Raw genomic sequence first — 57,671 nt, 5'->3', positions numbered from 1 at the left:
CGCTGGCCGTCGCCGGGCTCACCCCCGACCAGGTCGACGCGGTCGAAGGGCATGGCACGGGAACGCCCCTCGGTGACCCGATCGAGGCCCAGGCGCTCCTCGCCACGTACGGCCAGAGCCATGGGGCCGAACAGCCCTTGTGGCTGGGGTCGTTGAAGTCGAACATCGGGCACGCCCAGGCCGCCGCCGGTATCGGCGGGGTCATCAAGATGATCCAGGCCATGCGCCACGGCACGCTGCCCCGCACGCTCCACGTGGACGAGCCCAGTCCGCAGATCGACTGGACCACCGGCAACGTGCGGCTTCTGACCGAGGCGCGTGCCTGGCCGGAGACCGACCACCCGCGCCGCTCGGCCGTCTCCTCCTTCGGCATCAGCGGCACCAACGCCCACCTCATCCTTGAGGAAGCTCCCGCTCCGGCCGATCAGGCGCCCGGCACGACGCCGGAGGCCACCACGGTCCCCTGGCTCCTGTCGGCCAAGACCGAACAGGGCCTGCGCGACCAGGCGCAGCGCCTGGTCGACCATGTCACCGAGCACCCGGATCTGCGGCCCGCCGACATCGCGTACTCCCTGGTCGCCACGCGCACCACCTTCGAGCACCAGGCCGCCGTGGTCGGTGCCACCCGGGACGAACTGGTCGAGAGTCTGCGGACGCTCGCTCAGGACTCCGGCGCCGCTTCCCTCCAAGGGCACTCCCGCTCGAAGAAGGTCGCCTTCCTCTTCACGGGCCAGGGTGCCCAGCACCCGGGCATGGGACGGGGGCTCTACGACGCGTACCCGGTCTTCCGGGAGGCGTTCGACGAGGTGTGCGCGAATCTGGACCGGCATCTGAAGGCCGAAGTCCCGGTCAAGGACGTCGTGTTCGCCGACGACCCCACGCTGCTCAACCAGACCCGGTACACCCAGCCCGCCCTCTTCGCCTTCCAGACGGCCCTCACCCGGCTCCTGGCCGCCGACTTCGGCGTCACCCCGACGCATCTCATCGGTCATTCGATCGGTGAGATAGCCGCGGCCCACACGGCGGGGATCCTCTCCCTGGACGACGCCTGCCGGCTGGTCGCCGCGCGCGGCTCGCTGATGCAGGCCCTGCCCGGCGGCGGCGCCATGCTCGCCGTCGAGGCGACCGAGGAGGAGGTGGTCCCGCACCTCACCGAGCGGGTGGGCATCGCCGCCGTCAACGGCACCCGTTCCGTCGTCGTCTCCGGCGACGAGGAGGACGTCGACACCATCGGCCTGGAGTTCACGGCGCAGGGGCGGCGCACCCGCCGGCTGACCGTGAGCCATGCCTTCCACTCCCCGCACATGGACCCGATACTCGGGGACTTCCACGACATCGCCGGGACGCTCACGTACCACGCGCCCCGTATCCCCCTCGTCTCCACCGTGACCGGCCGTCCGGCGGGCTCCGAGATCATCGGCGCCGCCTACTGGACCGATCACATCCGCAACACCACCCGCTTCCTCGACGGGCTCAACCAGCTCCAGGAGCAGGGCATCACCACCTTCCTGGAGATCGGCCCGGACGGCGTACTCACCGCGCTCACCCGCTCGGCGCTGCCGAACGCCACCGCCGTACCGCTGCTGCGGCCGAACCTTCCCGAGCCCGCCACCCTCCTGGGCGGTCTCGTCCAGGCCCATGTATGCGGTACGGCCGTCGACTGGAAGGGGTTCCTGGCGGGGCGCGGTGCGCGGGCGGTCAGCCTTCCCACGTACGCCTTCCAGCGCCGCCGCCACTGGCTGGAGGTGCCCGACCCGGCCGGCTCGGCCGCGGGTCTCGGCCTGGAGCCCGCCTCGCATCCGCTGCTGGCCACGGCCACCGAACTCCCGGACGGTACGCGACTGTTCACCGGCCGGGTGACGCTGGCGGGCCACGCGTGGCTCGCCGACCACACCGTCATGGGGACCGTCATCCTCCCGGGCACGGCCTTCGTGGAGCTCGCGCTGCACGCCGCGCAGACGGTGGGTCTGGACGAGATCGCGGAGCTCGTCCTGAACGCGCCCATCACCTTCGGGTCGCAGTCGGCCGCTCTTGTCCAGGTGATCGTGGGGCCTGACGACCGGTCGGCGGGCCGCTCGCTCGTCATCAGGTCACGCTCGGAGGAGGACCACTCCTGGACCGACAACGCGACGGGCACCCTGAGCGCCCTCACAGCGGTGGCCTGACGCTCGAAGCCCGCGACCGGCAGCCGTCCACGATGCCCGAAAGGGCGTGGGCGGCTGCCGGTCTTTGTGCCGCGCTCAGGTCCTCCACCCCCGGGCACGAAAACGTCCTCCCTCCCCGCGAGCCGCGGGGAGGGAGGACGTCGGAGGGTCTATCAGGCGAAGCGGAGCGGGCTGAACGGCGCCGCCGATTCGTGCGGCGTGGTGTCCGTCAGGTACGAAGCCATGATCGAGGCCGTGATGGGAGTGAGCTGCACACCCATCCGGAAGTGGCCGGAGGCCATGTACACGTCCGGAACCACGGTCGGGCCCATGACCGGGAGCCCGTCGGGCGACGCGGGCCGCAGCCCGGCGCTGATCTCCGCGAAGCGCAGGGAGCCGGCGCCCGGGATGACCTTGGTGACGCGGGCCAGCAGGCTCTGGGTGCCCTCGGCGGTGACGGTCTCGTCGTAACCGGCCTCCTCGTACGTGGAGCCGATGACGAGTTCGCCGTCCAGACGGGGCACCAGGTAGAGGGAAGCGCCGCCCGTGGACAGGGCCCGGGAGGTGAGGTTGAGCAGCGGCGTGTCGGAGTGCAGACGGAGGATCTGGCCCTTGACGGGACGGATCTCCGGGATCGCGCCCTCGGGCAGGCCCTCGATCTGGTGCGTCCAGCAGCCGGCGGCCAGCACGACACGGTCGAAGGGGACCTTGTCGCCGTTGTCGAGGACGACGGTGTGGTCCTCGACGCGGGTGGCGCCCCTGCGGATGACGGTGCCGCCCAGGGCCTCGATCGCGGTGATCAGCGCGGGCTGGAGGACGCGCGGGTCGACGGCTCCGTCGTCCGGCATCAGCACCCCGGCGAGCACGGGCCCGAAGGCCGGCTGAAGCTTGGCGCACTCCTCGGGGGTGAGGCGTTCGGTGCGGATGCCGAGCGACTCCTGGAAGGCGTGCTGCTGGTCGAGGTCGCGCAGGGCGTCCTCGTCGAACGCGGCGTCCAGCACGCCGTCCCGGCGGAAGCCGGAGGGGGCGAACTCCTCCAGCTCGGCGAAGAAGGACGGGATGAGGTCGCGGGAGGCCAGGCAGAGGCGCAGCAGCTCCTCCTGGTCGTAGAGCTGTCCGCTGTGACCGGGGAGCATGCCGGCGGAGGCGTGGGACGCCTTGGTGCCAGGGGCCGGGTCGATCACCGTGACGGAGACGCCCTGACGCGCGGCGCGCCACGCGGTGGCCAGGCCGATGACGCCGCCGCCGACGACGACAACAGTTTTCATGAATTGCTCTCCTGGAGAAGTCGACGCAGATGGGAGGCCAGACCTGCGGGTGTCGGATGGTCGAAGACGAGGGTCGCGGGGAGCCGCAGCCCGGTGGCGGCCGCCAGATGGCGGCTGAGTTCGAGGTTGCCGATGGAGTCCAGGCCGATCTCGCCGAACTCCCGCTCGGGGTCGATGTCGTCGGCGCTGTCGTAGCCGAGGACGGTGGCTGCCACGGCGCGGACGAACTCCACGGCAGCGGCGTCGCGTTCGTCGTCGGGCAGGTCGGCGAGACGGCTGACGAGCGTGTCGGTCACGGCGTGCTTGCCGGTACGGGCGGGCGCCAGCTCTTCCAGGACGGGCGGGATGTCGCCGGTGAGGCCCGCCTCGTTGAGCCGGACCGGCGAAAGGACCGCGTCGTCGCCGGCGAGGGCCACGTCGAAGAGGGCCAGGCCCTGGTCGTACCCGAGGGGGGCGAAGCCGGAGCGCTTCATGCGGTTGCGGTCGGCGGCCGACAGGTCGGAGCCCATGCCGCCCTCGCTCTCCCACAGGCCCCAGGCGAGGGACACGCCCTGGAGACCGTGGGTGCGGCGGTGGTGCGCGAGTGCGTCGAGTACGGCGTTGGCGGCGGCGTAGTTGGCCTGTCCGGCGTTGCCGGCCAGCCCCGCCACGGACGAGAACATCACGAACACGCAGTCCGGGTCCCGGATCAGCTCGTGCAGATGCAGCGCGGCGTCGACCTTGGGGCGCAGGACCTTGTCGAGTCCGCGCGGGGTGAGGGTGCCGACCGCGGCGTCCGCCAGGACACCGGCGGTGTGGATGACGGCGGACGGCGCGGGGATGTCGGCCAGCGCGCGCTCCAGCGACGGCCGGTCGGCGGCGTCGCAGGCGACGACGTCGGCGCGGGCGCCCAACTCGGTGAGTTCGGCGACGAGTTCGGCGGCGCCGGGGGCGTCGGGGCCGCGGCGGCTGAGCAGCACGAGGTGTTTGACGTCGTGTCGGGTGACCAGGTGCCGGGCGAAGAGACGGCCCAGCGCTCCGGTGCCGCCGGTGATCACCACGGTGCCGGTGAGGCTCTTACGGCCCTGCGGGGGCGGGGACCGTACAAGGCGGGGCCGCAGCAGCGCGCCCTGGCGTACGGCGAGTTGCGGCTCGTCGGAGGCCACGGCGGCGGCCAGGGCTCGGCCGGAGTTTCCGGGGTCGTCCACGTCGACCAGGACGAAGCGGCCGGGGTGTTCGGACTGCGCGCTGCGCAGCAGACCCCAGACGGCGGCGCCCGACACGTCGGACAGGTCCTCCCCCGCGCGGGCCGCGACGGCTCCGCTGCTGACGAGGACGAGCCGGGACTTGGCCAGGCGGTCGTCGGCCAGCCACTCCTGTACGAGCATCAGGGCGCGCTGGGCGGCCGAGCGCACCGGCGAGTCCTCGTCCGTGCAGGAGACGACGACCACGTCGGGCACCGAAGTGCCCTCGCGCAGCACGGAGTCGAGCTCGCGCAGCGAGGGGTAGGAGTCGAACGAGCGGCGGGTGGCCTTGAGCGCGCCGGTGAGTCCGATGCGGTCGGTGCCGAGGAATCCCCAGTGCCGCTGGTCGGCGTGGTCGGACTGCTGGACGACGGACTTCCACGCGACGCGCAGCAGTTGGGTGCGCTGGGCCGCGGCGTCGAGCTGGTCGGCGGTGACGGCGCGCCTGACGAGGGTGCCGACCGTGGCGACGGGTTCGCCGTCGTCGCCGGTGAGCGCGAGGGAGACGCCGCCGTCGCCGGGGACGGTGTGGATACGGACGGCGCGGACGCCCGCCCGGTGGACGCGTATCCCCCGCAGCGCGAAGGGCAGGAACGTCCTGTCGTCGCGTTCGAGGTCCGGCACCAGCGCGGCCTGGAGCGCGGTGTCGAGCAGCGCCGGGTGGATGAGGTAGTCGTCGCTGCCCGCCGCGCTGTCGAGCGCGGAGTCGGCGTAGACCTCGTCGCCGTGCGACCACACCGACCGCAGGCCCCGGAACGCGGGCCCGTACTGGAGCCCGCGGTCGGCGAAGCGGCTGTAGAGGTGCTCGATGTCGACCTCCAGGACTCCGTCAGGAAGCCCGGGGCGTTCTGCTTTGCTCATTGTCGCTTCCTTCGCGAAGTCCGGACGGGGGTCAGATCACGGGCGGGTTGGTGACGGCGGCGGTGACCTCGCCGTTGCTCTCGCCACCGTGCTCGTCGGCGTAGTGGCAGCGGGTCCGCAGGATCACCAGGGCTTCGCGCAGGTCGTTGGCGTCCCACTCGGCGATGTCGACGATCTCGATCTCGCCCTTGAAGCGGCGCCCGCGCATGGCCTTGCGGAAGGTGCTCTTGAAGTCGGTGATGAACACGTCGGCGAGCTGACGGGTCCAGAACTGGTCGAGCGTCCACCGGGAGAAGGGCTCGACCAGCGATTCCTTCACCGACTTGGCCATCAGGTAGTAGGCCATCTGGTTGAAGCAGATGTTGAACTCGACCGAGTTGAAGTGCCCGGTGTCGTCGATGTAGCAGGACTCGGGGATCTCGAAGGTGCACGCGGCGGTCAGTCGTCCGCCGTCGCGGGGGTCGCCCGCCGAGGTGACGGTGGCCGAGGTGAGGTACTCGCACCGCTTGGCCCGGTAGGGGGTCAGCACACGGTGGAGCAGTTCCTCGTCGGTGGCGAACACGCTCCGGTCGGTGTCGTCGAGCAGCTGGGTCATGAGGATTCTCCTGATCGTCGCGCGGTGCGGAGCAGTTCGGCCAGGTCCATGTTCTGGATCGCCGCGGTGCGGTCCTCGGTGGGCTCGGCCGGCTCCGGCTCGGGTTCCGGTTCGTTGATCGCCATTTCCTCAAGGAGGTGCCTGGTGAGCACGAGCGCCGTGGGGTGGTCGAAGACGATCGTGGCGGACAGGCGCTCTCCGACGGCCTCACCGAGGCCGTTGCGGAACTTCACGGCGGCGAGTGAGTCGAAGCCCATGTCGCGGAACGACCGTTCGGCGTCGACCTCGTCGGCGTCGGCGAAGCCGAGGGTGGCGGCGGCTTGGGCGCGGACCACGTCGAGCAGTGCCTGTTCGCGGCGGGTCGGCGTCAGCCGGGCCAGCCGGTCGCGCAGGCTCTCGGCGGGCTCCGGCGTCGGCGCGGCGACATCGACGACGCGGCGGGCCGGGCCGCGTACCAGATCGCGCATCAGATACGGCACGTCGGCGCGGCTCTGGCCGCTCAGATCGAGCCGGACAGGGGCCAGGAAGGCCCTGTCGAGCGCTCCGGCCGCGTCCAGCATCGCCAGGCCCTCCTGGGAGGCGATGGGCAGGACGCCGTCGTTCTCCATGACGGCCACGTCGGCCTCGGCCAGTTCGCCGGTCATGCCGCTGGCCTCCTCCCACAGTCCCCAGGCGAGCGACTGCGCGGGCAGCCCGTTCGCGCGCCGGTGGGCGGCGAGGCCGTCGAGGAAGGTGTTCGCGGCGGCGTAGTTGCCCTGGCCCGCGCCTCCGGTCACGCCGGCGGCCGACGAGAACAGGACGAACGCCGACAGGTTCTGGTCCGCGGTGAGTTCGTGCAGGTTCAGCGCCGCGTCGACCTTGGGACGCATCACCGCGGCAAGCTTCTCCGGTGTCAGCGAGGAGATGATCCCGTCGTCGAGGACGCCCGCGGTGTGGACGACTCCGGCGACGGTGCGGTCCTTCAGTACGGCGGCCAGCGCGTCGCGGTCGGCGGTGTCGCAGGCGACCACCTCGACCTGGGCGCCCAACTCGGTGAGTTCGGCGGACAGTTCGGCGGCGCCGGGTGCGGCCGGGCCGCGCCGGCTGGTGAGCAACAGGTCGGTGACGCCGTGGGTGGTGACCAGGTGCCGGGCGACGAGGCTGCCCAGGGTGCCGGTGCCTCCGGTGATCAGTACGGTGCCGGGCCGGTCGCCGAAGACGGTGACGGCGGTGCCCCGCTCACCGGTGACCCGGGTGAGACGGGGGCGGAGGATCACCTCGTCACGGATGGCGAGCTGTGCCTCGCCGGTGGCGACCGACGGGCCGAGGTCGATGGCGGTGTCGTCGGCGCCCGGGTCCAGGTCGATCAGGACGACGCGACCGGGGTTCTCCGTCTGGGCGCTGCGGACGAGGCCCCAGACCGCCGCTCCGGCGAGATCGGTGACGTCCTCGCCGCCGGCGGAGACGGCTCCCCGGGTGACGACGGCCAGTACGGCGTCCTCGGCGCCGTCCTCCAGCCAGGACCGGAGGACACCGAGTGCCGTAGCGGTCTCGGTGTGGACCGCTTCGGCGCTGTCGCCGCCCACGCAGCGGTGCACGACCGTGCGGGGGCCGGACTCGCCCGGTGCGGCGGGGGCCCAGACGAGCTCGAACAGCGAGTCGTCGTACGCGCCTGCCTGGGTGAGCCCGCCGGCGGCCACCGGCCGCAGGACGAGCGACTCGACGGACGCGACGGGGCGGCCGGCGGTGTCGGTGAGGCGCAGCGCCACCTCGTCCTCGCCCAGGCGGGTCATCCGCAGCCTGAGTGCCGCCGCGCCCGACGCGTGCAGGTCGACCCGGGTCCAGGCGAACGGCAGCGTGACGCGTTCGGCGTCGGTGGCCAGCAGCGCGGTGGCGTGCAGGGCGGCGTCGAGTACGGCCGGGTGCAGCCCGAACCGCTGGGCCTCGCCGGCCGCCCGCTCGGGCAGCGCGATGTCCGCGAACACCTCGTCACCGGAGCGCCAGGCGGCGCGCATTCCCTGGAACACCTCGCCGTAGACGAGGCCGTCCGCGGAGATGGGCTCGTAGAAGCCGGTGAGGTCGAGGGGTTCGGCGCCGGGCGGCGGCCAGGCGGCCGGCTCGGGGGCCGGTTCGGCAGCGGCGTCGGCGAGGGTGCCCTGGGCGTGCCGGGTCCAGACGGCTTCGACGGGGGCGTTCTCGGGCCGCGAGTGGATGGACACGGTGCGCAGGTCGGCGTCCACGACGACCTGGATGGCGACGCCGCCGCGTTCGGGCACGGCGAGGGGCGCCTCCAGGGTCAGCTCCTCCACACGTCCCCGGCCGACCTCGTCGCCGGCCCGGACGGCCAGTTCCACAAAGCCCGATCCGGGGAACAGCATGGTGCCGCCGACGACATGGTCCGCGAGCCACGGCTGTGCCGAGAGCGAGAGCCGTCCGGTGAGCAGCACTCCCCCGGCGCCGGCGAGCGGCACCGCCGCGCCGAGCAGCGGGTGGTCGGCGGGGAGCTGTCCGATGCCGATGGCGTCACTGGGCTGCTCGGTCATGTGGAGCCAGTAGCGCTTGCGCTGGAAGGGGTAGGTGGGCAGGTCGACTCGGACGGCCCCGGTTCCGACGAACCGGCTCTCCCAGTCGACGGCCGCGCCCCGTACGTACGCCTCGGCGAGTGAGGTGAGGAACTGCCGCGGGCTGCCGGAGTCGCGGCGCAGTGTGCCGACGAGCGTGGCGGCGACCCCGGCCGACTCGGCGGTCTCGTCGAGTCCGGTGAGCAGGCCCGGGTGCGGGCTGGCCTCGACGAAGATCTCGAAGCCGTCGGCCAGCAGCGCCCGGGTGGTCTCCTCGAACCGGACGGTCTTGCGCAGGTTCTCGTACCAGTACTGGGCATCCAGGCTCTCGGTGTCCAGCGGTCCCGCGGTGACGGTGGAGTAGAACGGGACGGATGAGGTACGCGGCTCCAGTCCGGTCAGTTCGGTGAGCAGCCGCTCGCGGATCTCCTCCACGAACACCGAGTGGGAGGCGTAGTCCACGGGGATCCGGCGGGCCTGGACGCCGTCGGTGTCCAGGCGGGCACGCAGTTCGTCGAGGGCTTCCGGGCTGCCGCACACGACGACGGAGCCGGGGCCGTTGACGACGGCCAGCTGGAGGCGGCCGTCCCATTCGGTGAGGTATTCGGCGGCGTTGTCGGAGGACAGGGCGACCGACATCATGCCGCCGCGGCCCGCGAGGTCCTGGCGGATGACCTGGCTGCGCAGGGCTACGACACGGGCGCCGTCCTCCAGGGACAGGGCGCCGGCGACACAGGCGGCGGCGATCTCGCCCTGCGAGTGGCCGACGACGGCGGCCGGTTCGACGCCGGCGGCGCGCCAGGCCTCGGCGAGCGACACCATCAGCGCCCACAGCGTGGGCTGTACGACGTCGACGGCGTCCAGGGCCGGTGCGCCGGGCGCGCCGTGGAGCACGTCGAGCAGGTTCCAGTCGACGTACGGCTCAAGGGCCTTGGCGCATTCGCCGAGACGGGTCGCGAACGCCGGTGAGTGTTCGAGGAGTTCGACGCCCATGCCCTGCCACTGCGAGCCCTGGCCGGGGAAGACCAGTACGGCTCGCGAGTCGCCGCGGCGTACGCCCTGGACGAGGGAGGGGTGCGAGTTCCCGGCGGCCAGCGCGTCGAGTCCGGCGAGCAGGCCGTCGCGGTCGGCGTCCACGACCACGGCGCGGTGTTCCAGGGCGGCGCGACCGCGTACGAGCGAGGCCGCGACGTCCAGTTCGTCCACGTCGTCGTTCTCGCGCAGATAGGAGGCGACCTGTGCCGCCTGGGCGCGCAGCGCGTCGGGCGACGATCCGGCCACGGTCAGCGGGAGGATCGCGGGGCGCTCGCCGCGCGGTTCCCGGGGGGTGGGTGCCGGTGCCTGCTCGATGATCACGTGGGCGTTGGTGCCGCTGACGCCGAAGGACGACACCGCGGCGCGGCGCGGGCTGCCGTCGGCCGTCCAGTCCCTGCGCTCGGTGAGCAGTTCGACGGCGCCCTCGGTCCAGTCGATGTGCGGGGACGGCGTGTCGGCGTGCAGGGTGCGAGGCAGTACGCCGTTGCGTATCGCCATCACCATCTTGATGACACCGGCCACGCCGGCGGCGGCCTGGGTGTGGCCGAGGTTGGACTTGATGGAGCCGAGCCACAGCGGGTCGCCGGACCGGCGCTCCTGGCCGTAGGTCGCCATCAGCGCCTGTGCCTCGATCGGGTCGCCGAGTGTGGTGCCGGTGCCGTGTCCCTCGACCACGTCGATGTCGGCGAGGGAGAGTCCGGCGGAGGCGACGGCCTGCCGGATGACCCGTTGCTGGGCGGGGCCGTTGGGCGCCGACAGGCCGTTGGACGCGCCGTCCTGGTTGACCGCCGAGCCGGGGATCACCGCGAGTACGGGGTGTCCGGCGCGGCGCGCGTCGGAGAGGCGTTCCAGCAGCAGCAGTCCCGCGCCCTCGCCCCAGCCGGTGCCGTCGGCGGACGCGCCGTACGCCTTGCAGCGGCCGTCGGCGGCCAGGCCGCTCTGGAGGCTCATCCCGACGAACGTCTCGGGGGTGGCCATGACGGTGACGCCGCCGGCCAGGGCGAGCGAGCACTCACCCTGCCGCAGCGACTGCATGGCCCAGTGCATGGCCACGAGGGAGGAGGAGCAGGCGGTGTCGATGGTGACGGCGGGGCCGGTGAGGCCGAGGGTGTAGGAGATACGGCCGGAGGCGATGCTGCCCAGTCCGCCGCCGTCGGTGAAGCCGGCGAGGTCCTCGGGGACGGTGCCGGGGCGGTTCGACCAGTCGTGGTTCATGACGCCGGCGAAGACTCCGGCGGCGGTGCCCTTCAGCGAGAGCGGGTCGATACCGCCCCGTTCCAGGGCCTCCCAGGCGACCTCCAGGAGCATGCGGTGCTGGGGGTCCATCGCCTGGGCCTCCTTCGGGCTGATGCCGAAGAAGGCGGGGTCGAAGTCGGCCGCCTCATGGAGGAAGCCGCCCTCGCGGGTGTACGTGGTGCCGTGCTTGCCGGGCTCGGGGTCGTAGATGTCCTCGGTGTGCCAGTCCCGGTCCTCGGGGAACGGGGTGATGGCGTCGGTGCCATCGGCGACCAGCCGCCACAGCTCCTCGGGGGAGGTCACCCCGCCCGGATAGCGGCAGCCCATGGCCACGATCGCGATGGGCTCGTCCGTCGCGGCCCGTACGGCGGGCCGCTGTGCGACGGCGGCGGGGGCCGCGCCGCGTACGGTCTCCAGCACATGGTCGACCAGGGCGCGCGGGGTCGGGTGGTCGAAGATCAGCGTGGAGGTGAGCCGCAGCCCGGTGGCCGAACCGAGCGCGTTGCGCAGTTCGATGGCGGCCAGCGAGTCGAAGCCCAGCTCGGTGAAGGCCCGGCGGGGGTCGATCGCGGTGCCGCTGTCGTGGCCGAGGACGGCGGCGATCTGGGTGCGGACCAGGTCGAGGACGATCCGCTCGCGTTCGGCGTCCGGCTTTCCGGCGAGCCGGTCGGCCAGTGCTCCGCCGGGGCCGCTCGCCGCCACGGCGGCGGCGGTCTGGCGGCGGGCGGGCGCGCGGACCAGACCGCGCAGCATCGGCGGGACGCCCTCGGTGCGGGCCCGCAGCGCGGACGCGTCCAGGCGCAGCGGGACCAGTGCGGAGGCTTCGGTGAGCAGGGCCTGGTCGAGGAGGGCGAGGTTCTCCTCGGAGGTCAGGGCCGGGAGCCCGGAGCGCTCCGCGCGGCGCAGCGTCACGTCGTCGAGGCGTGCGCCCATGCCCGCGTCGCCCGCCCACAGGTTCCACGCGAGGGCCGTCGCGGGAAGGCCGTCGGCGGCGCGGTGTTCGGCGAGCGCGTCCAGGAAGGCGTTGGCCGCCGCGTAGTTGCCCTGTCCGGCGGCCTCCAGGGTGCCGGCCGCGGAGGAGAAGAGCACGAACGCGGCGAGCGGGAGCTCCCGGGTGAGTTCGTGCAGATGCCAGGCGCCGTCGGCCTTGCCGTGGAAGACGGTGGCGACCTGCTCGGGCGTGAGGGATCCGGCCAGTCCGTCGTCGAGGACTCCGGCGCTGTGGACGACACCGGTCAGCGGGTGCTCACCGGGGATCGTCGCCAGCAGCGCCGCCACGGCGTCGCGGTCGGCGACGTCGCAGGCGGCCACCGTGGCGGCGGCGCCCAACTCGGCCAGTTCGGCGACGAGTTCGGCAGCGCCGGGGCTGTCGGGGCCGCGCCGGCCGGTGAGCAGGAGGTGCTTGATTCCGTGCTGCCGGACGAGGTGCCTGGCGACGACGCCGCCGAGACCTCCGGTGCCGCCGGTGATCAGCACCGTGCCTTCGGGGTGCCACGCGACGGGGCGCGGCTCCTCGGGCACGGCGGTGCGGGCCAGCCGCGGTACGAGCAGTCTGCCCTCGCGCAGGGCGAGTTGGGGCTCTCCGGAGGCCAGGGCGGCGCGCAGCTCGTCCTCGGGTACGTCGCGGTCCGTGCCGACGAGGACGAAGCGCCCGGGGTTCTCGGCCTGGGCGGAGCGCACCAGCGCCCACAGGGGCGCGAGGGTGAGGTCGTACGCGGCGCCCCGGGTGACGATCGCCAGCCGGGTGTCGTCGCGCAGCGCGTCCTGGATCAGCGTCAGGGCGTGCAGGGTCGCCTCGCGCGCGGCGTCGGCGGGTGCGCCGGGGAAGGTGGCGGGGACGTACGCCAGTTGGAACTCTCCGGCGGCTGCGTCCGCCTCGGCCGGGGCCTGGATCTCGGTCCATTCGACGCGCAGCAGCGAGCCGCCGCCCGCGCCGGAGGTCCGTACGCCGTCCATCGGCACGGGCCGCTGGACGAGGGACCGTACGGTGGCGACGGGCGCCCCGTTGGCGTCGGCCAGTTCGACCGCGACCTCGTCCGGTCCCGTCTGGACCAGGTGGACGCGGACGGCCGTGGCGCCGGAGGCGTGCAGTTCGACGCCGAGCCAGGCGAACGGGAGCCGCACCTGGCCGTCGTCCTCGGGGCCCTCGGCGGCGTGCAGCGAGGCGTCGAGCAGCGCCGGGTGCAGTCCGAACCGGTCGGCGCCCGCCTCGTCGAGGGAGACCTCGGCGAACACCTCGCTCCCCCGGCGCCAGGCCGCCTGTACGCGGCGGAACGAGGGTCCGTAGCCGTATCCGCCGGCGGCGTGGCGCTCGTAGAGGTCCTCGATGTCGACCGGCTCGGCGTCGGCCGGCGGCCACTGGGTGAAGACGGCCGGGTCGGCCGTGGCGCCCTGGCCGTGCTCGGTCAGGATGCCGCTGGCGTGGCGGGTCCAGTTCTCCTCGCTGCCCGCGGGTCGGGAGTAGATCTCGACCGAACGGCGGCCCGTGGTGTCGAGCGCGCCGACGACGACCTGGACCTCCACACCGGCCGCGGTGGTGACCGTCAGCGGTGTCTCCAGGGTGAGTTCCTCGACCGCCGCGCAGCCCGCCTCGTCCCCGGCGCGTACGGCCAGTTCGACGAGGCCGGTGCCGGGTACGAGGACGACGCCCGCGATGACGTGGTCGGCCAGCCAGGGCTGCGACCGGGTGGACATCCGGCCGGTGAGGATCAGGCCGTCGGCGCCGGCGAGGCTCACCGAGGTGTCGAGCAGCGGGTGCCCGATGGTGCCGGGCCTGCTGCTTCCGGCGTCCAGCCAGTAGCGCTTGCGCTGGAAGGAGTAGGTGGGCAGCGCGGTCCGGCGGGCGCCTCGCCCGTCGAAGAAGCGGTCCCAGTCCACGGCGACGCCGTTCGCGTGCGCCAGGCCGAGCGCGGTGACGGTCTGGCGCTCCTCGCCGTGTCCGTCGCGCAGCAGCGCGGCGAACGCGGCGTCGGCGCCGCCGTCGGCCAGGCACTCACGGCCCATGGCCGACAGGACGGCGTCGGGGCCGAGTTCCAGGTAGGTGGTGACGCCCTGGGACTCCAGGTGGCTCATCTGGTCGGCGAACCGGACCGGCTCGCGTACGTGGCGCACCCAGTGGTCGGCGTCGAACTCGGTGACGGGCTCGCCCGTCAGGTTGGACACGACGGGGATGCGCGGCGGCAGGTAGGTCAGGGTCTCGGCGACGCGGCGGAAGCCGTCGAGCATCGGCTCCATCAGCGGCGAGTGGAACGCGTGCGAGACCCGCAGCCGGCGCGTCTTGCGTCCCTCCTCGGCGAAGCGGGCGGCGACGGCGAGGACGGCCTCGGTCTCGCCGGAGAGCACGACCGCGGCGGGGCCGTTGACGGCGCCGATGCCCACCTTGTCGGTGAGGTACGGGGCGACCTCAGCCTCCGACGCCTGGACGGCGACCATCGCGCCGCCGTCGGGCAGTTCCTGCATGAGGGTGCCGCGCGTGCCGACGAGCAGGGCCGCGTCGGCGAGGGACATGACGCCGGCGGCGTGGGCGGCGGCGATCTCACCGATGGAGTGCCCGGTGAGGAGTGCGGGGGTGACGCCCCACGACTCCAGCAGCCGGAACATCGCGGTCTCGACCGCGAAGAGCGCGGCCTGCGCGTAGCGGGTCTGCTGGAGCAGTTCGGCCTCCGGCGAGCCGGGCTCGGCGAACAGCACGTCGCCCAGGGGCTCGTCCAGATACATGTCGAGGTGGTCGGCGGCGTCCTGGAGCGCCCGCGCGAACACCGGGAAGGCGCGCACCAGTTCGCGGCCCATACCGGGACGCTGGCTGCCCTGGCCGGTGAAGAGGAAGGCGGTGCGGCCGGTGGCCAGTGTGGTGCCGGTGAGCAGTCCGGGCGCGCTCTCGCCGGTGGCGAGTGCGGTGAGGGTACGGCGCAGTTCGTCGTGGTCGGCGGCGACGACGGTGGCGCGGTCGCGCAGCGCGGCGCGCGTGGTGGCGACGGAGTACGCGATGTCCAGCGGCGACGCGTCGTCGAGCGTGGTCAGGAGCCGTTCGGCCTGGCCGCGCAGGGCGTCCTGGCCCCGGGCCGAGAGGGTGAACGGCAACGGACGCCCGGCCGGGGGCTGTTCGGCGCTCTCGGGGGTCTCCGGTGTCTCGGCGAGGGCGGGCGGCGACTCGATGATGACGTGGGCGTTGGTGCCGCTCGCGCCGAACGAGGAGATTCCGGCGCGCCGCGGCGCGTCGGTGCTCTCCCACGGCACGGGCTCGGTGAGGAGCTTGACGGTGCCGTCGGACCAGTCGACGTGCGAGGTCGGCTCGTCCACGTGCAGGGTGCGGGGCAGGGTGCGGTGACGCATCGCCTGGACCATCTTGATGATCCCGGCCGCGCCGGCGGCGGCGCCGGTGTGTCCGATGTTGGACTTCACCGAGCCCAGCCACAGGGGGTTGTCGGCGGAGCGTCCGCGACCGTAGGCGGCGACCAGGGCCTGGCCTTCGATGGGGTCGCCGAGCATGGTGCCGGTGCCGTGGGCCTCGACCGCGTCGATCTCGTCGGGCGTCAGACGCGCGTCGGCGAGCGCCTGGCGGATGACGCGCTGCTGGGCGAGTCCGTTGGGCGCGGAGAGTCCGTTGCTCGCGCCGTCCTGGTTGATGGCGCTGCCCCGGATGACGGCGAGCACGGGGTGTCCGTCGCGCAGCGCGTCGGACAGCCGGGCGAGGACGAACACGCCCGCGCCCTCCGCGAAGGAGGTGCCGTCGGCCGCGGCGGCGAACGCCTTGATCCGTCCGTCCGGGGCGAGGCCGCGCTGGCGGCTGAAGGTGGTGAACGTGCCGGGGCTGGAGATGACGGTGACACCGCCGGCCAGCGCCAGTTGGCTCTCCCCGCCCTGGAGCGAGCGCACGGCCAGGTGAAGGGCCGTCAGCGAGCCCGAGCAGGCGGTGTCGACGGTGAGCGTGGGGCCTTCGAGGCCGAGGGTGTAGGCGACGCGGCCGGACACGACGCTGGGCAGGTTGCCGCCGAGGACATAGCCGTCGAGGCCGTCGGGGGCCTCGTGCGTGCGGGGCCCGTACTCGTGCGGCTCCACACCGATGAACACGCCCGAGGGGGTGCCGCGCAGCCGGTCCGGGTCGATGCCGGCGTGCTCCAGCGCCTCCCAGGAGGTCTCCAGCAGCAGCCGCTGCTGGGGGTCCATCGCCAACGCCTCTTTGGGGTTGATCTGGAAGAAGTCGGCGTCGAAGTCGGCGGCGTCCGGCAGGAATCCGCCGTGCCGTACGTAGCTGGCGCCGGTGACCGACGGGTCCGGGTTGTAGATGCGGTCGAGGTCCCAGCCGCGGTCGGCGGGGAACTCGGTGAGCACGTGCGTGTCGCCGGCGACGATGCGCCACAGGTCCTCGGGGGAGGTCACCCCGCCCGGGTAGCGGCAGCCGATGCCGATGATCGCGACCGGCTCGCCGAACGCCGACGGGACGGCGGGCGCGGTGACCGCCGCGGGCTCGTCGGCCGCTCCCGCTCCGACGGTGCCGTGCACCACGTCCACCAGGTGGTTCGCCAGGGCCACCGGCGTGGGGTGGTCGAAGCCGACGGTGACGGGCAGCTCCACCCCCAGCTCGGCGGTGAGCCGGCGGTGCAGCTGGACCAGGCCCAGTGAGTCCAGGCCCCCCGCCAGGAACGGGTGGTCGGCCGCCACATGGACGGCCCCGTCCCCGTAGGCGTCCGGATCGGCGGCGCGCAGCACGGCTGCGGCTTGCGCCAGCACCAGTTCCAGCATCGCGGCCCTTGACTGCTCGGTCATGTGCATACTCCGCAACGAAGAAAGGGGCAAAGAGGTATAGCGACAGCGGCGATCGGGGTGGTTCAGGACGCCACGTGGGCGGCCAGTGCGGCGCGGTCGACCTTGCCGTTGACGGTCAGCGGGAACACGTCCACCACGCGCACACCGTGCGGGACCATGTAGGCGGGCAGCGCGGCGCGGCAGAAGGCGACGACTTCCTTGGCGTCCGGCGCGGGGCCGTCGGGGGCGCAGGTGACGAACGCGTGCAGCAGCGGGTCGCCGTCCGGGCGCGGGAGGATCATCGCGACCGCTCCGGTGATGCCGTCGAACTGACCGATACGGCGCTCCACCTCGCCCAGTTCGACGCGGTTGCCGCGGATCTGGACCTGGGAGTCGGCGCGGCCGTGGAAGTACAGCTCGCCCTCAGCGCCCATGGACGCCAGGTCGCCGGTCTTGAACACCAGCTGCCCCGAACGGGGGTTGAGCGGGTCGGGGACGACGACGGCGCGGGTGGCCTCGGGGTCGTTCCAGTAGCCGGAGAAGAGCGAGGGGCTGCGCAGGTAGATCTCGCCGAGCACGCCCGGCTCGTCCACGGGGCCGCCGTCGGTGCCGATGAGCAGCATCTCGGCGCCCGCGACGGCGTAGCCGATCGACAGGCGCTCGGTCTCGGCGGGCAGCGGGTTGGGCACCTCGGTGATGGAGGCGGCCATCGTCTCGGTGGCGCCGTAGCCGTTGGTGAAGTGGGCCTTCGGCAGGAACTCCTGAAGGCGCCTCAGCTCCTCCAGGGGGAAGTTCTCGCCGGAGAACGCGATGCGGCGCAGGATGCCTTCCTGGCCCATCTCGGCCAGCATGTCGGGCTCGTGCTGAAGGACCGGACGCCAGACCGACGGGACGCTGTCGACCTGGGTGGCGCCGGTGTCGCGCAGGTACGACAGGAAGCGCCGGGGCCAGTTGAGCCGGTCGCGCGGTACGGGCACGAGCGTGGCGCCGTGGCCGAGGGCGAGCCCGATGTCGAACAGCGCGAAGTCGAACTGGAGCGGCGAGGTGCCGGCCACCCGGTCCTCGGAGGTGATGAGCTCCGCCGCCTCGGCACCGCGCAGGAAGGCGATGACGCCACGGTGGCTCATGACAACGCCCTTGGGGCGGCCGGTGGTGCCGGAGGTGAAGGTGATGTACGCGGTGTCGATGGGCGTCACCACGCGGCGGCGCCGGACGCGCGGCTGCGGCGGGCGCTCCACGGTGAGACCGTCGGTGCCGAACCGGGCCGTGCCGACCGACTCCGGTATGCCGGTCCGCTTCCCGTGCACGGCCTGGAGGTACAGCGCGGGCTCGGCGCTGTCGATGATCGTCAGAAGCCGCTCGTCGGGGACCTCGGGGCTGGTGGGCACGAAGGGCAGCCCCAGCGTCGCGCAGGCCAGCAGGGTCGCCACGGCGTCGGCGTTGGTGTCGGACTCCAGGATGACGCGGTCGCCGACCTCCAGGCCGAGGGCGCCGAGCCCTTCGACGCAGGCGTCGACGCGGCGCTCCAGCTCGCCGTAGGTGACCGTCTCCAGACCGCCGTCCGCCGCCGCCTGGATCACGGCGGGCCGGTCGGGGGCCCTCCGGGCGGCGGCCAGCAGATAAGTCCGCAGATTGTCCACCGATGCGTGCGCCCGGGCCGGACGAGCTCCATTCGGGCTCATGCGCCACCCTTCCGATTCAGCGTTTCCGACTAACTAATGCCAGCCCGTTTCTAACAGGTGCGCTTTTCACCCCACAAGGACTCCTGCCCGGTCACCCCAGAACTAGGGGGCATTAGGGGTTATGCCGTCAGGGGGCCCACACAAGACTGAACCGGCAAACATAGGATCGAAGTGCCGGGCTTTCGGAACGTACCCGATAAGCACGGAAAACAGGGAGAGCGAGAATATGTCGGCGATTGTCTTTCCGGGAATCGGCCCGACGCGGTTCACCGACTCGGCGCGGTTCATGGCGGCCCATCCCGTGGCCCGCCGGCTCGTCGCCGAGACGGACCGGATCCTGGGCTATTCGCTCATCGACCGGTACCGGGAGAGCGAGGCCCAGGACGGTGTGGGCGCCTTCCCGGAGCCGGCGCGGATCGCGTTCCTGGTCAACTGCCTGGCGCTGGCCGAGTGGGCGTCCGCGGAGCACGACGTGGAGCCGGTGGCCTGCGTGGGTGCCAGCTTCGGCGGTACGGCCGCCGCGGTGCACGCGGGCTCGCTGCCTTTCCCGGAGGCCATCGAGATGACCCTCGCGTGGGGCCGCCGCGTGGACGCCTATTTCGCCCGTGAGCACCGCGACATCGTCACCCAGTCGTTCGCCCGCGTCCCGGCCGACAAGCTCGCCGAGATCCGCGCGGAGCTGGACGCGCGGGGCGACTGGAACGAGGTGGCCTGCCACGTCGACCACGACTTCCACATGCTCTCGGTCTACGAGGACGTGGTGGAGTGGCTCCAGGGACGGCTCCGCGCGGCCGGCGGCCTGCCGCTCTACGTCATGCGGCCCCCCATGCACTCGGGAGTGTTCGCCGCGCTGCGCGAGGAGATCGCGACCGAGGTCACCGCGGACATCAAGTTCGCCGATCCCGCCATCCCCGTCGTGTCCGACCACGACGGATCGCTGCTGAAGACCGGTGATGAGGTACGGGAGCTGCTGCTGGACGCCGTGACGCACACCGTGCGCTGGCCGGCCGTCGTCGAGACGGTCAAGGGTCTGGGCGCCGAGCGGGTGTACGTCACGGGGCAGGACGCCCTGTGGGGCCGTGTGGAGGTCATGACCAGCGCGTTCGACGTCGTCGCCGTGAAGCCGGACACGGCTATGCGACCGCGCCGTCGCAGCGCGATCGCATAGCGGGAAGAAACCGGTCAGCGCATGGCGTCGAGGGTTTTCCAAAGGGTTCCCGGAGTGGCGAAGTTGTCCGTGTTGAGGGCATCGTCGACGAATCGGACGCCGTACTCGTCCTCCAGCGAGGACAGCAGGGAAACCATTCCCATGGAGTCCAGGCCGAAATCGCGCAGACTCAACTCGGCGGTCAACTCCTCATTCGGTTCCAGCAACGGAATCTGTTTGCGGAGAAGTTGCTCGAAAGACTCGTCCCACATGCGGGCTCCTGTGTTTTCCCGACGTTTACCGAATAGTCGGCATCGCTGCCAACCTAATCTCTGCGCAGTACCGGTCGGCACCCCTACCCACCCCTTTTCCTCTTCGGAGTACGCGCTATGACCCAGACACCCGTCCCCGGAAACGGTCTGCACGAACGGTTCCTGAGCGGCCTGGCGCTGTCGCCCGGCCGTACGGCGATCCGTGTGGACGCCGAGAGCCTGACGTACGAGGAGATGCACGAGCTGTCGTTGCGCCGGGCCGGGGCGCTGCGCGCCATGGCTCCGCAGGGGCCGCACAACGTCGCCGTGCTCGCGGACAAGAGCCTGACCGCGTACGTCGGGATCATGGCGGCGCTGTACTCGGGCGCCACCGTCGTACCGCTCAATCCCCGGTTCCCGGCCGAGCGCACCCGCTCCATGCTGAGCGCCGCCAACGTCTCGACGGTCATCGCCGACGGGGCGGGCCGGGCCGCGCTCGCGGAGACCGAGCTGGGTCTGCCCGTCCTCGACGAGGCGGCGCCCGCGAAGGCGCTCGACGCGCCGGCGGCCGTGCTGCCGTCCGACATCGCGTACGTCCTGTTCACGTCGGGATCGACGGGCCGCCCCAAGGGGGTGCCGATCACGCACGAGGCGAACGTCCACTACTTCAACCTGCTGGACGAGCGCTACGACTTCAGCCCCGACGACGTCTTCTGCCAGAACGTCGGCCTCAACTTCGACTGCGCGATGTTCGAGCTGTTCTGCTCCTGGGGCCGGGGGGCGCCGGTGCACGCCATCCCCGCGGCGGCCCACCGGGATCTGCCGGCGTTCTTCGCCGAGCGGCGGATGACGGTGTGGTTCTCCACGCCGAGCGGTATCTCGTTCATCCGGCGGATGGGCAGTCTGAAGCCCGGCTCGATGCCCACCCTGCGGTGGAGCTTCTTCGCGGGTGAGGCGCTGCTGCACGAGGACGCCGCCGACTGGCAGGTCGCCGCGCCCCAGTCGAAGATCGAGAACCTGTACGGGCCGACCGAGCTGACCGTCACCATCACCGGGCACCGCTGGTCGCCGGAGGCCTCGGCGCGCCAGGCGGTGAACGGCGTCGTCCCGATCGGCAAGGTGCACCCCGGTCACGACCATCTGCTGCTGGACGAGGACAGCGAGTCCCCGGTGCAGGGTGAACTGTGCATCACCGGACCGCAGATGACACCCGGCTACCTGGACCCCGCAGACAACGAGGGCCGCTTCCTGGAGCGCGACGGCCGCCGCTGGTACCGGACCGGCGACCGGGTACGGCGCCTGGACGACGGCGAGCTGGTCTACCTCGGCCGGCTCGACGCCCAGGTACAGGTCCAGGGCTTCCGGGTCGAGCTGGCCGAGGTCGACCACATCGTCCGCCAGTGCACGGGAGTCCAGAACGCGGCCACGGTGACCCGCCCGGCGGCCGGTGGCGGACTGGAGCTCGTCCTGTACTACACCGGCGAGCGCATCCCGCCGGTGACGCTGCGGAAGGAGCTGTCCGCGTATCTGCCCGACCCGATGATGCCGAGGGCCTTCCTGCACGTGGCGGAGTTCCCGCTGAACTCCAACCGCAAGGTCGACCGGGCACAGCTGGCCCGCGAGGCCGCCGCGGCGTCAGAGAGCCGTACCTGACCGGAAGTGCCGGGCGTTCTCCGCGACCGTCCGCAACGCCTCGGCGAGCGACTCGCCCGTCGAGGCGTGGTCCGGGTTGACCACCCACTGCATCATCACGCCGCTGAGCAGCGCGTGGTAGAACTGCCCGACCGAGGCCTCCTCCTCCGGTGACAAGTCGCTGCCGTCCCACAGGAGTTGGACCAGGCCCTTCTGCGCCTGCTGCTGCGCCTCGGCGAAGAAGCGGCGGACCTCCGGCACATGGTCGCGCTGGGAGATCGCGTCGAACTGGGCGCCCCACACCGGGCGGTGACGGTCGAACAGCTCGATCACGCGCGTCCAGACCGTCTCGAACCGTTCGATCGGGTCCTCGGGCAGGTCGGCCGCGTCGGCCAGGGCCCCCTTCAGCTCCTGGACCCACTCCTCCGCCGCCTCCATGATCGCGGCGTTGAGAAGCGCTTCCTTGGTGCCGTAGTGGTAGCCGATCGAGGCCAGGTTCGCCCCGGACGCCTCGACGATGTCACGGGCGGTGGTACGTGCGTACCCCTTCTCGTACAGGCATTGCTTCGCGCCGGCCAGCAGATCCTCTCGGTGTCCCATGGGTGGAGTCTAGCCATGTGTTCAGAGATCTGTCTTAAACAATCGTCCTAAACAGAATTTGACATAGACGGATTACTTATACAGATCTAGAGTCGACTCCATGAGCCCCGAACGCGCGACCTTGAAGGAGTGGGTCGGCCTCGCCGTCCTCGTCGTCCCTGTCCTCATGATGTCGATGGACATGACCGTGCTGTACTTCGCGCTGCCCTTCCTCAGCGCGTCGCTGGAGCCAAGTGCCACACAGCAGCTGTGGATCGTCGACATCTACGCATTCATGCTCGCCGGACTGCTCATCGCCATGGGCACTCTCGGCGACCACATCGGCCGCAGGAAGCTGCTGATGATCGGCGCGGTCGTGTTCGGCGCGTCGTCCTTCGCCGCCGCCTACGCGAGCAGCGCCGAGCTGCTGATCCTCGCGCGCGCGGTCCTCGGCATGTCCGGGGCCGTGCTCGCGCCCTCCACCCTCGCCCTGATCCGCAACATGTTCCACGACCCCAACCAGCGCCGTACCGCCATCGCGATCTGGACAGCCGGTCTCTCCGGCGGCGCCGCGCTCGGACCGATCGTGTCCGGCGCGCTGCTGGAAGAGTTCTGGTGGGGTTCCGTCTTCCTGATCAACATCCCCGTCACGATCCTGATCCTGGTCTTCGGCCCGATGCTCCTGCCGGAGTACCGCGACCCCAACCCGGGCCGCTTCGACTTCATCGGTGCCGTCCTGTCCCTCGCCGCCATCCTCCCGGTCATCTACGGCATCAAGGAGCTCGCCGACGACGGCTTCGCCTGGGAGCACGCGGGCGTCATCGCCGCCGGTCTCGTCGTCGGGGTGCTGTTCGTCATGCGCCAGCGCTCGGCCCCGAACCCGCTGATCGACCTCAGCCTGTTCCGGGACCGGGGATTCACCGCGTCCATCGGCGTCAACCTGGTCGCCCTGTTCGCGATGGTCGGCTTCCTGCTGTTCGCCACCCAGTGGATCCAGCTCGTCTACGGACTGAGCCCGCTGGAGGCCGGACTGTGGACCCTGCCGGCGCCGGTGGCGGTGGCGGTCACGACATCGGTGGCCGTCGGGCTCGCCAAGAAGATCCGCCCCGGCTACATCATCGCCGTCGGCATGGTCATCGCGTCGGCGGGATTCGCCATGATGACGCAGTTGCGCGCCGATTCAGACCTGGCCATGGCGGTGGTCGGCGCGAGCGTGCTGTCCGCCGGCGTCGGTATGGCGATCCCCCTGACCGCCGACCTGATCGTCTCCGCGGCCCCGGCCGAGCGCGTGGGCGCGGCGGCGGCGCTGCCCGAGACCAGCAACCAGCTCGGCGGAGCGCTGGGCGTCGCGATCCTGGGCAGCATCGGTGCCGCCGTCTACACCCGCGACATCGCTGACTCGGCGTCCGGGCTGCCGCCCGAGGCGGAGGAGGCCGCCGAGGGTTCGCTCGGCGGTGCGCACGAAGTCGCCGGGCATCTGCCCGCCGACGCGGGCGACTCCCTCGTCCAGGCGGCCGGAGAGGCCTTCACCCGCGGGATGAACCTCAGCGCGGCGGTGGGCGGCGCCGTCATGCTGGTGGGCGCCGTCGGCGCGGCGCTGCTGCTGCGTCATGTGAAGACGCCCAACGCGACGGACGAGGCGAAGGCCGACGCCACGACGGGCCGGCCCAGCCCCACACCCGCCTCCGAGTAGGAACGTCCACCCGGTACGACATACGACCCCCGTACAACTAAGGAGTCCCCGCGCGAAGTTCGCGCGGGGACTCCTTCTTGCGTTGATCCTCGTACGAGGACCCTCTTACGGTCCGTTCAGCGGGTGAGGCGCACCGGGAGCGAGGTGTAGCCGGTCAGGCCCATGATGGCGCGGCGCCCGGGGGTGCCGGCCAGCTCCATGCCCGCGAACGTGTCGATCAGCTTCGGGAAGAGGTCGGCGGCCTCCATACGCGCGAGGCTGCCACCGAAGCAGAAGTGGGCGCCGGCGCTGAAGCTCAGGTGGGTGCCGTTGTCGCGGGTGAGGTCCAGGCGGTGCGGGTCCGGGAACCTCTCCGGGTCGCGGTTGGCGGCCGAGAGCAGGGCCAGGACGAGAACGCCCTCGGGAATGTCGACGCCGCCGATGGTGATGGGGCGGGTGGTGAGACGGCTCGACGCGGTGGTGTGGGCGGTGTGGCGCAGCAGCTCCTCGACGGCGGTCGGGGTGATGCTCTTGTCCGCGCGCCAGCGCTTCAGCTCGTCGGGGTGCTCCATGAGGGCGAGCACCCCGGTGGCGATGAGGTTGGTGGTGGCGGCGAAGCCGGCCGTGAACAGGAAGAGGATGAGCGCCAGCAGCTCCTCCTCGTCCAGCTTGCCGTTGGTGGCCTCCTGGACGAGCGACGACATCAGGTCGTCCTTGGGCTCTTCACGACAGGCCTTGATGACGTCACGGAAGTAGCCGGTCAGTTCCTCGGCCGCGGAGTCCGCGACCACCAGGTCCTCCTCGGTGTAGATGCCGGAGAAGACGCGTGACCAGTCGTCGGCCAGCTCCCAGGTGCGCTTGCCGTCCTCGTAGGGCAGGCCGAGCATGTCGCTGATGACCGCGACGGGGAAGGGCATGGCCAGCATCTCGACGATGTCGACGGGCTCGCCGCGCTCGGACTTCTCGACGATGGCGCTGATCAGTTCGTCGGTCCGCCGCTCGACCGCCGGCTGCATCTTCTTGATCTTGTTGGGGGTGAAGACGCGGCTGGCCAGACCACGGACCCGGCCGTGGTCGGGAGCGTTGAGGGTGACCATCGAGTTCAGATACATCCGCAGCGAGATGTGGTCGGCCCAGTCCTCACGCATCTGCGCGGCGGCACGGGCACCGCTGTGGACGTCGGGCATCTTCAGGAGCGCGGTCACCTCCTCGTACCCGGAGAGGGCGTAGATGCCGAGCGCGGACTTGTGCACCCGGTTGACCGACTGGAGTGTCTCGTAGATGGGGAACGGGTCGTCGGGGAAGGGCGGCGAGAGCAGCTTGATCAACGCGTCGTCGGCCTGCTGGAACGTGGGGGTCGCTTCGGTGGTCACGTGGATGGTTCTCCTCGTTGTGGATGGTTGTTCCGGTCCGGCGCGGTTCTACGGCGCGGACCGTGTGTCCAGCTCGCCGTCGAGAACGTCGAACAGTTCGTCGGCCGAGAGCGATTCGAGTCCGCTCTCCTCGCTCTCGTCCGGCCTGTGGGTCTCGGCCCAGCCGGCCGCGAGGGCGCGCAGCCGCTCGGCGACCCGGCCGTACGTCTCCTCGTTGGGCGTCGCCGACGCCAACGCCGCCTCCAGACGGGCCAGTTCGGCGTCCAGTGGGGAGGCCGCCGGTTCCTGGTCGCCGCCCAGCTGCTCGCTCAGCCGCTCGGCGACGGCGACGGGCGTCGGGTGGTCGAACACCAGGGTGGCGGGCAGCTTCAACCCGGTCGCCGTACGCAGGCTGTTGCGCAGTTCGACGGCGGTGAGCGAGTCGAATCCGAGGTCCTTGAAGGCCCGGTCGGCCCGGACGGCGTCGACGCCGTCGTGCCCGAGCACCGCGGCGACGTGGGTCCGCACCAGATCCACCAGGAGCCGGTCACGCTCGGCCTGGTCGGCGGCTGCCGCGAGGCTACGCCGCAGTGCCGCGCCGTCGTCCCCGCCGCCCGCCGCGCCCGGTCCGCCGGTACGGCGGCGCGAGGCGGGCACCAGGCCGCGCAGCAGCGCGGGCAGCCGGTCCGTCGAGCGCGCCCGCAGGGCGGCGGTGTCCAGGCGGAACGGCGCCAGCGCGGGCTCCCCCGTACGCAACGCGTCGTCCAGCAGAGCAAGCCCCTCGTCCTGCGAGAGGGCGGGCAGGCCCATGCGGAGCATGCGCTTGCGGTCGGCCTCGGCCAGTTCGCCGAGGCCGGTCTCGGCCTCCCAGAGTCCGAACGCCAGCGAGGTGACGGGCAGTCCGGCCTGGTGGCGGTGGCGGGCGAGGGCGTCCAGGAACACGTTGGCCGCGGCGTAGTTGCCCTGGCCCGCCGCCAGCAGCAGACCGCCCATCGAGGAGAACAGGACGAACGCCGACAGGTCGCGGTCGGCCGTCAGCTCGTGCAGATGCCAGGCCCCGTCCACCTTCGGGCGCAGGACCGCGTCCATACGCTCCGGTGTCAGCCCGCGGACAAGTCCGTTGTCCACGACGCCGGCCGCGTGGACCAGGGCCCCGACGGGGTGCCTGTCCAGTACGGCGGCGACGGCGGCGCGGTCGGCCACGTCGCACGCCTCGATGTCCACCCGGGCGCCGTGCGCGGTGAGTTCGGCGTGGAGTTCCGCCGCACCGGGCGCCTTCGCGCCCCGGCGGCTGGTCAGGACGAGGTGCTGGACGCCGTGCGCCGTCACCAGGTGACGGGCGACGATGGCGCCGAGTCCGCTCGTACCGCCCGTGATCAGTACCGTCGTCGCCGGGTCCCACGGGGCGCGCTCCGCGTCGACCGCGGCGGCGGGTACGCGGGTGAGCGCGGGGACGAGCAGTTCGCCGTTGCGGACCGCCGTCTCGGGCCGGTCGGCCAGGGGCGGCACGGTGGCCCCGTCCCCCAGGTCGAGCAGGAGGAACCGGCCCGGGTTCTCGGCAGCAGCCGCCCGGACCAGGCCCCATACGGGTGCCTGGCTCAGATCGACGTCCTCGCCCTCGATCGGCACCGCGCGACGGGTGACGACCGCGAGCTTCTCCTCGCTGCCGCCCTTGTCGGCGAGCCACTCCTGGATACGGGCCAGCACCTGGTCGGCGACGGCGTGCGCGGCCTCGGGCGTGGGGCCGTCCACCCGGGGGACCTCGTACACCACGACGGGTGTCTCCAGCGCGGGCGCTTCGGGCGCCTTGGTCCAGGTGAGGGAGAACAGCGACTCGCGGTGCTCGCCGTCGGCCCGCAACTGCTCGGCAGAGACGGGCCTCGACGTCAGGGCGGCGACGGAGAGAACGGGGGCGCCGGTCTCGTCGGTGACCAGTACGTCCGTGCCGTCCTGCCCCTGGTTCGACAGTCTGACGCGCAGGGCGGAGGCACCGGCGCGGTGGAGCGAGACACCGTTCCAGGAGAACGGCAGCTCCGGTGCGTCCGACTCGGACGCGTCGCCCTCCTCGATGAGCCCGACGTGCATCGCCGCGTCCAGCAGCGCCGGATGCAGGCCGAACCCGGCCGCGTCAGATCCCTCCGGGAGCGCGACCTCGGCGAACACGACGTCGTCGTCGAGCCGCCAGGCGGCCTTGAGCCCCTGGAAGGTGGGGCCGTAGTCGTAACCGCGGGCGAGGAGCCGTTCGTACGCGCCGTCCACCTGGAGCGGCTTGGCGCCCACCGGCGGCCACTGGGTCAGGTCGGAGGAGGGTGCGCCCGCCGACGGGGCGAGGCCACCGGCCGCGTTACGGCTCCAGGTCTCGTCGTCCAGGGACGAGTAGATCTCGACGGTGCGCGCCTCGGAGTCGTCGGGGCCGCCGACGAGTACGCGGATGGCGACCGCGCCCTTCTCGGGGACGACGAGCGGTGCTTCCAGCATCAGCTCGTCGATCGTGCCGCAGCCGACCTGTTCGCCCGCGGCCAGGGCGAGTTCGACCAGTCCGGTGCCGGGCAGCAGCAGGGTGCCCAGTACATCGTGGTCGCCGAGCCAGGGGTGGGTGTCGAGGGACAGACGCCCGGTGAACACCACACCGCCCGTGTCCGGGAGGACAATCCCGGAGGTGAGCAGGGGGTGGTCGACCGCGTCGGCGCCCGCGGTGGTCTTCGACTGTTCGACGAGCCAGAAGCGCTTGCGCTGGAAGGGATACGTCGGCAGATCCACCCGGCGGGCACCTCGGCCGTCGAAGACCGTGTCCCAGTCGACGGGAACTCCGGCCGCGAACAGCCGGCCCACACCCGCGAACAGGCTCTCGACCTCCGGACGGTCACGACGCAGAGTTGCCGCCAACGTGCCCTCAGCCGTCTGGCCCGCCATCGCGGTGAGCACGCCGTCGGGCCCGATCTCCAGGAACCGCGTCACGCCCTGGTCCTGCAACTCACGGACGTCGTCGGCGAACCGCACCGCCCCACGCACATGCGCGACCCAGTAGTCGGCGTTGGCCACATCCCGCACCAGCCGGATCACCGGCTCCGAGTACGTGACGCTCTCCGCGACCTTACGGAAATCGTCCAGCATCGGATCCATCAAAGGCGAGTGGAAGGCATGCGACACCGTCAAACGGCTCCGCTTACGGTCCGTGAAGTACTCCGCGACCGCGGTGACTTCGTCCTCCACACCGGAAATGACCACCGAGGACGGGCTGTTGACCGCCGCGATCCCCACCCCGTCGGTGAGATGGGGGATCACTTCTTCCTCGGTGGCCTGGATGGCGACCATCGCCCCGCCGGACGGAAGCGCCTGCATCAACTGTCCGCGCGCGGAGATCAGCCGGCCCGCGTCCTCAAGCGAGAACACCCCCGCCACATGCGCGGCGGCAAGCTCACCGATCGAATGCCCCACCAGGAAGTCGGGCTTGACACCCCACGACTCCACCAGCCGGAACAACGCAACTTCAAGCGCGAAGATCGCCGGCTGAGTGAACTCCGTACGCCCCAGCGCCTCCTCATCCGCCCACATAACCTCACGCACCGCGGGATCCAGAACAGCGCACGCCGCATCGAAGGCCGCCGCGAACACCGGGAACGTCTCATACAACTCACGCCCCATACCCAGACGCTGACTCCCCTGCCCCGTGAACAGGAACGCCACCCTGCCCGCACCGGTCTCACCCGTGACCGTCTCGGACCCGACGAGCACCGCGCGGTGTTCCAGCGCGGCCCGGCCGGTCGCCGCCGAGAACGCCACGTCGAGCGCGTTCCCGTCCTTCACCAGTGCGCCGAAGCGCGCGATCTGCGTCTCCAGGGCCGCCGGGCTCTTTGCCGTGACGACCACCGGGGCAAGCGGCAACTCCCGCCGCTCGCCCGGTACTTCGTCCACGGGCGCGACTTCTTCGACGATGACGTGCGCGTTCGTTCCGCTGATGCCGAAGGAGGACACGGCGGCGCGGCGCGGGCGGCCCTCGCTGGGCCACTCGCGTGCCTCGGTCAGCAGCCGTACGTCTCCGGCCTCCCAGTCGACCTGCCGCGTCGGCTCGTCGATGTGCAGCGTCCGCGGAAGCTTGGCGTGACGCATCGCCTGGACCATCTTGATGATCCCCGCGACACCCGCCGCGGCCTGCGTGTGGCCGATGTTGGACTTGATCGAGCCCAGCCACAACGGCTTCCCGACGGCGCGGCCCTGTCCATAGGTGGAGAGGAGCGCCTGCGCCTCGATCGGGTCGCCCAAGGTGGTGCCCGTGCCGTGCGCCTCGACCGCGTCCACATCCGCCGCCGACAGACCCGCGTTCGCCAACGCCTGCTTGATCACACGCTGTTGGGAAGGCCCGTTGGGGGCGGTCAGACCGTTGCTGGCACCGTCCTGGTTCAGCGCGCTCCCCCGCACCACCGCGAGCACCGGATGCCCGAGACGACGCGCGTCCGACAGCCGCTCGACCACGAGGACGCCCGCGCCCTCGCCCCAGCCCGTGCCGTCGGTGGAGGACGAGAAGGACTTGCACCGGCCGTCGGCGGCCAGACCGCGCTGCTCGCTGAAATCGATGAACGACCGCGGTGTTCCCATGACGGTCACACCACCGACGAGGGCGAGTGAGCATTCGCCCGAGCGCAGCGCCTGCGCCGCCCAGTGGAGGGCGACCAGGGACGACGAGCACGCCGTGTCCACGCTCACCGCGGGGCCTTCGAGGCCGAGGGTGTAGGACACGCGGCCCGAGACGATGCTTCCGCCGCCCGTACCGCCGGGGTAGTCGTGGTACATCACGCCGGCGTAGACACCGGTCGCGCTGCCCTTCAGCGTGGTGGGCGCGATCCCGGCGCGCTCCAGCGCCTCCCACGACGTCTCAAGGAGCAGCCGCTGCTGCGGGTCCATGTCGAGGGCTTCGCGAGGGCTGATGCCGAAGAAGTCCGGGTCGAAGTCGCCCGCGTCGTGCAGGAATCCGCCGTCGCGTACGTAGGTCTTGCCCGGAACGCCGGGCTCGGGGTCGTAGATGTCCTCCACGCCCCAGCCCCGGTCGGCCGGGAACTCCGATATCGCGTCGACACCCTCGTCGACCAGCCGCCACAGCCCCTCGGGCGAGTCCACGCCGCCCGGGTAGCGGCACGCCATCGAGACGATGACGATCGGCTCGTCGTCCAGCGGGCTCGCGACGGTCGCGGCCGGAGCCTTCTCCACGGCTCCGGACAGCTCCTCCAGGAGATGTCCTGCCAGCACTCCGGGGGTCGGATAGTCGAAGACGAGCGTGGCGGGCAGGCGGAGTCCGGTGGCTCCCCCCAGCAGGTTGCGCAGTTCGATCGCGGTGAGCGAGTCGAATCCGAGGTCGCGGAAGGCCCGGTCGGGGTCGACCGAATCGGCTCCGGCGTGCCGCAGGACCATCGCGGCCTGGGCGCGGACAAGGCCGAGGAGTTCGGCGGCGCGTTCCGCCTCGTCGAGCCCGGCCAGGCGCTGCCGCAGCACGGCGGTCGCCGACGCGTCGGTGTCGATGACACGGCGCGACCGGCCCCGGACGAGGCCGCGCAGGATGGGCGGTGGCGTGTCGAAGGCGGCCAGGTCGAACCGGACCGGTACCAGCACGGGCTCGGCCGCGGCGGTCGCGGCGTCGAGCAGGGCGAGACCCTCCTCCGGCGCGAGGGAGCGCATGCCGGCGGAGGCGAGCCCGTCCGCCATGCCTTCTCCGGCCCATGGCCCCCAGGCCAGTGACAGCGCGGGAAGTCCGCCCGCGTGCCGGTGCCGTGCGAGGCCGTCGAGCAGGGTGCTGGCCGCCGCGTAGTTGCCCTGTCCGGGGGCGCCGAGTACACCGGCGACGGACGAGAAGAGCACGAACGCGGTGAGCCCCATGTCGCGGGTGAGTTCGTGGAGATGCCAGGCCGCGTCCGCCTTCGGGCGCAGCACGTGATCGACGCGCTCGGGCGTCAGGGAGAGGATCACCCCGTCGTCCAGGACGCCCGCCGCGTGTACGACGCCGCCGATGGTCCGGCCGTCGAGCAGCGCGGCCAGGGCGTCGCGGTCGCCGGAGTCGCACGCGACGATCTCGACATCGGCGCCGAGCGCGGTCAGTTCCTCGGCGAGTTCGGCGGCTCCCGGCGCGTCGGGTCCCCGGCGGCCGGTCAGCAGCAGCCGGCGTACCTCGTGGCGGGTGACCAGATGACGGGCGACGGCGGCCCCGAGGGCACCGGTCCCGCCGGTGATCAGAACGGTGCGCGCGGTGTCCCAGACGGTGTCGGCCTGTTCGAGCGGCACGCCCGCCAGGCGGGGCACCAGCGTCTCGCCGCCGTGGACGCGCTGTTCGGGCTCGCCGGAAGCGACGATCCGGTGGGGGTCGACCGGTGCGTCGGTGTCGACGAGGAAGAAGTGGCCGGGGTGCTCGCCCTCGGCGGCGCGTACGAGTCCCCATACGGCGGCGTGGCCGAGGTCGGAGCCGTCGAGCGCGCCGTTGGTGACGACGACGAGGGAGGTGTCGCCCTTCACCGCTGCCCGCACGGCCTCCAGTACGCCGGAGGTGACCGCACGCACCCCTGCCAGGGTGTCCCCGGTCGTCGGCGGGCAGTGGTGAACGCTCACCTCGGTGTCGTCGGCGCCCGACCGGGCTTCACCGGCCGGGACCCAGTCCACCCGGAAGAGCGCGTTGGCGACGCGGGCCGCGGCCGGTGAGAGGCCGTCCGCGGTGACGGGGCGCAGTGTCAGCGACCCGACCGATGCGACGGGCCGCCCCGTGGCGTCGGCCAGTTCCAGGGACACCGACTTGTCGGCCCGGACGCTCAGCCGGACCCGTGCGGCCATGGCTCCCTCGGCGTGCAGGGTGACGTCGGACCAGGAGAACGGCAGTACGGTCGCGTCCTCGCCCGCCAGGTCGAGCACGTGCAACGCCGAGTCGAGCAGGGCGGGATGGAGGCCGAAGCCGCCGGCGTCGACACCCTCGGGGAGTGCCGTCTCGGCGAACAGCTCGTCGCCGCGCCGCCAGGCGGCGCGCAGTCCGTGGAACGTGGGCCCGTATTCGAGGCGTTCGTAGAGTCCTTCGACGAGAAGAGGCTCGGCGTCGCGCGGCGGCCAGGCCACGAGGTCGGTGGACGGTTCGGCCGCGTCGGGCGCCAGGAACCCCTCGGCGTGCAGGACCCATTCGCGGTCGAGCGGGGCGTCGTCGGCTCGGGAGAACACGCTCACCGGGCGGAGCCCGGACGCGTCGGGCGCGTCGACGGCGACCTGGATGTGGACGCCGCCGTGCTCGGGCAGGAACAGGGGCGCCGCGACGTTGAGTTCCTCGACGCGGTTCCAGCCCACCTGGTCCCCGGCGCGCACGGCGAGTTCCACGTACGCGGTGCCGGGCAGCAGGACGGAGCCGAGCACGGTGTGGTCGGAGAGCCAGGGGTGGGCGCCGGTGGACAGCCGTCCGGTGAACACCACGCCGTCGGAGCCGGGCAGGTGCACCATCGCGCCGAGCAGCGGGTGGTCGGGCCGGTCGAGACCGGCGGAGGTGACGTCGCCGCCCAGGCCGCGCTTGTCGAACCAGTAACGGGCGCGCTGGAAGGGGTAGGTGGGCAGGTCGGCGCGCCGGGCGCCGCGGCCGTCGAAGACGCCCGTCCAGTCGACCTTCAGACCCGCAGCGTGCAGCGCGCCGACTGCCGTGAGAACGGCGACGGTTCCTGCTTCCTTGCGGCGCTGGGCCGGGACGAGTACGGCGGTCTCGGCGGTGGTCGTGAGGCTCTGGCGGGCCATGGCGGTGAGGATGCCGTCGGGGCCGAGTTCGACGTACCGGGTGACGCCTTCGGCCTCCAGGCCGGTCACCGCGTCGGCGAAGCGGACGGTGTCACGGACATGGCCGACCCAGTACGCGGCGGTGGTGACGTCGCCGCTCGCCATGACGGGGACGGTCGGCTCCGCGTACGTGACGCCCTCGGCGACCCGGCGGAAGTCGTCCAGCATCGGGTCCATCAGCGGCGAGTGGAAGGCGTGGGAGACCGTCAGACGGTTCGTCCTGCGCGTGCCGAGCTTGCCGACGACGTCGTCCACGGCTTCCGTGGTGCCCGAAAGCACCACGGACGTGGGGCCGTTGACGGCGGCGATGCCGACACCGTCCCCGAGCAGCGGGACGACCTCGTCCTCGGTGGCCTCGACCGCCACCATCGCGCCGCCCGTCGGCAGCGCCCCCATCAGCCGCGCCCTGGCGGTGATGAGCGTGGCGGCGTCGGCGAGGGAGAACACGCCGGCCACATGGGCGGCGGCGAGCTCGCCGATCGAGTGACCGGCGACGAAATCGGGCCGTACGCCCCAGGATTCGAGGAGCCGGAACAGCGCCACTTCGAGGGCGAAGATCGCGGGCTGGGTGAACTCGGTACGGCTCAGGGCCTCTTCGTCGTTCCACATGACCTCGCGCACGGCGGGGTCGAGAACGGCGCACACCTCGTCGAAGGCGCGGGCGAACACGGGGAACGCGGCGTGCAGGTCGCGGCCCATGCCGAGGCGCTGGCTGCCCTGCCCGGTGAAGAGGAAGGCGGTCAGTCCGGTGGTCCGCGCCGGACCACCGACGGGCGCGCCGTCGGCCAACGCCGTGAGCGCGCCGAGGAGTTCCGCGCGGTCGTGGCCGACCACCATGGCGCGGCGGCTCAGCGCGGCGCGTGTGGTGGCGAGGGAGAACCCGAGGTCGACGGGGTCGAGGCCGGGCGTGTTCCGCAGGTGGTCGGCCAACTGCCGGGCCTGGGCGCGCAGGGCGGTCTCGGTGCCGGCCGACAGCGGCAGCGGCACGGGCACGTCCGAGGACGGCCGCGGCGCGGCGGACCCGGCGGCGGGCTCGGGGTCGGACTCCGCCTGCTCGATGATCACGTGGGCGTTGGTGCCGCTGACGCCGAACGAGGACACCGCGGCGCGGCGCGGCCGGTCGGCGTCGGGCCAGGCCCGGGACTCGGTGAGGAGGCGGACGTTGCCCGCGTCCCAGTCCACCTGGGGCGACGCCTCGTCGGCGTGCAGTGTCCTGGGCAGGGTGCCGCGCCGGATGGCCTCGACCATCTTGATGACGCCGGCGACTCCGGCGGCGGCCTGGGTGTGGCCGATGTTCGACTTGATCGAGCCGAGCCACAGCGGCTCTTCGCGGTTCTGTCCGTACGTGGCGAGCAGCGCCTGCGCCTCGATGGGGTCGCCGAGTGAGGTGCCGGTGCCGTGGCCCTCCATGACGTCGACATCGGCGGGGGTCAGTCCGGCGGCGGTGAGCGCCTGCTGGATGACCCGGCGCTGGGAGGGGCCGTTGGGCGCGCTGAAGCCGTTTGACGCGCCGTCCTGGTTGACGGCCGTACCGCGCACGACCGCCAGGACGGGGTGTCCGTTGCGGCGGGCGTCGGACAGGGTCTCCAGCAGCAGGACGCCGGCGCCCTCGGCCCAGCCGGTGCCGTCGGCCTCGGCGGCGAAGGAGCGGCAGCGGCCGTCGGCGGAGAGCCCGCGCTGCTCGCTGAACTCGATGAACGTCTCGGGGGTGGCCATGACGCTGACACCGCCGGCCAGCGCCAGGGTGCACTCCCCCGAGCGCAGGGCCTGCGAGGCCCACTGGAGCGCGACCAGCGACGACGAGCAGGCCGTGTCGACGGTGACCGCCGGGCCCTCCAGGCCGAGGGTGTAGGCGACGCGCCCCGAGACGAGGCTGCCGTCGCTGCTGGTGATGCCGTAGTCGTGGTACATCGCGCCGGCGAACACACCGGTGCGGCTGCCGCGCAGGGACGCCGGGTCGAGACCGGCCCGTTCCATCGACTCCCAGGTGATCTCCAGCAGCAGCCGCTGCTGGGGGTCCATGGTGAGGGCCTCACGCGGGCTGATCCCGAAGAACTCGGGGTCGAACTGGGCGGCGTCGTGCAGGAATCCGCCCTCGCGCGCGTACGTCTTGCCGGGCTTTCCCGGCTCGGGGTCGTACAGCGCGCCCATGTCCCAGCCACGGTCGCCGGGGAACGGTCCGATCGCGTCACGGCCCTCGTCGACCAGCTCCCACAGCTCCTCCGGGGAGCCGACGCCGCCGGGGAACCGGCAGGCCATGCCGATGATCGCGATGGGCTCGGTGGCCACGCTCGCGGCGGCGCGCAGGCTCTCGTTGTCCTGCCGCAGCCGCTCGTTCTCGACGAGCGAGCCGCGCAGCGCCTCGACGATCTCCTCGACCTGGGCGTCCATGCGCTTCTCAGCCTCCGCTCACCGTTGTGGTCCGCACGTCGCGTGCGCCGACCGTGTCAAGGAATGCGCCGAGCACCTCGTAGAACCGTTCCGGCTCCTCGAAATGCGGGGCGTGGCTGGAGTCTTCGAAGATCTCCCAGCGGGCGTCCGGTATCAGTTCCTCGAAGGGGCGCACCGTGACCGGGGTGGCCTCGTCGTAACGGCCCGACAGGACGAGGGTGGGCACGTCGATGCTGGGCAGGTGGTCGATGACCGACCAGTCGCGCAGACTGCCGATGACATGGAACTCGTTGGGGCCGTTCATGGTGCGGTAGACCGTCGGGTCGCTGACGGCCTCCATGTACGAGGCCATGAGCTCGCCGGGCCAGGGCTGGACGCGGCAGACGTGCCGGGCGTAGAAGACCAGCATCGCCTCGATGTACTCGTCGCTGTCGGTGGTGCCGGCGGCCTCGTGCTTGCGCAGTGTGTCGTCGACGCCGGGCGGCAGCTGGGAGCGCAGGACGTCCATCTCGGCGAGCCACAGCGGGTAGGAGGCCGGTGAGTTGGCGATGACCAGACCGCGCAGCCCGGCGGGGCGCGCCGAGGCGTGCCAGGCGGCGAGCATCCCGCCCCACGACTGCCCGAACAGGACGTAGTCGTCGGCGATGCCGAGCCGGGTCAGCAGGTTCTCCAGCTCGTCCCGGAACAGCTGCGGGTTCCAGAAGCCGGGGTCGGCGTCCGGCAGATGGGTCGAGCCGCCGTTGCCGAGCTGGTCGTAGTGGACCACCGTCCAGCCGCGTTCGGCGTAGACGGACAGACCCGTCAGGTAGTCGTGGGTGGAGCCGGGGCCTCCGTGCACGACGACGAGGGCCGGGCGACCCGCGCCGGTCGGTCCGGTGACGCGGTACCAGGTCTTGAACTCCCGGAAGGGAACAGTTCCTTTGGCCGTGGGCGTGGACGCCATTTCTCAACCACTCTCATTTCGGGTCGTACTCAGCAGGTGCCGCGTCCCCGCACGCGGCGTGCACTTCTTCCGGGGGATCCTGACGTCGGCCACGGCTCAGTCGAGCGTCTCCAGCCACTCCTCGATGGCTCGGGCGGTCGCCGGGGCGTGCTCCTGTCCGAGGGAGAAATGGTTGCCTTCGACGGTGCGCAGGGTGTGCTCGGCGTCCCACGGCTGGGCCCGCATCTCGGCCACGTCGATGCCCTCCGGGGGCTGCACGAACGGCTCGGACGCCTGGACGAAGAGGGTCGGCGTCGCCAGCCGTACGGGGTCGAAGCCCGCCAGCACCTGGAAGTAGTACGGCATCGCGGACAGCCGGGCCGTGTCGAAGCTGCCGACGGTCGTCTCCACCGTGAGCAGTTCGCCCATGAGATGGCCGAAGCCGACGTTCATCGCGGTGTCCTCGACACGGAAGGTGTCGATCAGGACGAGCCCGGCGGGCGGCCTGCCGACCGTCTCCTCCAGGTGCCGGGCGAGGACATGGCCGATGATGCCGCCGGACGAGTAGCCGAGCAGTACGTACGGATCGCCGTCCGCCGCCGCGAGCACGGCGTCGCCGAGGACCTGTGCCAGCACATCGACGGATTCGGGCAGCGGCTCGCCCCGCTGGAATCCGGGCAGCGCCAGCGCGGACACGGGCCGGATGTCCCGGAACTCGGAGCCGAGGCGGGCGTGCTGGTGCACACCGCCGCCGGCCATGGGTGTGGACAGACAGATCAGCCGGGGGCGGCGGGCGCCGTCGGCCAGCCGCACCGTCTTCGGCGGGCTGCCGAGTTCGGCGGGCGTGGTGAACCGGGGCCGCAGCGCGGCGACCGCCGATGCCAGTGCCAGCGCTCCCGTCGAGTCACCGGCGCGCACGGCCCCCCGGAACAGCTCCGTCACGGTCTCGTCCTGGCCGGGCGACGCCTCGTCGGACGGGTCGGGGCGGGTGAGACCGGACTCCATCTCGGCCATGAGGAGACGGGCGAGGTTGGCCGGGTTCTTGCTGTCGAACACGGCCATCGTGGGCAGCTTCACCCCGGTGGCGGCGCTCAGCGCGGTGCGCAGTTCCATCGCGGTGAGCGAGTCGAAGCCGGACTCCAGGAAGTCGCGCGCGGGGTCGACCGCCTCGGGGCCGGAGTGGCCGAGTACGGAGGCCGCGAGGCTCAGGACCAGGTCGCCCAGTGCCCGCTCGCGCTGTTCGGCGGGCATCGCCGCCAGTTCGCGGCGCAGCGCCGCCGGGTCGGCGGTCGCGGCGCGGCGCCGGGTGGACGGGACCAGGCCGCGCAGTACGGCGGGCGGTTCGCCGGCGGCGCCGCTGCGCAGCACCCGCAGGTCCAAGCTCATCGGTACGAGCGCGGGCTCGGGCCTGGTGGCGGCGGCGTCGAACAGCGCGAGTCCGTCGTGCGACGTCAGCGCGGGCATGCCCTGGCGGCGCAGCCGCTGGAGGTCGGCCTCGCCGAGCCCGCCCGCCATGCCGCCGGTGTCCGCCCACAGGCCCCAGGCGAGGGACTGCGCGGGCAGGCCCTCGTCGTGGCGGCGCTGGGCGAGGGCGTCGAGGAAGGTGTTGGCTGCGGCGTAGTTGCCCTGGCCGGGCGATCCGAAGACGCCCGCGGCTGACGAGAACAGGACGAAGGCGCCGAGTTCCTGGTCGCGGGTGAGGTCGTGCAGGTTCAGCGCGCCGTCCACCTTGGGGCGCAGCACCTGTTCGAGGCCGTGCGGCGTCAGGTTGGCGATCATGCTGTCGGCCAGTACGCCGGCGGTGTGCACGACCGCGCCCAGGGTGCGGCCGGCCAGCACCGTCTCCAGGGCGTCCCGGTCGGCCACGTCGCAGGCGGCGATCTCGACGGTCGCGCCGAGGCCGGCCAGTTCCTGCTGGAAGTCGGCGGCGCCCTCCGCCTGGATGCCGCGACGGCTGGTCAACAGCAGGTCACGGACGCCGTGTTCGGTCACCAGGTGGCGGGCGACGAGGGCGCCGAGTCCGCCCGTACCGCCGGTGATCAGTACCGTTCCGGGCCGGGCCCAGGGTGATGCCCCGTCAGCCGGCTCATCGGCCTCCGTTTCCGGCGCCGCCGGGACGCGCGCGAGCCGGGGAACCAGGATCTCCTCGTCCTGGATGCGCAGGTCCCCCTCGCCGGAAGCGACGGCGCGGGCGATCGTCTCCGGGTCGTCGCTGTCGGTGTCGAGCAGCGCGAAGCGCTCCGGGTCCTCCGAATGCGCGGCGCGGACCAGGCCCCAGGCGGAGGTGTGCGCGAGGTCGTCGCCCCCGTGTGTCACCACCATGAGCCTGCTGTCGGCGAACCGTTCGTCCGTGAGCCAGGTCTGGAGGGCCTCAAGTGTCTTGTTGGTGACCGTCCTGACGTTCTCGGCGATCGGGCCCGTGCCGACCGGAAGCGTCAGCGCGACCGTCGCGGGCACCTGGTCGGAGAGCTCCGCCAGGTCCGCGACCGTCGTCCAGTCGGCCTCGTCGGCGGATCCGGCCGATCCGGCCGATCCGGCCGGTGTCCAGGCGAGGTGGAAGAGCGAGTCGCCGGGCCCGGGGGCCACCGGTGCCAGCTGCTCGGCCGATACCTCCCGGGAGATCAGGGACCCCACGGTCGCGACGGGACGCCCTTGTGTGTCGGCGACATGGATGGTCGTCCCGCCGTCGTCGCCGGGGGTGAACCGGACGCGCGCGGCGGTGGCGCCGAAGGCGTGCAGCCGGACGCCCTTCCAGGCGAACGGCAGCGAGGTGGCGTCGTCCTCGCCCGCGCCGAGGATCACCGCGTGCAGGGCTGAGTCGAGCAGGGCCGGGTGCAGCACGAACCGTTCGGCGTCGGTCGCCTCGTCCGGGAGCGCCACCTCGGCGAAGATCTCGTCACCGACGCGCCAGGCGGCCTTGAGCGCCTGGAAGGCAGGGCCGTACGCGTAACCGAGCTCCCGGAACCGGTCGTACGCGCCTTCGGTGGTGATCCGCGCCGTCTCGTCCGGCGGCCAGCGCGTCAGATCGAACGGCGCCGGCGCGGCCGAGTCCTCGGCCGTCAGAGCGCCTTCGGCGTGCAGGACCCAGGGCGCGTCCCCGTCGGCGTCCTCGGCGAGCGAGTGGATGGTCAGGGGGCGGCGGCCCGAGTCGCCGTCCGGCTCACCGACCGTCAGCCGCAGCCGTACGCCCGCCGTTTCGGGCAGGGCGAGCGGCGCGTGGAGGGTCAGTTCGTCGAGGACGCCGTGGCCGACCTGGTCGCCCGCGCGCACGGCCAGTTCGACGAAGGCCGTACCGGGCAGCAGCGTCGCGCCCAGGACCTCGTGGTCGGCCAGCCAGGGGTGGGTGTTGACGGACAGCCGTCCGGTGAAGACAACGGTGTCGGAGCCGGGCACGGCGATCTCGGCGCTCAGCAGCGGGTGGTCGAGCGTGGTCAGGCCCATGGAGGCGGCGTTGCCGCCCCCGGTCACCGGCTCCGAGAGCCAGAATCGACCGCGCTGAAACGAGTAGGTGGGCAGATCGACACGGCGTGCCCCGCGGTCCGCGAAGAGGGCCGTCCAGTCGGGCGAGGCGCCCGTGGTGTGCAGGTGCGCGACCGCCGTCAGGAGCGTCGCGGCCTCGGGCCGTTCGCGGCGCAGGGCGGCGGCGGTGACGGCCTCCGGCGCCGTCTGGCGGGCCATGGAGGTGAGCGCTCCGTCGGGGCCGATCTCCAGGAAGCGGGTCACACCCTCGTCCTGGAGTCGGCGGACGTCGTCGGCGAACCGCACCGCGTCGCGTACGTGCCGTACCCAGTACTCGGCGGACGCCATGTCCTTCACCAGCCGGATGCGCGGCCGGTCGTAGGTGACGCTCTCGGCGACCTTGCGGAAGTCGTCGAGCATCGGTTCCATCAGCGGCGAGTGGAACGCGTGCGAGACGGTCAGCCGGCTCGTCCTGCGGTCGGTGAAGTGCTCCGTGACCGCCGTCACCGCGTCCTCGGCGCCCGAAATGACCACGGACGTAGGGCTGTTGACGGCGGCGATTCCCACCTCGTCGGTGAGCAGCGGGGCGACTTCCTCCTCCGTGGCCTCGATCGCCACCATCGCGCCGCCCGCCGGGAGCGCCTGCATCAGCCGTCCGCGCTCGGCGACCAGCCGTGCCGCGTCCTTCAGACCGAGTACGCCCGCGACATGGGCCGCCGCCAGCTCGCCGATGGAGTGTCCGGCCAGGTAGTCGGGCTTGACTCCCCAGGACTCGACCAGCCTGAAGAGGGCGACCTCAAGGGCGAAGATCGCGGGCTGTGCGGATTCCGTACGGTGCAGCGCCGCCTCGTCGCCCCACATCACGTCCTTGAGCGGCAGGCCCGTCGCCTCGCACACCTCGTCGAACGCCGCCGCGAAGGCCGGGAACGTGTCGTACAACTCCCGCCCCATGCCCAGGCGTTGGCTGCCCTGGCCGGTGAAGAGGAACGCGACCTTGCCCTCGCGCCGCTTGCCGGTGACGACGGACGGCGACGAGGTTCCCCCGGCGAGTGCGGTGAGTCCGCCGAGGAGGGCCCTGCGGTCCTCGGCGACGATCGCCGCGCGGTGTTCGAGGGCGGCGCGGCCGGTCGCGAGCGACAGGCCGACATCGGCGGGCGCCAGTTCCGGCCGCTCGCGCAGGTAGGAGTGGAGGCGTTCGGCCTGTGCGCCCAGCGCCTGTTCGGTCCTGGCCGAGAGGGTCCACAGGACCGGCCCCCCGGTGGCCTGGCCCGACGGCGCCTCCTCCTCGGCGGGCGGCGCCTCCTCGATGATCACATGGGCGTTGGTGCCGCTGATGCCGAAGGACGAGACGCCCGCGCGGCGCGGGTGTTCCTGGTCGGGCCACTCCCGTGGCTCGGTGAGCAGCCTGACGTCACCCGTCTCCCAGTCCACCTGGGGCGTCGGCTCGTCCACGTGCAGCGTCGGCGGCATGACGCCGTGCCGGATCGCCTCGACCACCTTGATGATGCCGGCCACGCCCGCGGCGGCCTGCGTGTGACCGATGTTCGACTTGATGGAGCCCAGCCAGAGCGGCCGGTCCCCGGGGCGGTCCTGCCCGTAGGTGGCGAGCAGTGCCTGCGCCTCGATCGGGTCGCCGAGTGTCGTGCCGGTGCCGTGGCCCTCGATCAGGTCGACGCCGTCGGCGGATATCCGGGCGTTGGCGAGCGCCTGCTTGATGACCCGCCGCTGGGACGGCCCGTTGGGGGCCGTCATGCCGTTGCTGGCGCCGTCCTGGTTGATCGCCGTGCCGCGTACGACTCCGAGTACGGGGTGGCCGTTGCGGCGGGCGTCCGCCAGCCGCTCCACGAGGATCATGCCGACGCCCTCGCCCCAGCCGGTGCCGTCGGCGGCGGCTGCGTACGACTTGCAGCGGCCGTCGGTCGCAAGACCGCGCTGGTGGCTGAACTCGATGAACGTCTCGGGCGTCGCCATCACCGTGACACCGCCGGCCAGCGCGAGCGTGCACTCCCCCGACCGAAGGGCCTGGACCGCCCAGTGCAGCGCGACCAGGGAGGACGAGCAGGCGGTGTCGATCGTCACCGCGGGGCCTTCGAGGCCCAGCGTGTACGCGACCCGGCCGGAGGCCATGGCGCCCGTGCTGTTGTTGTACGTGTAGTCGTGGTACATCATCCCGGCGAAGACACCGGTCGCGCTGCCCTTGAGCGTGGTGGGGTCGATCCCCGCGCGCTCCAGCACCTCCCAGGACGCCTCCAGCAGCAGCCGCTGCTGCGGGTCCATGACCATCGCCTCGTTCGGCGCGATTCCGAAGAAGGCGGGATCGAACTCGGCGGCGTCGTAGAGGAATCCGCCTTCACGCGAGTACGTCTTGCCGGGCTTTCCGGGCTCGGGGTCGTAGATGCCCGCCTCGTCCCAGCCTCGGTCGGCGGGGAACCGCGAGACGGCGTCCGTCCCGTCGGCGACCAGCCGCCACAGCTCCTCGGGCGAGTTCGCGCCGGGGTAGCGGCAGCTCATCGCCACGATCGCGATCGGTTCGCGGGAAGCGGCCTGGAGGGCGCGGTTGCGCGCACGCAGGCTCTCGGACTCCTTGAGCGACGCGCGCAGCGCCGCCACGAGCTTCTGGTCGGTGTCGGCCATCGTGTCCTCAGATTTCCCGCGTCGCTTCGTCCAGATCGGTGTCCTGCAGCGCCATGCTGATCAGGGCGTCGGCGTCCATCGCGTCGATCGACTCCTCCTCCGCGGCGGCCGGGGCCGTACCGGAAGTGGCGCCGGCGCCCGCGAGTTCGAGCAGGGCGTCCATGAGTCCCGCGTCGGCCAGCCTGCTGAGTGGTATCGACCCGAGCAGCCGGCGGACCGTCTCCTCGTCGGCGCCCGCGCCGTCGCCGTCGGGCGCCAGCTCCGCGACGATGTGCTCGGCGAGCACCTTCGCGGTGGGGTGGTCGAAGATCATCGTGGCGGGCAGGCGCAGCCCGCCGGCGGCGTTGAGGGTGTTACGGAACTCGACGGCTCCCAGGGAGTCGAATCCCAGGTCGCCGAAGGCCCGTTCGGGCTCGACTGCCTCCGGACCCGCGTGGCCGAGGATCGCCGCGGCGTGGGTACGGACGAGGTCGAGGACTTCGTCGTACCGCTCGTCGGCGGGCAGTGCGGCCAGGCGCTGCCGCAGCGCCGCGGCCCCGCCCGCGTGGTCCGCCGAGACGACCCGCCGGGAGGTGCCGCGTACCAGGCCGCGCAGGATCGGCGGCACGTCCGCCGCGTTCATGGTCCTGGTGTCCAGGCTCATGGGGACCAGTGTCGAAGCGGCCAACGAGCCCGCCACATCGAGGAGTTCGAGTCCCTGCTCGGGCGAGAGCCCCGCGAGACCCGAGCGGTCGATCCGCTGCCGGTCGGCCTCGGCGAGCTCACCGGCCATGCCGGAGTCGGTCGTCCACAGACCCCAGGCGAGGGACTGGGCGGCGAGACCGTGGGCGCGGCGGTGCGCGGCGAGGGCGTCCAGATAGGCGTTGGCCGCCGCGTAGTTGCCCTGTCCGGGTGTGCCGATCACACCGGCCGCCGAGGAGAACAGGACGAACGCGCCCAGGTCCATCTCGCGGGTCAACTCGTGGAGATTCAGGGCTGCCAGGGCCTTGGGGGCCACAACCTTGTCCAGGCGCCCGGGTGTCAGCGAGGCGATCACACCGTCGTCCAGGACACCCGCCGCGTGCACCACACCGGTGAGAGAACGTCCGGCCAGCAGCGCGGCCAGCGCGTCGCGGTCGGCGACGTCGCAGGCGGCGACCTCGACCTCGGCCCCCAGCCCGGTGAGTTCCTTCACCAGCTCGGCCGTCCCCGGGGCGTCCGGGCCCCGGCGGCTGGTCAGCAGCAGCCGGCGGACGCCGTGCGCGGTGACCAGGTGGCGGGCGACGAGTCCGCCGAGGGCGCCGGACGCGCCCGTGATCAGTACCTCGTCGCCGAAGACCGTCGACGGCTCGGACTCGGCGACCGACGCGGCCCGCAGTCTGGGTACGTAGATCTTCCCGTCCCGGACGGCCACTTGGGGCTCTCCGGCCGCCAGCGCCAGGGCGATGTCCGCCTTCTCGTCCTCACCGGCCACATCGACCAGGACGAACCGGTCCGGCTCCTCCGACTGGGCGCTGCGCACCAGGCCCCACGCGGCGGCGCCGGCCAGGTCGGTGATGTCCTCACCGGCCACGGACACCGCGCCACGCGTGACCACCGCGAGGGTGTCGGTCTCCGCCTGGACGGCCTTCAGGAGCGGGTGCAGCGTGGCGGGCACGTCGTCGCCCTCGGTCCGCCACACCTTCATGTCCCGGGCGGCGTCCTCGCGTACGGCGACCGGCGTCCACTCGACCTGGAAGAGCGAGTCGACGCGGGTGAGCGAGCCCTCGGCCATCGGGCGCAGGGTCAGGGCGTCGACGGAGACGACCGGCTGCCCGGCGCCGTCCACGGCGTGGATGGCCACCTGGTCCTGGCCGGACGGTGTCATCCGGACGCGCAGCGCGGTGGCGCCGGAGGCGTGCAGTTCCACGCCCGCCCAGGAGAACGGCAGGACGACGCGGTCGTTCTCCGCCAGCAGCGGGACCGTGTGCAGGGCCGAGTCGAGGAGCGCCGGGTGGATGCCGAAGCGGTCGGACGCCGCGGACAGCGCGATCTCGGCGTACACCTCCTGACCGTCGCGCCAGGCGGCCTTCAGGCCCTGGAACGCGGGCCCGTACTCGATTCCGGCCTCGGCCAGGCTCTCGTACAGCCCGGTCGGGTCGACAGGCTCGGCGCCGGGCGGCGGCCACTGGGTCATCGACGCGGCCGGGGCCGCCGCAGACGGAGCCAGGATTCCGGCGGCGTGCCGGGTCCAGGGCAGCTGGAGTTCGTCCGCGCCGCGGGCGTAGATCTCGACGGGCCTGCGGCCGGCTCCGTCGTCCTCACCGACGACGACCTGTACGGCCGTGGCGGTGGTTCCGGTGAGGACCAGGGGTGCCTCAAGGTTGAGTTCCTCGATGCGGCCGAGGCCGACCTCGTCGCCCGCGCGGACCGCCAGTTCGACGAAGCCCGTGCCGGGGAAGAGCAGGGTGCCCGCGACGGCGTGTTCAGCCAGCCAGGGCTGTGAACCGAGCGACAGACGCCCCGTCAGTACGGTGCGGTCCGCGCCCGCTATCGAGACCGTCCGGTCGAGCAGCGGGTGGTCGGACGCGTCCGCGCCCCGCCCGGACTCGATCCAGAACGACTGGCGCTGGAAGGGGTAGGTGGGCAGGTCGACGCGGCGCGCCCCGCGTCCGTCGAAGACGGCGTTCCAGTCGACCCGGACTCCGGCGGCGAACAGCCGGCCGACACCGGTGAAGAGGGTTTCCGTGCCGGGGTGGTCGCGGCGCTGGGTGGCCGCGGCCGTTCCGTCGGCGCTCTGCCGCACCATGGCGGTCAGCACGCTGTCAGGACCGATCTCCAGGAACCGGTTGACGCCCTGCTCCTGGAGGTGGCGGACGTCGTCGGCGAAGCGCACGGCTTCGCGCACATGCCGTACCCAGTAGTCGGCCGAGGCCACGTCCTTGGTCAGCTGGATCACCGGCTCGCGGTACGTGACGCTCTCCGCGACCTTCCGGAACTCCTGGAGCATCGGGTCCATCAGCGGCGAGTGGAAGGCGTGCGACACCTTCAGCCGGGTCGACTTGCGGTCGGCGAAGTGCTCCCCGATCGCGGTGACGGCCTCCTCGGTGCCCGAAACGACCACGGAGCCGGGGGTGTTGATCGCCGCGATGCTCACCTGTTCGCCGAGGAGCGGCGCGACCTCGTCCTCGGTGGCCCGGATCGCCAGCATCGCGCCGCCGGACGGGAGTTCCTGGATGAGCCGGCCCCGGGCCGTGATCAGCCGGGCGGCGTCCTGGAGATCGAAGACCCCGGCGACGTGCGCCGCCGCCAGTTCACCGATGGAGTGGCCGGTCATGAGGTCCGGCCTGATGCCCCAGGACTCCACGAGGCGGAAGAGGGCGACCTGGAGGGCGAAGATCGCGGGCTGGGTGAACTCGGTACGGCCCAGGGCCTCTTCGTCGCTCCAGATGACGTCGCGGACGGCGGGGTCGAGCAGGTCGCACACCTCGTCGAAGGCGGCGGCGAAGACCGGGAACGTCGCGTACAGCTCCTGGCCCATTCCGGCCCACTGGCTGCCCTGTCCGGTGAACAGGAACGCCAGCCTGCCCTCGGTGACCGAGTCGATCACGGTCTCGGAGCCGACGCGTACGGCGCGGTGTTCCAGCGCGGCGCGGCCGGTCGCGGCGGAGTACGCCACGTCCAGCTCGTCCGCGTCGATGGAGGTGATCCGGTCGAGCTGGGCCTGGAGGGCCGTACGGGTCCGGGCGGACACCACCAGGGGGACGACGGGCAACTCCCGCCGCTCCACCGGCTCTTCGTCGACCGGTGCGGCCTCTTCGATGATGACGTGGGCGTTGGTTCCGCTGATGCCGAAGGAGGAGATGCCCGCGCGGCGCGGGCGGCCGTCGTGCGGCCACTCCCTCGGCTCGGTGAGGAGTTGTACGTCTCCGGCCTCCCAGTCCACCTGGGGGGTCGGCTCGTCCACGTGCAGCGTCCGGGGAAGCGTGGCGTGGTGCATCGCCTGGACCATCTTGATGATGCCCGCGACACCCGCGGCGGCCTGCGCGTGGCCGATGTTGGACTTGATCGAGCCGAGCCACAGCGGCCGGTCGTCGGGGCGGCCCTGGCCGTAGGTGGCAAGCAGTGCCTGCGCCTCGATGGGGTCACCGAGGGTGGTGCCCGTGCCATGCGCCTCGACCGTGTCCACATCGGCGCCCGCGAGGCCCGCGTTGGCCAGCGCCTGCTTGATCACGCGTTGCTGGGAGGGCCCGTTGGGGGCGGTCAGACCGTTGCTGGCACCGTCCTGGTTGGTCGCCGAGCCGCGTACGAGGGCCAGCACCGGGTGGCCGTTGCGGCGGGCGTCCGACAGCCGCTCCACCAGGAGCATGCCGACGCCCTCGCTCCAGCTGGCGCCGTCGGCGGCGGCGGCGAAGGACTTGCAGCGGCCGTCGGTGGCCAGGCCCCGCTGCTCGCTGAACTCCACGAAGTTGTCCGGCGCGGCCATCACCGTCACCCCGCCGGCCAGGGCGAGCGTGCACTCGCCCGACCGCAGGGCCTGGGCCGCGAGATGCAGGGCGACCAGGGAGGACGAGCAGGCGGTGTCGACGGTCACCGCGGGGCCTTCGAGCCCCAGGGTGTAGGAGACGCGGCCGGATGCGATGGCGCCGGTGCTGCTGTTGTGGGTGTAGTCGTGGTACATCATTCCGGCGAACACGCCGGTCGGGCTGCCCTTGAGCGTCGTCGGGTCGATCCCCGCGCGCTCCAGCGCCTCCCAGGACGCCTCCAGCAGCAGCCGCTGCTGCGGGTCCATGACCAGGGCCTCGTTCGGGGCGATCCCGAAGAAGCCGGGGTCGAACTCGGCGGCGTCGTGCAGGAATCCGCCCTTGTCGACGTAGCTGGTCCGGGGGCGGGTGCCCGTGGGGTCGTAGATCCGCTCCAGGTTCCAGCCGCGGTCGGTGGGGAAGTCGGAGATGGCGTCCGTGCCGCTGTCGACCAGCTGCCACAGATCCTCCGGCGAGGTCACCCCTCCGGGGTAGCGGCAGGCCATGGCGACGATCGCGATCGGGTCGTCGCCGGCCGGGGTCGCGACGGAGGTGACACGGGCCTCGTGCACCGTTCCCGAGACCTCGTCGAGGAGGTGGCGCGCGAGCACGGTGGGGTTCGGGTAGTCGAAGACCAGCGTGACGGGCAGGCGCAGACCGGTGGACTGGCCGAGCCCGTTGCGCAGTTCCATCGCCGCCAGCGAGTCGACGCCCAGGTCGCGGAAGGCGCGCTCCGGGTCGACGGCGTGCGGTCCGGCGTAGCCGAGCGTGGTGGCGGCCTGCGCGCGGACCAGGTTCAGCAGCAGGTCCAGGCGCTGGTCCTCGGACAGCCCGGCGAGCCGTTCGAGGAGCCCGTCCGCGTCGGCGCGGGTGCGGGCGGTGCCACGGGTGACGACGGGGATCAGTCCGCGCAGCAGGTCCGGTACGGAGCCACTGGCGCGGACGGCGGGCAGGTCGAGCTTGACGGGGACGAGCGCGGCGGGTTCGTCCGCCCGCGCGGCGGCGTCGAAGAGCGCCAGGCCCTCGGCGTGGGACAGGGAGAGGATGCCACCGCGTTCGATACGGGACTTGTCGGTGTCCGTCAGGGTCCCGGCCATGCCGGTGCTGGTCTGCCACACGCCCCAGGCGAGCGACTGGGCGGGCAGGCCGCTCGCCCGGCGGTGCTCGGCGAGAGCGTCCAAGTAGGCGTTGGCGGCTGCGTAGTTGCCCTGCCCCGGCGAGCCGATCACACCGGCGGCCGAGGAGAACAGCACGAAGGCGCTCAGGTCCATGTCGCGCGTCAGCTCGTGCAGATACAGGGCCGCGTCCGCCTTCGGGCGCATCACCCGGTCCACCCGCTCGGGCGTCAGCGACGCGATCACACCGTCGTCCAGGACACCCGCCGCGTGTACGACGCCGGTGAGCGAACGCCCGGCCAGCAGCGCGGCCAGCGCCTCGCGGTCGCCGACGTCGCACGCGGCGACCGCGACCTCGGCGCCCAGCCCGGTCAGTTCCTCCACCAGCTCGGCCGCGCCGGGCGTTTCCAGGCCCCGGCGACCGGTCAGCAGCAGCCGCGACACGCCGTACTCGGTGACGAGATGCCGGGCCATCAGGGCGCCCAGGACTCCCACTCCACCGGTGATCAGCACCTCGTCGCCGAACGTCGGCGCCGGTGCGTCCCCGGTCTCGGGCGCCGCGGTCACACGGGCCAGCCGGGGCGCGTGGGCGACACCGTCGCGTACGACCACACGCGGCTCACCGGTCGAAAGCGCCAGCGCCAGCGCGGCGTTGTCCGCGTCCGCCGCCCCGTCCGCGTCGCCGTCCAGGTCGATCAGGAAGAACCGGTCGGGGTCCTCGGTCTGGGCGGTACGGACCAGACCCCAGACGGCCGCGGCGGCCAGGTCGGCGACGTCGCCGCCGTTGAACGAGACCGCGCCGCGCGTGACGACCACCAGCCGGGACTCGGCGGACTGGAGCGCCTCCAGGGCCAGATTGACCGCCGCGCGCACGTCCGATCCGCCCGGGAGACGGAACACCTCGGCGTCGGACGGCGGTTCGGCCTGGGTGCTCCCGGCGGGGACCGGGGCCAGGGTGACGTGGTAGAGCGATTCCGTACGGGGCTTGGTCTTGACGTCCGTGAGGGGCCGCAGCACCAGGGAGTCGACCGTCGCGACGGGCTGCCCGGTCGCGTCGGCGATCGTCAGGGCCGCCACACCGTCCTGCGCGGCGGTGATGCGTACGCGCAGCGCGCTCGCGCCGGCGGCGTGCAGTTCCACTCCGGACCAGGCGAACGGCAGCATGGCCGAGTCGCCGGTTCCCGCCGGGGAGAGTCCGATGGCGTGCAGACCCGCGTCGAAGAGGGCCGGGTGCAGGCCGAAGGCGTCCGCCTTGGCGTCGTCGGGCAGGGCGATGTCGGCGAACACCTCGTCGCCGGCCCGCCAGGCGGCGCGCAGCCCGCGGAAGGTCGGCCCGTACGCCAGGCCCATGCCGACCAACTCCTCGTAGAGGGTGTCGACATCGAGGTCCAGCGGCTCGGCCCCGGGCGGGGGCCACTCGGTCAGTTCGCTGCCGCCGGCCGAGGTGCTCGCGGTGAGCACACCGGTGGCGTGCCGGTTCCACGGCAGGTCGGTCGCCTCCTGGTCACGGGAGTACACCTGGACCTCGCGGCGGCCCGCGTCGTCCGCGGCTCCGACCACGACCTGTACCGCGACCCCGCCGCGCTCGGCGAGGACCAGCGGGGCCTCGATGGTCAGCTCCTCGATACGGCCGCAGCCCACCTCGTCGCCGGCCCGTACCACCAGTTCCACGAATCCGGTGCCGGGGAAGAGGATCGATCCTTCGACGACATGGTCGGTGAGCCAGGGCAGTGATCCGGTCGACAGCCGCCCGGTGAGCACCACCTCGTCCGAGCCGGCGAGCATGACCATGGCGCCCAGCAGCGGATGGCCGAGGGAGCCCAGGCCCATCGAGGCGGCGTCGGCGTTCGCGATCTCGTCGGTCAGCCAGAAACGGCGGTGCTGGAAGGCGTACGTCGGAACCTCGGCCTGCCCGGCGCCCGTTCCCTCGTACACCTTCTCCCAGTCGACGCTCACGCCGTGGGTGTGCGCCTGCGCGAGAACGGTCAGCAGCCGGTCGAGGCCACCGTCGTTGCGGCGCAGTGTGCCGATCGTGGTCTGTTCCATGCTCGGGGCCAGCACCGGATGCGGGCTGGCCTCGATGAACACCCCCACGCCCTGCTCGGTGAGCTTGCGGATCACCAGGTCGAACTCGACGGTCTGGCGCAGATTCCGGTACCAGTACCCGGCGTCCATGCCGGTGGTGTCCAGCAGCCCGCCGGTCACCGTGGAGTAGAAGGGGATCTGGGCGGCGCGGGGCTTGACGGGTGCGAGTACGTCGAGCAGTTCCTGCTCGATGCGCTCCACCTGGGCCGAGTGCGAGGCGTAGTCCACCTGGATCCGGCGGGCCCGCACTCCGTCCGCCTCGCAGGAGGCGATCAGTTCGTCCAGCGCCTCGACCTCGCCCGAGACCACGGTCGAGGTACCGCCGTTGACCACGGCGATACCGGTACGGGTGCCCCAGCGCGAGATCAGCCGCTCGGTCTCCTCCCTGGGGAGGGCGACGGACACCATTCCGCCCTGGCCGGACAGCGCGAGGAGCGCCTTGCTGCGGAGCGCCACGACCCGGGCGCCGTCCTCCAGCGTGAGCGCTCCTGCCACACTCGCCGCGGCGATCTCGCCCTGCGAGTGACCGACCACCCCGACGGGCTCGACGCCGTAGTGCCGCCACAGACCCGCGAGCGACACCATGACCGCCCACAGGACCGGCTGCACCACATCCACGCGTTCCAGCAGGGCCTCGTCGCCGAGCGCCTCGCCCAACGACCAGTCCACGAACGGCGAGAGAGCCTTCTCGCACGCGGCCATCCGCTCCGCGAACACGGGCGACGACGCCATCAGTTCGACGGCCATCCCCACCCACTGGGACCCCTGCCCGGGGAACACCATGACCGCGCCGGAACCGGGCCGGGCCGTCGCCACCGGTGCCTCACCCTGGACCAGGGCTTCGAGCCCCTGGGCGAACCCCTCCTGGTCGGGTGCCAGTACGGCGGCCCGGTACTCGTACGCCGCGCGCTGGGTGGCCAGCGACCACCCCACGTCCAGCGGCCGGGCGTCCGCCACCTCGTCGCGCAGCCGCTCGGCGTAGGCGCGTACGGTGGCCTCGGTCTTCCCCGAGATCAGCCAGGGGACGACCGGCAGGTCAAGACTCTTCTTCTGCTCCGGAGCAGACTCGGCCGGTGCGTCCTCGCCGGAGACATCCGGTACGTCCCCGGCGCGCGGGGCCTCCTCCAGGACAACATGCGCGTTGGTACCACTGGCCCCGAACGACGACACGGCGGCGCGGCGCGGGCCATCGCCCTCCGGCCAGTCGCGGGTCTCTGTGAGCAGCCGGACGTTCCCGGCCGCCCAGTCCACCTGTCCGGTCGGCTCGTCCACGTGCAGCGTCTTCGGCAGCGTGCCGTGACGGAGCGCCTGGACCATCTTGATGACACCGGCGACACCCGCCGCGGCCTGCGTGTGACCGATGTTGGACTTCACCGAACCCAGCCAGAGCGGCCGGTCCTCGGTGTGGTCCTGCCCGTAGGTGGCCAGCAGCGCCTGCGCCTCGATCGGGTCACCCAGGGTGGTGGCCGTGCCGTGCGCCTCCACGACGTCGACATCGGCCGTCGTCAGGTCGGCGTTGGCCAGGGCCGCCTGGATCACCCGGCGCTGGGAAGGGCCGTTGGGCGCGGTGATGCCGTTGCTTGCGCCGTCCTGGTTGACGGCGCTGCCGCGTATCACCGCGAGAATCGGGTGGCCGCTGCGGCGGGCGTCCGACAGCCGCTCCACCAGGAGCATGCCGACGCCCTCGCCCCAGCCGGTCCCGTCGGCCGACGCGGCGAACGCACGGCAGCGGCCGTCCGTCGACAGACCCCGCTGCCGGCTGAACTCCACATAGGTGACCGGTGTCGACATGACCGTCACACCGCCGGCCAGCGCGAGGGTGCACTCCCCGCTACGCAGCGCCTTGATGGCCATGTCCAGCGCGACGAGCGAGGACGAGCAGGCGGTGTCGACCGTGACCGCCGGGCCCTCAAGACCCATGGTGTAGGCGACGCGGCCGGAGACCAGCGCACCGGTCACGCTGCTGCTCGGGTAGTCGTGGTAGACGAGCCCGGCGAACACCCCGGTGGCGCTGCCCTTCAGCGATGGCGGGTCGATACCGGCCCGCTCCACCGCCTCCCAGGACGTCTCCAGCAGCAGCCGCTGCTGCGGGTCCATCGCCATCGCCTCAAGAGGGCTGATGCCGAAGAACTCGGGGTCGAAGTCGCCGGCGCCCTCAAGGAAGCTGCCCTTGTTGACGTAGGTGGTGTCCTCGCGCGTCCCGTCCGGGTCGTACAGCCCGTCCAGGTCCCAGCCGCGGTCGGTGGGGAACTCCCCCACCGTGTCCACGCCTTCGGCGACCACGTTCCACAGGCCTTCCGGCGAGACCGCGCCACCGGGGAAACGGCATGCCATTCCCACGATCGCGATCGGCTCCCGTTCCCGGTCCTCCACCTCACGCAGACGGCGCCGAGTCTGCTGCAACTCGCCGGTGGCAAGCCGCAGATACTCGCGGAGCCGGTCGTCGTTGGAGTCCTTCGACATCGTCATCAACCAATCCGTGAAAGTTCACACAGCAGAGAGGCGGGAGCCGTCAGGACAGTCCCAGTTCCTTGTTCAGCACCGCGAACAACTCGTCATCGGATTCGGCCACCAGGCCGCCGACGGGCTCGTCCGCCACCCCGCTCCGAGCGTCGCGCGCCCGCCGTGACATGGCTTCGAGCCGGGCCGTCACCTTGGCGTGGGCCTCGCCGTCGTCCGACGCCAGCTCGGCCAGAACGCCTTCGAGGCGGTTCAGTTCAGCCAGCAGCGTCGTCGCCCTGTCGGCCTCCGCCGGCCGCAGCCCTTCGTGCACGAGCTCGGCGATCGCCAGCGGGGTCGGGTGGTCGAAGGCCAGGGTCGGGGGCAGGGACAGCCCCGTCTCGGTGTTGAGCGCGTTGCGCAGTTCGACCGCGCCCAGCGAGGTGAGGCCGAGTTCGTTGAACGCGCGGTCCGGCGGCACCTCGTCGCCGCCGCCGTGTCCGAGCACCTGGGCGACATGGCCCCGGACCAGGTCCAGGAGGAACTTCTCCCGTTCCGGTACGGACATCCCGGACAGCCGCTCCCACGACGCCCGGCCGACCGGCGCGCGACGGTTCTGGACCCGTACGAGTCCGCCGAAGATCGCGGGCAGCGCCCCCGTCTCGGCGTGGGACCGCATCAGCGCCAGGTCGAACCTGACCGGCAGGGACATCGCCGGCCGTCCCGGCAGGGTCGCCGCGTCCAGCAGCGCCAGCCCCTCCTCGGGGGTCAGCGGCGGCATTCCCGTACGCCGCAGACGCGCCAGCTCGGCGTCGTCCAGACGGTCGGCCATGCCCCCGACCTCGATCCAGGGTCCCCAGCCGAGGGTCACCGCGGGCAGCCCCTTGGTGGCCCGGTGCCGGGCGAGGGCGTCCAACCAGGCGTTCGCGGCGGCGTAGTTGGCCTGTCCGGCGCCGCCGAGCGTGCCGGCGACGGACGAGAAGATCACGAACGAGGAGAGGTCGTGGTCCTGGGTGAGTTCGTGCAGATACCAGGCGGCGTCGACCTTCGGCCGCATGACCGTGTCCAGCCGTTCGGGCGTCAGCGCCCCGATGAGGCCGTCGTCCAGCACACCGGCGGAGTGGACCACACCCGTCAGGGGTCGTTCGGCCAGCAGGGCGGCCAGGGCGTCCCGGTCGGTCACGTCACAGGTGACGACCTCAACCTCGGCGCCCGATCCGGTCAGTTCGGCGACCAGTTCGGCCGCGCCCGGCGTGTCCATGCCCCGCCGGCTGGTGAGCAGCAGGCTCTTGGCGCCGTGCCGCGCGGCCAAGTGCCGGGCGGCCAGGGCGCCGAGGCCGCCCAGACCACCGGTGATCAGGATCGTGCCGTGCGAGCCCCACGAGGGGACGCGCTCCTCGACCGCGGGGACGCGGGCGAGCCTCGGCACCAGGATCTCACCGTCGCGCACGGCGATCTCGGGTTCGGCGAGGCGCAGCACCTCGTCGGGCAGTTCGGTGCCGGTGGCGGCGTCCGCGTCCAGATCCACGAGGACGAAGCGGCCCGGGTGCTCGGACTCCGCAGCGCGTACCAGGCCCCACACCGAGGCGTGCCCGAGGTCGCTGCCGTCGGTGGCGCCCCGCGTGACGACCACGAGCCTGGAGTCCGCGGCCTGTTCGTCGTCGAGCCACCGCTGGAGGACGGGGAGCACCTGATGGGTGATCGCCCGGAAGCCTTCCGGCACGGACTCCTCCACCGGCGGGCACTCGTAGACCACATGAGAGCCGGCCTCGGACGCGGCGGGTGCCGGGGCGGTGACCCACTCGACGTGGAAGAGCGATTCACGGCCGCCGGTGTGTGCCCGTACCTCGTCCGTGGAGATCGCGCGTGTCTCGACCGACTCCACCGACAGGACGGGAAGACCCTGCGCGTCGACGCGTACGGAGGCTCCGCGCCACACATGGGCGAGTGTCGGCTCGCCGGCCGGGTGGCCGTCGGAGTGGAGTCCGGCGGCGCGCGAGGCGGCTTCGAGCACCGCGGCGTACGTCTCGTCGTCACGCGTCCAGGAGGACTCGTCGGCCCCGTCGCCCGAGGTCAGTACGGCGGTGGCGTGCTTCACCCAGGCGGCCTGGTCGTCACGGCGCGAGTACACGCCGAGGGACCCGGCCTCGTCGACCATGACGCGCAGCGTCCTGTCGTCCTCGGTGCCGGCCATAACGAGCGGTGCGTCCAGGGTGAGTTCTTCGACACGGCCGCGGTCCGTCTGCTCGGCGACCGCCAGGGCCAGTTCCAGGAACACCTCGCCGGGCACCACGACGGCGCCGAAGGCGTCGTGGTCGGTGAGCCAGGAGTGGGTGTCGAGGGACAGACGCCCCGTGAACACCACACCGCCCGTGTCCGGGAGGACAATCCCGGAGGTGAGCAGGGGGTGGTCGACCGCGTCCGCACCGGCGGCCGTGTTCGACTGTTCGACGAGCCAGAAGCGCTTGCGCTGGAAGGGATACGTCGGCAGATCCACCCGGCGGGCACCACGACCGTCGAAGACCGTGTCCCAGTCGACGGGAACTCCGGCCGCGAACAGCCGGCCCACACCCGCGAACAGGCTCTCGACCTCGGGACGGTCACGACGCAACGTCGCCGCGAGAGTGCCCTCGGCGCTCTGGCCTGCCATCGCGGTGAGCACGCCGTCGGGGCCGATCTCCAGGAACCGCGTCACACCCTGGTCCTGCAACTCACGCACATCGTCGGCAAACCGCACCGCCCCACGCACATGCGCGACCCAGTAGTCGGCGTTGGCCACATCCCGCACCAGCCGGATCACCGGCTCGGAGTACGTGACACTCTCCGCGACCTTACGGAAATCGTCCAGCATCGGATCCATCAAAGGCGAATGGAACGCATGCGACACCGTCAACCGGCTCCGCTTACGGTCCGTGAACTGCTCGGCGACCGCGGTGACTTCGTCTTCCACACCGGAGACGACAACGGAGTTGGGCCCGTTGACCGCCGCGATCCCCACCCCGTCGGTGAGATGGGGGATCACTTCTTCCTCGGTGGCCTGGATGGCGACCATCGCCCCACCGGACGGAAGCGCCTGCATCAACTGTCCACGTGCGGAGATCAGCCGGCCCGCGTCCTCAAGCGAGAACACCCCCGCCACATGCGCGGCGGCAAGCTCACCGATCGAATGCCCCACCAGGAAGTCGGGCTTGACACCCCACGACTCCACCAGCCGGAACAACGCCACTTCAAGCGCGAAGATCGCCGGCTGAGTGAACTCCGTACGCCCCAGCGCCTCCTCATCCACCCACATGACCTCACGCACCGCGGGATCAAGAACAGCGCACGCCTCATCGAAGGCCGCCGCGAACACCGGGAACGTCTCATACAACTCACGCCCCATACCCAGACGCTGACTCCCCTGCCCCGTGAACAGGAACGCCACCCTGCCCTCGGTGACCGAGCCGATCACGGTCTCGGAGCCCACCAGCACCGCACGGTGCTCATGGAGCACACGCCCCGTCATGGCCGAGTACGCCATGTCGAGGGGGTTCGCATCCGTCATCCGCCCCTTGAACCGCTCGATCTGCGTCTCCAGCGCGGTCGGCGTCTTCGCCGACACGACCACGGGCGCCGCGGGCAACTCCCGCCGCTCGACCGGCTCTTCCTCGACCGGGACGGCTTCCTCGACGATCACGTGCGCGTTCGTTCCGCTGATCCCGAACGACGACACACCCGCGCGGCGCGGACGGCCCTCGCTCGGCCAGTCCCGCGCCTCCGTCAGCAGCTGGACGTCGCCGGTCTCCCAGTCGACCTGCCGCGTCGGTTCGTCCGCGTGCAGGGTCCGGGGCAGCTTGCCGTGGTGCATCGCCTGGACCATCTTGATGATGCCCGCCACACCGGCCGCTGCCTGCGTGTGACCCATGTTCGACTTGATGGACCCCAGCCAGAGCGGCCGGCCCTCCGGGCGCCCCTGCCCGTACGTCTCCAGCAGCGCCTGCGCCTCGATCGGGTCACCCAAGGTGGTCCCCGTGCCGTGCGCCTCGACCGCGTCCACATCCGCCGCCGACAGACCCGCGTTCGCCAACGCCTGCTTGATGACCCGCCGTTGCGCGGGGCCGTTGGGGGCCGTCAGACCGTTGCTGGCACCGTCCTGGTTCAGCGCACTGCCCCGCACCACCGCGAGCACCGGATGCCCGAGACGACGCGCGTCCGACAGCCGCTCCAGTACGAGAACCCCGACGCCTTCCGCGCAGCCCATGCCATTCGCCGCGGCGCTGAACGACTTGCAGCGGCCGTCCGTGGCCAGACCGCGCTGCTCGCTGAAGTAGATGAACATCTCGGGGGTGGACATCACGGTCACACCGCCGGCGAGGGCGAGCGAGGTCTCACCGGAGCGCAGCGACTGGATCGCCAGGTGCAGGGCGACGAGCGACGACGAGCACGCCGTGTCCATGGTCACCGCGGGGCCGACGAGGCCCAGCGTGTAGGACACGCGGCCGGAGACGATGCTGCCTCCGTTGCTGCCGCCGGAGTAGTCGTGGTACATCACCCCGGCGTAGACACCGGTCGCGCTGCCCTTGAGCGAGTCGGGGGCGATCCCGGCGCGCTCCAGCGCCTCCCACGACGTCTCAAGGAGCAGCCGCTGCTGCGGGTCGGTGACGGCCGCCTCACGGGGGCTGATGCCGAAGAACTCGGCGTCGAAGTCCGGGGCGTCGTAAAGGAATCCGCCCATACGGGAGGCGGTCTTCCCGGGTTTGCCGAGTTCGGGGTCGTAGATGTTCTCCACGCCCCAGCCCCGGTCCTCCGGGAATTCGGAGACCGCGTCGACACCGTCGTCGACGAGCCGCCACAGATCCTCGGGCGAGTTCACTCCACCCGGGTAGCGACAGGCCATCGAGACAATGGCGATCGGTTCCTGGTCACGCTGCTCAAGCTCTGCGACGCGTCTGCGGGCTGTGCGCAGGTCCGTGGTCGCGCGCTTGAGGTAGTCAAGAAGCTTCTCCTGGTTGCTCACCAAAGCCACCCCGGGTCGAAAGGGCGTCGACACTCACGACGCGCGCTTGCCGGGAACGTTACGCAGGGTGAAAAGACCCCCCAACCCCTGATCGCCCCTAACGTGCCCCACCCCTTGGGCCGGCCCGGCCATCGGCTTCCCACTCCGCCGTCCGGGCAGGCGAAAGACCCGCGAACAGCCGCGCGCCGACTGCGCCGGGCCCTTCGGCCCGGCGTCGGCGCGCTGATCGCGGGAGGAGTTGATCTGTCACGCGCGGTACGGGGTCGGCTGCGCGCGGCAGTTGGCGCCGGGGCCGACGCGCGAGGCCCCGGCACCCGGTCGGGCGGACAGGACCCAGGCCCTGTCCGGCGGATCTTCGCGGGCCCGGAACGCCCGGCACGGCACCTCGCCGCGTTGTCGGAGTCG

General features: G+C 72.1%; 14 protein-coding genes and 3 pseudogenes (1 of these 17 running past the window's edge). 4 read left to right on the top strand and 13 right to left on the bottom strand.

Going from position 1 to position 57,671, the window contains the following annotated elements; translation table 11 throughout:
• Positions 1-2,165, top strand: partial view of a type I polyketide synthase gene (locus ACFWV8_RS24785; RefSeq protein ID WP_384207127.1) — the 3' portion only. It extends 967 nt beyond the left edge of the window; the window shows 2,165 of its 3,132 coding nt (coding positions 968-3,132); its start codon lies beyond the left edge, outside the window; it ends in the stop codon at positions 2,163-2,165.
• Between the two features lie 152 nt (positions 2,166-2,317).
• Here ACFWV8_RS24785 and thiO read toward each other — a convergent pair whose 3' ends face one another.
• The 5 genes from thiO to ACFWV8_RS24760 all read right to left on the bottom strand — a co-directional run bounded on the left by thiO (position 2,318) and on the right by ACFWV8_RS24760 (position 18,329).
• Complete coding sequence (gene thiO / locus ACFWV8_RS24780) at positions 2,318-3,412, bottom strand: glycine oxidase ThiO (RefSeq protein WP_384207125.1); 1,095 nt, start codon at positions 3,410-3,412, stop codon at positions 2,318-2,320.
• A complete protein-coding gene (locus ACFWV8_RS24775) occupies positions 3,409-5,496 on the bottom strand; it encodes a type I polyketide synthase (RefSeq protein ID WP_384207119.1) in 2,088 nt (695 codons plus the stop codon). Before ACFWV8_RS24775 ends, thiO begins: the two co-directional genes overlap by 4 nt.
• Before the next feature lie 31 nt (positions 5,497-5,527).
• The gene (locus tag ACFWV8_RS24770) at positions 5,528-6,091 is read right to left on the bottom strand and encodes an FcoT family thioesterase (protein WP_329390868.1); all 564 of its coding nucleotides are present in this window, start codon (positions 6,089-6,091) and stop codon (positions 5,528-5,530) included.
• Entirely contained in the window at positions 6,088-16,668 is a 10,581-nt protein-coding gene (locus ACFWV8_RS24765) for an SDR family NAD(P)-dependent oxidoreductase (protein WP_384207116.1), read from the bottom strand. Before ACFWV8_RS24765 ends, ACFWV8_RS24770 begins: the two co-directional genes overlap by 4 nt.
• Positions 16,669-16,730: 62 nt before the next feature.
• Positions 16,731-18,329 carry an AMP-binding protein gene (locus tag ACFWV8_RS24760; RefSeq protein ID WP_384207113.1) on the bottom strand — a complete coding sequence of 533 codons (1,599 nt, stop codon included), beginning with the start codon at positions 18,327-18,329 and terminating at the stop codon, positions 16,731-16,733.
• Between the two features lie 226 nt (positions 18,330-18,555).
• On the opposite strand from ACFWV8_RS24760, the gene ACFWV8_RS24755 reads away from it, so the two are divergent.
• A complete protein-coding gene (locus ACFWV8_RS24755; RefSeq protein ID WP_384207110.1) occupies positions 18,556-19,497 on the top strand; it encodes an ACP S-malonyltransferase in 942 nt (313 codons plus the stop codon).
• A 14-nt stretch (positions 19,498-19,511) separates the two neighbouring features.
• Here the strand turns inward: ACFWV8_RS24755 and ACFWV8_RS24750 are convergent, their stop codons facing one another.
• Positions 19,512-19,748, bottom strand: coding sequence for an acyl carrier protein (locus tag ACFWV8_RS24750; protein WP_329390860.1), 237 nt, complete (start codon positions 19,746-19,748; stop codon positions 19,512-19,514).
• A 117-nt stretch (positions 19,749-19,865) separates the two neighbouring features.
• Here ACFWV8_RS24750 and ACFWV8_RS24745 point away from each other — a divergent pair, with 117 nt between their 5' ends.
• A complete protein-coding gene (locus tag ACFWV8_RS24745) occupies positions 19,866-21,380 on the top strand; it encodes an amino acid adenylation domain-containing protein (protein WP_384207105.1) in 1,515 nt (504 codons plus the stop codon).
• On the opposite strand, the gene ACFWV8_RS24740 is transcribed toward ACFWV8_RS24745, so the two are convergent.
• Positions 21,363-21,959: a TetR/AcrR family transcriptional regulator gene (locus tag ACFWV8_RS24740; RefSeq protein WP_384207103.1), complete on the bottom strand. Its 597-nt coding sequence runs from the start codon at positions 21,957-21,959 to the stop codon at positions 21,363-21,365. The two genes, ACFWV8_RS24745 and ACFWV8_RS24740, sit on opposite strands and share 18 nt — an antisense overlap.
• A gap of 100 nt (positions 21,960-22,059) precedes the next feature.
• Between ACFWV8_RS24740 and ACFWV8_RS24735 the strand changes: the two genes are divergently transcribed.
• Complete coding sequence (locus tag ACFWV8_RS24735; protein WP_384207100.1) at positions 22,060-23,631, top strand: MFS transporter; 1,572 nt, start codon at positions 22,060-22,062, stop codon at positions 23,629-23,631.
• A gap of 116 nt (positions 23,632-23,747) precedes the next feature.
• On the opposite strand, the gene ACFWV8_RS24730 is transcribed toward ACFWV8_RS24735, so the two are convergent.
• The 6 genes and pseudogenes from ACFWV8_RS24730 to ACFWV8_RS24705 form a co-directional block, all read right to left on the bottom strand.
• Positions 23,748-24,983 (bottom strand): cytochrome P450, encoded by a 1,236-nt coding sequence (locus ACFWV8_RS24730; RefSeq protein ID WP_384207098.1) that lies wholly within the window; start codon positions 24,981-24,983, stop codon positions 23,748-23,750.
• A gap of 48 nt (positions 24,984-25,031) precedes the next feature.
• Positions 25,032-35,039 (bottom strand): annotated as a pseudogene (locus ACFWV8_RS24725) (SDR family NAD(P)-dependent oxidoreductase); the annotation flags it as partial.
• A gap of 103 nt (positions 35,040-35,142) precedes the next feature.
• Positions 35,143-36,078 carry a proline iminopeptidase-family hydrolase gene (locus ACFWV8_RS24720; protein WP_384207095.1) on the bottom strand — a complete coding sequence of 312 codons (936 nt, stop codon included), beginning with the start codon at positions 36,076-36,078 and terminating at the stop codon, positions 35,143-35,145.
• A gap of 96 nt (positions 36,079-36,174) precedes the next feature.
• Positions 36,175-42,126: pseudogene (locus tag ACFWV8_RS24715) on the bottom strand (type I polyketide synthase); the annotation flags it as partial.
• A gap of 31 nt (positions 42,127-42,157) precedes the next feature.
• Entirely contained in the window at positions 42,158-52,294 is a 10,137-nt protein-coding gene (locus tag ACFWV8_RS24710) for an SDR family NAD(P)-dependent oxidoreductase (RefSeq protein WP_384207133.1), read from the bottom strand.
• 49 nt (positions 52,295-52,343) lie between these two features.
• A pseudogene (locus ACFWV8_RS24705) lies at positions 52,344-57,266 on the bottom strand (SDR family NAD(P)-dependent oxidoreductase); the annotation flags it as partial.
• Between the last annotated feature and the right edge of the window lie 405 nt (positions 57,267-57,671).

It is taken from the genome of Streptomyces sp. NPDC058665, from assembly GCF_042714995.1.
Classification (GTDB): Bacteria; Actinomycetota; Actinomycetes; order Streptomycetales; family Streptomycetaceae; genus Streptomyces.
The sequence above is the reverse complement of the archived record's forward strand: the minus strand, read 5'-3'. Positions and strand labels throughout refer to the sequence as shown.

What these genes read in the sequence shown, in the direction of transcription:
- ACFWV8_RS24770 (WP_329390868.1), bottom strand. Translation starts at nt 6,091, where the DNA reads ATGACCCAGCTGCTCGACGACACCGACCGGAGCGTGTTCGCCACCGAC.
- ACFWV8_RS24720 (WP_384207095.1), bottom strand. Translation starts at nt 36,078, where the DNA reads ATGGCGTCCACGCCCACGGCCAAAGGAACTGTTCCCTTCCGGGAGTTC.
- ACFWV8_RS24735 (WP_384207100.1), top strand. Translation starts at nt 22,060, where the DNA reads ATGAGCCCCGAACGCGCGACCTTGAAGGAGTGGGTCGGCCTCGCCGTC.
- ACFWV8_RS24775 (WP_384207119.1), bottom strand. Translation starts at nt 5,496, where the DNA reads ATGAGCAAAGCAGAACGCCCCGGGCTTCCTGACGGAGTCCTGGAGGTC.
- ACFWV8_RS24760 (WP_384207113.1), bottom strand. Translation starts at nt 18,329, where the DNA reads ATGAGCCCGAATGGAGCTCGTCCGGCCCGGGCGCACGCATCGGTGGAC.
- ACFWV8_RS24750 (WP_329390860.1), bottom strand. Translation starts at nt 19,748, where the DNA reads ATGTGGGACGAGTCTTTCGAGCAACTTCTCCGCAAACAGATTCCGTTG.
- ACFWV8_RS24745 (WP_384207105.1), top strand. Translation starts at nt 19,866, where the DNA reads ATGACCCAGACACCCGTCCCCGGAAACGGTCTGCACGAACGGTTCCTG.
- ACFWV8_RS24765 (WP_384207116.1), bottom strand. Translation starts at nt 16,668, where the DNA reads ATGACCGAGCAGTCAAGGGCCGCGATGCTGGAACTGGTGCTGGCGCAA.
- ACFWV8_RS24740 (WP_384207103.1), bottom strand. Translation starts at nt 21,959, where the DNA reads ATGGGACACCGAGAGGATCTGCTGGCCGGCGCGAAGCAATGCCTGTAC.
- thiO (WP_384207125.1), bottom strand. Translation starts at nt 3,412, where the DNA reads ATGAAAACTGTTGTCGTCGTCGGCGGCGGCGTCATCGGCCTGGCCACC.
- ACFWV8_RS24710 (WP_384207133.1), bottom strand. Translation starts at nt 52,294, where the DNA reads ATGTCGAAGGACTCCAACGACGACCGGCTCCGCGAGTATCTGCGGCTT.
- ACFWV8_RS24755 (WP_384207110.1), top strand. Translation starts at nt 18,556, where the DNA reads ATGTCGGCGATTGTCTTTCCGGGAATCGGCCCGACGCGGTTCACCGAC.